This is a genomic window from Pseudoalteromonas sp. OOF1S-7 (assembly GCF_022347765.1).
Taxonomy (GTDB): domain Bacteria; phylum Pseudomonadota; class Gammaproteobacteria; order Enterobacterales; family Alteromonadaceae; genus Pseudoalteromonas.
Genome location: NZ_JAKRFZ010000008.1, coordinates 115343 through 173013 on the forward strand (window position 1 = coordinate 115343; position 57671 = coordinate 173013).

General features: G+C 48.1%; 49 protein-coding genes (2 of these 49 running past the window's edge). 17 read left to right on the forward strand and 32 right to left on the reverse strand.

The annotated features are described in order from the left end of the window. The 7 genes in view from MHN33_RS13195 to MHN33_RS13225 are tightly spaced (at most 22 nt apart) and all read right to left on the reverse strand, a layout consistent with a single transcriptional unit that may run on beyond the window. Positions 1 to 139, reverse strand: the beginning of a protein-coding gene (locus tag MHN33_RS13195) for a chemotaxis protein CheW (RefSeq protein ID WP_239398432.1). It extends 407 nt beyond the left edge of the window; 139 of the gene's 546 nt are visible here — the first part of the coding sequence; it begins with the start codon at positions 137 to 139; its stop codon lies off the left edge, out of view. A 1-nt stretch (position 140) separates the two neighbouring features. Further along, positions 141 to 710 (reverse strand): chemotaxis protein CheW, encoded by a 570-nt coding sequence (locus MHN33_RS13200; protein WP_239398433.1) that lies wholly within the window; start codon positions 708 to 710, stop codon positions 141 to 143. Positions 711 to 716: 6 nt separating this feature from the next. Then, positions 717 to 2696: a methyl-accepting chemotaxis protein gene (locus tag MHN33_RS13205; RefSeq protein ID WP_239398434.1), complete on the reverse strand. Its 1980-nt coding sequence runs from the start codon at positions 2694 to 2696 to the stop codon at positions 717 to 719. Between the two features lie 22 nt (positions 2697 to 2718). Then, entirely contained in the window at positions 2719 to 4809 is a 2091-nt protein-coding gene (locus MHN33_RS13210) for a chemotaxis protein CheA (RefSeq protein WP_239398435.1), read from the reverse strand. Between the two features lie 2 nt (positions 4810 to 4811). Next, the gene (locus MHN33_RS13215) at positions 4812 to 5093 is read right to left on the reverse strand and encodes an STAS domain-containing protein (RefSeq protein WP_239398436.1); all 282 of its coding nucleotides are present in this window, start codon (positions 5091 to 5093) and stop codon (positions 4812 to 4814) included. A gap of 5 nt (positions 5094 to 5098) precedes the next feature. Continuing rightward, positions 5099 to 5467: a response regulator gene (locus MHN33_RS13220; RefSeq protein WP_046003219.1), complete on the reverse strand. Its 369-nt coding sequence runs from the start codon at positions 5465 to 5467 to the stop codon at positions 5099 to 5101. A gap of 21 nt (positions 5468 to 5488) precedes the next feature. After that, complete coding sequence (locus tag MHN33_RS13225; protein ID WP_239398437.1) at positions 5489 to 6628, reverse strand: methyl-accepting chemotaxis protein; 1140 nt, start codon at positions 6626 to 6628, stop codon at positions 5489 to 5491. Positions 6629 to 6809: 181 nt separating this feature from the next. Here MHN33_RS13225 and MHN33_RS13230 point away from each other — a divergent pair, with 181 nt between their 5' ends. After that, positions 6810 to 7244 (forward strand): DUF4826 family protein, encoded by a 435-nt coding sequence (locus tag MHN33_RS13230; protein WP_239398438.1) that lies wholly within the window; start codon positions 6810 to 6812, stop codon positions 7242 to 7244. On the opposite strand, the gene MHN33_RS13235 is transcribed toward MHN33_RS13230, so the two are convergent. The 8 genes from MHN33_RS13235 to cspD all read right to left on the reverse strand — a co-directional run bounded on the left by MHN33_RS13235 (position 7228) and on the right by cspD (position 15869). Further along, positions 7228 to 7686, reverse strand: coding sequence for a GNAT family N-acetyltransferase (locus MHN33_RS13235; protein ID WP_239398439.1), 459 nt, complete (start codon positions 7684 to 7686; stop codon positions 7228 to 7230). The two genes, MHN33_RS13230 and MHN33_RS13235, sit on opposite strands and share 17 nt — an antisense overlap. A 122-nt stretch (positions 7687 to 7808) precedes the next feature. Beyond that, the gene (locus tag MHN33_RS13240; RefSeq protein ID WP_239398440.1) at positions 7809 to 8963 is read right to left on the reverse strand and encodes a cupin domain-containing protein; all 1155 of its coding nucleotides are present in this window, start codon (positions 8961 to 8963) and stop codon (positions 7809 to 7811) included. Between the two features lie 80 nt (positions 8964 to 9043). Continuing rightward, positions 9044 to 10414, reverse strand: a complete 1371-nt coding sequence (gene purB, locus MHN33_RS13245) for an adenylosuccinate lyase (protein WP_239398441.1) — start codon at positions 10412 to 10414, stop codon at positions 9044 to 9046. Positions 10415 to 10449: 35 nt separating this feature from the next. Continuing rightward, positions 10450 to 11052, reverse strand: coding sequence for a high frequency lysogenization protein HflD (gene hflD / locus MHN33_RS13250; protein WP_239398442.1), 603 nt, complete (start codon positions 11050 to 11052; stop codon positions 10450 to 10452). Continuing rightward, positions 11052 to 12152 (reverse strand): tRNA 2-thiouridine(34) synthase MnmA, encoded by a 1101-nt coding sequence (gene mnmA / locus MHN33_RS13255; protein WP_239398443.1) that lies wholly within the window; start codon positions 12150 to 12152, stop codon positions 11052 to 11054. The genes hflD and mnmA overlap by 1 nt, the downstream gene beginning before the upstream one ends. A gap of 107 nt (positions 12153 to 12259) precedes the next feature. Next, on the reverse strand, positions 12260 to 12919 hold the full coding sequence (locus MHN33_RS13260; RefSeq protein WP_239398444.1) for a pseudouridine synthase: 660 nt from the start codon (positions 12917 to 12919) through the stop codon (positions 12260 to 12262). Between the two features lie 100 nt (positions 12920 to 13019). Then, the gene (locus MHN33_RS13265; protein ID WP_239398445.1) at positions 13020 to 15242 is read right to left on the reverse strand and encodes an NADP-dependent isocitrate dehydrogenase; all 2223 of its coding nucleotides are present in this window, start codon (positions 15240 to 15242) and stop codon (positions 13020 to 13022) included. A 408-nt stretch (positions 15243 to 15650) separates the two neighbouring features. After that, on the reverse strand, positions 15651 to 15869 hold the full coding sequence (gene cspD / locus MHN33_RS13270; protein ID WP_046003210.1) for a cold shock domain-containing protein CspD: 219 nt from the start codon (positions 15867 to 15869) through the stop codon (positions 15651 to 15653). 206 nt (positions 15870 to 16075) lie between these two features. On the opposite strand from cspD, the gene clpS reads away from it, so the two are divergent. Beyond that, positions 16076 to 16393, forward strand: coding sequence for an ATP-dependent Clp protease adapter ClpS (clpS, locus tag MHN33_RS13275; RefSeq protein WP_046003209.1), 318 nt, complete (start codon positions 16076 to 16078; stop codon positions 16391 to 16393). Positions 16394 to 16421: 28 nt separating this feature from the next. Next, positions 16422 to 18689: an ATP-dependent Clp protease ATP-binding subunit ClpA gene (gene clpA, locus MHN33_RS13280; RefSeq protein ID WP_239398446.1), complete on the forward strand. Its 2268-nt coding sequence runs from the start codon at positions 16422 to 16424 to the stop codon at positions 18687 to 18689. 105 nt (positions 18690 to 18794) lie between these two features. Here clpA and infA read toward each other — a convergent pair whose 3' ends face one another. From infA to trxB, 4 genes are all read right to left on the reverse strand, one after another. After that, entirely contained in the window at positions 18795 to 19013 is a 219-nt protein-coding gene (gene infA, locus MHN33_RS13285) for a translation initiation factor IF-1 (RefSeq protein WP_002962494.1), read from the reverse strand. Positions 19014 to 19104: 91 nt separating this feature from the next. Beyond that, positions 19105 to 19809: an arginyltransferase gene (locus MHN33_RS13290; RefSeq protein ID WP_239398447.1), complete on the reverse strand. Its 705-nt coding sequence runs from the start codon at positions 19807 to 19809 to the stop codon at positions 19105 to 19107. Continuing rightward, positions 19802 to 20518 carry a leucyl/phenylalanyl-tRNA--protein transferase gene (gene aat / locus MHN33_RS13295; protein ID WP_239398448.1) on the reverse strand — a complete coding sequence of 239 codons (717 nt, stop codon included), beginning with the start codon at positions 20516 to 20518 and terminating at the stop codon, positions 19802 to 19804. Before aat ends, MHN33_RS13290 begins: the two co-directional genes overlap by 8 nt. 125 nt (positions 20519 to 20643) lie before the next feature. Next, positions 20644 to 21597: a thioredoxin-disulfide reductase gene (trxB, locus tag MHN33_RS13300; RefSeq protein ID WP_046003205.1), complete on the reverse strand. Its 954-nt coding sequence runs from the start codon at positions 21595 to 21597 to the stop codon at positions 20644 to 20646. A 258-nt stretch (positions 21598 to 21855) separates the two neighbouring features. Here trxB and pssA point away from each other — a divergent pair, with 258 nt between their 5' ends. Further along, complete coding sequence (gene pssA, locus MHN33_RS13305; RefSeq protein WP_239398449.1) at positions 21856 to 23181, forward strand: CDP-diacylglycerol--serine O-phosphatidyltransferase; 1326 nt, start codon at positions 21856 to 21858, stop codon at positions 23179 to 23181. 40 nt (positions 23182 to 23221) lie between these two features. On the opposite strand, the gene asnB is transcribed toward pssA, so the two are convergent. The 7 genes from asnB to MHN33_RS13340 all read right to left on the reverse strand — a co-directional run bounded on the left by asnB (position 23222) and on the right by MHN33_RS13340 (position 30763). Further along, positions 23222 to 24895, reverse strand: a complete 1674-nt coding sequence (gene asnB, locus MHN33_RS13310) for an asparagine synthase B (protein WP_239398450.1) — start codon at positions 24893 to 24895, stop codon at positions 23222 to 23224. A gap of 168 nt (positions 24896 to 25063) precedes the next feature. Beyond that, positions 25064 to 25726 (reverse strand): pyroglutamyl-peptidase I, encoded by a 663-nt coding sequence (gene pcp, locus MHN33_RS13315; RefSeq protein WP_239398451.1) that lies wholly within the window; start codon positions 25724 to 25726, stop codon positions 25064 to 25066. Next, entirely contained in the window at positions 25719 to 26738 is a 1020-nt protein-coding gene (locus MHN33_RS13320) for a DUF979 domain-containing protein (RefSeq protein ID WP_239398452.1), read from the reverse strand. The genes pcp and MHN33_RS13320 overlap by 8 nt, the downstream gene beginning before the upstream one ends. Next, on the reverse strand, positions 26735 to 27478 hold the full coding sequence (locus tag MHN33_RS13325; RefSeq protein ID WP_239398453.1) for a DUF969 domain-containing protein: 744 nt from the start codon (positions 27476 to 27478) through the stop codon (positions 26735 to 26737). Before MHN33_RS13325 ends, MHN33_RS13320 begins: the two co-directional genes overlap by 4 nt. Then, positions 27475 to 28410: a biotin-dependent carboxyltransferase family protein gene (locus MHN33_RS13330; protein WP_239398454.1), complete on the reverse strand. Its 936-nt coding sequence runs from the start codon at positions 28408 to 28410 to the stop codon at positions 27475 to 27477. The genes MHN33_RS13325 and MHN33_RS13330 overlap by 4 nt, the downstream gene beginning before the upstream one ends. Next, on the reverse strand, positions 28404 to 29060 hold the full coding sequence (gene pxpB, locus MHN33_RS13335; protein ID WP_239398455.1) for a 5-oxoprolinase subunit PxpB: 657 nt from the start codon (positions 29058 to 29060) through the stop codon (positions 28404 to 28406). The genes MHN33_RS13330 and pxpB overlap by 7 nt, the downstream gene beginning before the upstream one ends. A 188-nt stretch (positions 29061 to 29248) precedes the next feature. Further along, entirely contained in the window at positions 29249 to 30763 is a 1515-nt protein-coding gene (locus MHN33_RS13340) for a leucyl aminopeptidase (RefSeq protein WP_239398456.1), read from the reverse strand. 219 nt (positions 30764 to 30982) lie between these two features. On the opposite strand from MHN33_RS13340, the gene msrA reads away from it, so the two are divergent. Further along, the gene (msrA, locus tag MHN33_RS13345) at positions 30983 to 32248 is read left to right on the forward strand and encodes a peptide-methionine (S)-S-oxide reductase MsrA (protein WP_239398529.1); all 1266 of its coding nucleotides are present in this window, start codon (positions 30983 to 30985) and stop codon (positions 32246 to 32248) included. Positions 32249 to 32284: 36 nt separating this feature from the next. Here msrA and MHN33_RS13350 read toward each other — a convergent pair whose 3' ends face one another. Then, the gene (locus MHN33_RS13350) at positions 32285 to 32479 is read right to left on the reverse strand and encodes a hypothetical protein (protein ID WP_239398457.1); all 195 of its coding nucleotides are present in this window, start codon (positions 32477 to 32479) and stop codon (positions 32285 to 32287) included. Positions 32480 to 32676: 197 nt separating this feature from the next. Between MHN33_RS13350 and MHN33_RS13355 the strand changes: the two genes are divergently transcribed. Then, positions 32677 to 33603, forward strand: a complete 927-nt coding sequence (locus MHN33_RS13355; RefSeq protein WP_239398458.1) for an ABC transporter substrate-binding protein — start codon at positions 32677 to 32679, stop codon at positions 33601 to 33603. Positions 33604 to 33701: 98 nt separating this feature from the next. Then, positions 33702 to 36005: a methyl-accepting chemotaxis protein gene (locus MHN33_RS24040; protein WP_239398459.1), complete on the forward strand. Its 2304-nt coding sequence runs from the start codon at positions 33702 to 33704 to the stop codon at positions 36003 to 36005. Positions 36006 to 36014: 9 nt separating this feature from the next. Here MHN33_RS24040 and MHN33_RS13365 read toward each other — a convergent pair whose 3' ends face one another. Continuing rightward, positions 36015 to 37037, reverse strand: a complete 1023-nt coding sequence (locus MHN33_RS13365; protein WP_239398460.1) for a LacI family DNA-binding transcriptional regulator — start codon at positions 37035 to 37037, stop codon at positions 36015 to 36017. A gap of 388 nt (positions 37038 to 37425) precedes the next feature. Here MHN33_RS13365 and glk point away from each other — a divergent pair, with 388 nt between their 5' ends. The 7 genes from glk to MHN33_RS13400 all read left to right on the forward strand — a co-directional run bounded on the left by glk (position 37426) and on the right by MHN33_RS13400 (position 47021). After that, on the forward strand, positions 37426 to 38442 hold the full coding sequence (gene glk, locus MHN33_RS13370; protein WP_239398461.1) for a glucokinase: 1017 nt from the start codon (positions 37426 to 37428) through the stop codon (positions 38440 to 38442). A 14-nt stretch (positions 38443 to 38456) separates the two neighbouring features. Further along, positions 38457 to 39470: a LacI family DNA-binding transcriptional regulator gene (locus tag MHN33_RS13375; RefSeq protein WP_239398462.1), complete on the forward strand. Its 1014-nt coding sequence runs from the start codon at positions 38457 to 38459 to the stop codon at positions 39468 to 39470. Between the two features lie 260 nt (positions 39471 to 39730). Next, entirely contained in the window at positions 39731 to 41584 is a 1854-nt protein-coding gene (edd, locus tag MHN33_RS13380; RefSeq protein WP_239398463.1) for a phosphogluconate dehydratase, read from the forward strand. A 23-nt stretch (positions 41585 to 41607) separates the two neighbouring features. Further along, entirely contained in the window at positions 41608 to 42228 is a 621-nt protein-coding gene (locus MHN33_RS13385) for a bifunctional 4-hydroxy-2-oxoglutarate aldolase/2-dehydro-3-deoxy-phosphogluconate aldolase (RefSeq protein ID WP_239398464.1), read from the forward strand. Between the two features lie 17 nt (positions 42229 to 42245). Continuing rightward, positions 42246 to 43250: a type I glyceraldehyde-3-phosphate dehydrogenase gene (gene gap / locus MHN33_RS13390; protein WP_239398465.1), complete on the forward strand. Its 1005-nt coding sequence runs from the start codon at positions 42246 to 42248 to the stop codon at positions 43248 to 43250. Positions 43251 to 43456: 206 nt separating this feature from the next. Continuing rightward, entirely contained in the window at positions 43457 to 44884 is a 1428-nt protein-coding gene (locus tag MHN33_RS13395) for a TIGR00366 family protein (protein ID WP_239398466.1), read from the forward strand. 262 nt (positions 44885 to 45146) lie between these two features. Further along, the gene (locus MHN33_RS13400) at positions 45147 to 47021 is read left to right on the forward strand and encodes a S8 family serine peptidase (protein ID WP_239398467.1); all 1875 of its coding nucleotides are present in this window, start codon (positions 45147 to 45149) and stop codon (positions 47019 to 47021) included. Between the two features lie 106 nt (positions 47022 to 47127). Here MHN33_RS13400 and MHN33_RS13405 read toward each other — a convergent pair whose 3' ends face one another. Then, positions 47128 to 49344 carry a TonB-dependent receptor gene (locus tag MHN33_RS13405; protein ID WP_239398468.1) on the reverse strand — a complete coding sequence of 739 codons (2217 nt, stop codon included), beginning with the start codon at positions 49342 to 49344 and terminating at the stop codon, positions 47128 to 47130. Between the two features lie 491 nt (positions 49345 to 49835). Here MHN33_RS13405 and MHN33_RS13410 point away from each other — a divergent pair, with 491 nt between their 5' ends. Both MHN33_RS13410 and adk read left to right on the forward strand, forming a co-directional pair. Next, positions 49836 to 50735: an EamA family transporter gene (locus tag MHN33_RS13410; protein ID WP_239398469.1), complete on the forward strand. Its 900-nt coding sequence runs from the start codon at positions 49836 to 49838 to the stop codon at positions 50733 to 50735. Positions 50736 to 51099: 364 nt separating this feature from the next. Then, a complete protein-coding gene (adk, locus tag MHN33_RS13415) occupies positions 51100 to 51744 on the forward strand; it encodes an adenylate kinase (protein ID WP_010385354.1) in 645 nt (214 codons plus the stop codon). A gap of 223 nt (positions 51745 to 51967) precedes the next feature. Here adk and cmoB read toward each other — a convergent pair whose 3' ends face one another. Further along, positions 51968 to 52936, reverse strand: coding sequence for a tRNA 5-methoxyuridine(34)/uridine 5-oxyacetic acid(34) synthase CmoB (gene cmoB, locus MHN33_RS13420; protein ID WP_239398470.1), 969 nt, complete (start codon positions 52934 to 52936; stop codon positions 51968 to 51970). 10 nt (positions 52937 to 52946) lie between these two features. Further along, entirely contained in the window at positions 52947 to 53672 is a 726-nt protein-coding gene (gene cmoA, locus MHN33_RS13425; protein WP_239398471.1) for a carboxy-S-adenosyl-L-methionine synthase CmoA, read from the reverse strand. 125 nt (positions 53673 to 53797) lie between these two features. On the opposite strand from cmoA, the gene MHN33_RS13430 reads away from it, so the two are divergent. Then, on the forward strand, positions 53798 to 54484 hold the full coding sequence (locus tag MHN33_RS13430) for a DUF3334 family protein (protein WP_239398472.1): 687 nt from the start codon (positions 53798 to 53800) through the stop codon (positions 54482 to 54484). A 77-nt stretch (positions 54485 to 54561) separates the two neighbouring features. Here MHN33_RS13430 and MHN33_RS13435 read toward each other — a convergent pair whose 3' ends face one another. Continuing rightward, a protein-coding gene (locus tag MHN33_RS13435) for a PAS domain-containing hybrid sensor histidine kinase/response regulator (protein ID WP_239398473.1) crosses the window boundary here: on the reverse strand, positions 54562 to 57671 show its 3' portion. 769 nt of this gene lie beyond the right edge of the window; 3110 of the gene's 3879 nt are visible here — the last part of the coding sequence; its start codon lies beyond the right edge, outside the window; it ends in the stop codon at positions 54562 to 54564.

A 57671-nucleotide genomic window follows, 5' to 3' on the forward strand; every position in this document is an offset into this window, starting at 1 on the left:
TAGTCGTATCGGTTAGCTCTATCACTTCTTTGACCGACTCTATGGGGATGCCAAAGGTGTCGTATCCGATAGACACCAACAGAGAATGGAGCTCTTCGCTGTTGGTATTGTTGTCTGTTCGTGTGGACTCTGAATTCATCTCAGGTCTCCTTGAACTGCGCTTTGGAGTCAGCGTTGAGAGGTAGCTCAAAAGACAGCTGTGTGTGTTGTTGCTGCAAGTCGTCAAACAATTGCACGTCATCCAGGGTGAGTATCTTGGTGATATCCAGTATGGTCATCAGGTTATCCGGTAATTTGGCCAGGCCATAGACGAAGCGGCTATGAAACTGGCCCGCAATGCTGGGCACCTGATCAATCTCGTGAGCCGGGATATCCAACACTTTAGTGACCATGTCGACTTTCAGACCAACGGTAATATTTTGTGCTTTATAGTTGCATTCAGCCACAATGATACAGGTACGGTTGGTGATGGCTTGTACCGGCTTGTTAAGCCTGACGGATAAGTCAAAAACAGGGATAACCAGTCCCCTGAGGTTGATGGCACCAATAATAAAATCAGGCGCCATGGGGATCTTGTCTACCTCAATGTATTCCATTATCTCCCTGACAATGGCAATACTGATTGAATAGGGCGAGCCATTAAGTTCAAACGCCAGATACTTATCGTGGTCGTATGCTGTAGTAGCCGGGCTGTGAATTGCGTCATTCATAGTGTATTACTCATCAAACGGGGTATAACCGTCTTCCCGGCTATGGCTGTTGTCGTGGATCATATGAGTGGGGCGTCCTTTGCTGCCACGGCCGTTATTACTCAATTTGAAGTAACTCACGGTGGAGCGAATATCCCCGGTCTGGTCCTGAACCATCTTAGCGGTTGAGGCGAGCTCCTCCGAGGCAGAAGCATTTTGCTGGGCAATTTCATCAAGCTGAGCAACGGTGCGATTGATTTCAGCAACACTGGTACTTTGCTCTGTTGATGCGGCGGTGATTTCTTGCACCAGGTCGGCGGTTTTACCGATGTTAGGCACCATTCTGTCGAGCATAGCACCGGCGTGTTGGGCGATTTTTACACTGTTGTCGGCAAGTGTACTGATGTCCTGTGCGGCAACCTGAGAGCGTTCTGCCAGTTTACGCACTTCATCTGCGACCACCGCAAAGCCTTTGCCATGTTCACCGGCTCTGGCAGCTTCAATCGCGGCATTCAGTGCCAGCAGGTTGGTTTTGTAGGCAATGTCTTCGATAATGCCAATTTTTTCGGCTATCTGAGTCATGGCCTGAACCGTGTCTTTTACCGCCTGGCCACCATCGTTAGCTTCACTGCTGGACTGCTTGGCGATGTCATTGGTCATTTTCGAGTTCTCGGTATTCATCGAGATTGAGGAGCTCATTTGCTCCAGTGATGCGGAGGTTTCCTCCACACTGGCGGCAAGCTGGTTCGAGGTGGAGCTGAGCATGCGAGAGGTGGTGCTGACTTCATTGGTGCTGTGGGCGATGGACTCAACGGACTCCTGAATATCCAGCAGAATGTTTTGCAGCCGCTCAATAAAGCCGTTAAAACTCTGCGCCGTTTGGCCGATTTCGTCATTGCCAAAATCCGGAATACGCCGGGTCAGGTCGCCTTCACCCGAGCGCAAGTCTTCTGCGGCATCCGCCAGTGCATTAATGGGGAGCACTATGCCGCGGATCAAAAAGGCGGCGGTGGCGATGGCAAGCACAATGGCAACGACCAGCAAGCCCCAGACCAGCTGGATACTGTCGCGAGCGGCAGACATCAGATCGTTGAGTGAGGTGGTGCTTTCTGCAATGGCTTCGTTGGAGATCTTTTCCAGTATTTCCTCTATTTTACTAAAAATATCATGCTCAAGCCGGTCAACATCTTTAGACGCTTGGATCTTCTGTCTGGGGTCGTACATAGCGAATATTTCTTTACCGCCGTTATAGAGCCCCAGATACATGCGTTCGATATCACCAATGGCTTTAATTTCATCAGGCTTTCTCTCGAGCGGTTTGAGTTCGGCCAGAAAGTTTGAAAAAGTCCGCGCGTCTTTTTCGAACGCGGCAGTAGCACCGACCCGACCCCGCATATAGGCATTCAGTGAATTCATCATGTCGCCTTGCTCGTCGATCAGCTCCAGATAGTAGCGTACGCCAGGTAAATCATCGTTAACCACTTCAGCAAAGTCACCACTGCTACCGGCATCGGCCACTTCTGCCTCTTTTTGTGAGTCGAGCAGGCTTTCCAGTGGCTCTGCGAATTCGCGGTTGAGGTACTCATATTTTTCGACCGCTTTTTCCTCCTGAAGGGGATCAAAGCGGTCAAAGATCAGTTCCTGGTTTTCGCTTGCATATCGGCGTACCAAGTCTTCCAGCTGACGAATGTAGCTGGTATCAACAGAGTTGAGACGTTTAAGGTCTTCCAGATAGTTAGTAAATTCACTGTAATTAGACAAAAAGTCTGCTTTTTCATCGGCTTCACCGGCAATGTATTCCAGCACATTGCTGTTCATGTCGCCAAGCTCATCGAGCATATTCAGCGCATAGATGGCTTCGGGGATGTCGGTTTGACCCACATCGGTGGCAAATCCTTCTATGCGGCCATTTTTCATTTGCACAGACACGGCAATCACCAGCAGCAGCAGCCCCATGGTAAACATGGCCAGAATGATTTTGTTTTTGATGGTCAGATTCTTAAACATCTTTATGCTCCGGTTTATCTGACTAATGCTTGAGCTCTAAGGACTCGTACATAGTAATTGCGGTGCGGATCAGGGCAGATACATCCAGAATAATGGCCACTTTGCCACTGCCGAGTATAGTTGCGCCGCTGATGCATTTGAGGCCTTCGAACAGCCTCCCCAAGGGTTTGACGACGGTCTGAAACTCTCCTTGCAATGAGTCTACGACCAGGCCGGCTCTGAGCGTGCCAAACTGGACGATGACCAGTGATTCCTTCGTGTGCTCTATTTGCTGCTCGATCCCAAACAGGGTGCGCAGACGAATAAAGGGCAGGACCTCAGTTCTGAGGTTGATGTAGTTTTTATCCTGAATATCAGACTCAGAGACCACTTCGTGCAGTTCCAGGCATTCGACTACGGTATCCAGGGGGATCACATAGTCCTCATCACCAACGGTAAACATAAACCCATCTATGATAGATAAGGTCAGCGGCAGGCGAATAATAATTTTAGAGCCCAGCCCTTTGGTACTGTCGACTTCTACACTGCCTCGCAGGCTCTCGACATTACGTTTTACCACGTCCATGCCAACGCCACGACCCGAAATACTGGTCACGGCAGTGGCGGTAGAAAACCCTGGTTCAAAAATCAACAGGTTGATCTCTTTATCCTGTAATGAGTGATCTTGATTGACCAGGCCGTTCTCTATGGCCCGGGCCAGGATCTTGCTTTGATCCAGCCCCTGACCGTCATCCTGAATTTCGATGACAATTGACCCTGAGTCATGGTAGGCCTTGAGTGTCAGCTGGCCACATGTCGGTTTGCCCGCGGCCTGTCGCTGCTCGGGTGACTCAATGCCATGATCAATGGCATTGCGAATTATGTGCATCAGCGGATCACTGACCTTCTCGACAAAGGTTTTGTCCAGTTCAGTATCGGCGCCGACAATATTGAGCTCCACCTCTTTGCCCAGCTCATCGGCCACATCGCGAACAACGCGTTTGAATTTATTGAAGGTTTCACCAATCTGGACCATGCGCAGTTTTAACGAGCTGTCACGAATGTTCTCAACTAAGCGTTCCAGCAGGGCCATGGCTTCAATCAGTGTTTCGTTACCCGTTTCGTGTGCCAGTAAGTTGGTTCGGGCACCCGTGATCACCATTTCCCCAACCTGATCGATCAATCTATCAAGCTTCATGGCTTCAACCCGAAGGGTTTTGCTCGTGTGGAGCTTATTTTTCTTCTTGCCTGTTGCCTTGGCTGGCGGCTCAGCATCATCTGGTATGGATGCTGGCTCCAAAAGCCGAGCCGGCAGGCGTGATTGTGTTAGTTTTGCCAGAGTGGCTTGAAACTGGGCTGGGTCTGGAAAGTATTTTGCGCAATCTTCAATGGCGCTGTATTGGCACCGATCTGGCGGTAAAATCTCAACCACCGCATCATTTTTTATAAATTCGAACACCTCTTCTATCACGTCTTTGCTCTGACTGGTATGAAACAACATCAAAAATGCCAGGTAACAGGACTCAGGGTCATAGGGTGTATCGGCAGTGAGTGCAGTAAAATTGGTGGCAACTTCAAGGGACGCTACTTCATTATTCAGGAAGTGAATAAAAGGGTAAGGATCCAGGCCGTTGCGCAGCACATTTTCGTTAGGGACAAAACATATAAACCAGGTTCCATCTTGCGGTTGTGTTTCGCTATCAGTGTCTGTGTTTTGTGGTGCGCCGACGATGTTGGTAATTGCACTGAATTGCTCGGTCAGCCTTGCAAGCTGGGTCAGTTGTTGCGCACTGGGCTCATTTTGGGATGCGGCGAGCAGGATCAATTCATCACATAAATCACCGGTTTCGAGATACAAAGAGAGCAGGGTTTTGCTCATTTCTCTGTTACCTCCTCGGACGTCATCGAGTACGGTTTCAGCAATGTGTGTCAGGCTCACGACATAGTCAAAGCCGAATAGTCCGGCACTGCCTTTAATGGTGTGAATGGCGCGGAAGATCGCATTGATGGTCTCTTCCTGATCCCTACTTGCTTCACTACTTTCGAGATCAAGCAAGCTGTTTTCCATCTCTGCCAGCAGCTCTTTTGACTCGCTAACAAAGGTGGTAATGGCGGCACTTAAATCCACAGACATAACTAAGGCTCGCCTGCACTAAGGTCGGTCAGGGGAACATTTAACAATGACAGTCTGGCAGTGAGCAGCTCAGATAGGGTAAGGGGGTTTATTTGAACACCTGTGTTACGGCAATAGTTAACCAGCCAGATAGCCAACTGGATCCCGGCACTGTCGAGCTCATCAACCTGGCTTAAATCCAGCGCAACCTCTTGTTTGCCAGCTAAAAAAGCGATGAGCTCTGTATGTACATCCTGTACTTCGTAGATGGTCAGCTCCGCTGGAAACTTAAAGCTCTCAGACATAATGGTCACATCATCAGTAATTTAGATACTGCCTGGAGCATTTGTGCAGGCTTGAAGGGTTTGACCATCCAGGCCTTCGCCCCGGCTTTCTTACCTTCTTCCATCATGCTCTGCTGGTTCTCTGTGGTCAGCATAATCACAGGGGTGAACTTGTACTGTGGGAGTTGTTTTACATTTTTGACGAATTCAATGCCATTCATATTGGGCATGTTGACGTCGCTGATGATGAGGTGCACCTTGTTGCCGTTAAGCTTGCTCAGTGCGTCTTTGCCATCACACGCTTCAATGACCTGATAGCCAGCACCGGTCAGCGCAATATTGACAACTTGTCTTAATGAATCGGAATCATCCACCACTAGTATGGTTTTGCTCATAACTTACCCTCATACTGTATGTCAAAAAAAAGTGAGATCGTCGACTGTATCATCGTCCCTATCATTCTTGGCTTTGCCACTTTTTGTCGCCAGAATATGCCTTTGCTCTCGTGTTGCTGCGGTACGCGATAATGCTTCACTGATCCGTTCGTGATTGAATCGAGCGTTGGCGCTGCTGCGACGCTGCACAATAAACTCATCCAGCTCTTGAGTCATAATGTCCAGGGCAATCGTAACGCTGTCCTGGATCTGATCGACGCGGTCCTGAAATTGCAAATCAACCAGTATTTCCGAGATTTTCTGCCGATTGTCCTCATTTGAGGTTTGCAGTACCTGCGCTTGTTGCTCTACGTTTTGTGACAGGGTGAGCCAGGTATCAATCACTTCATTAATTTGCTGCTGATATTTGTCGGTCAGGGCCTGGCGCTCTGCCAGTTCGCTTTCCATCATGGTCATAGAGCTTTGCATTGCCTGGGCGATAGTCTCGACCATTTTGTTTATCTTAACTCCTGTCTCGCCGCTTGAATTAGCAAGCGCACGCACTTCATCGGCAACAACTGCAAAGCCACGGCCATTGTCTCCAGCGCGGGCGGCTTCAATAGAGGCATTGAGCGCGAGTAGATTTGTTTGCTCAGCAATTTTGGCGACGTCAATTGACATTGCCTGTAACTCCTTGCTTTGCTCTACCAGTGTCTTGAAAGTCTCTGTCCGCTGTTGCTGGTTTACATTGGACTGTTCAAGGTACGTGAGGATTTGGGTTAGCTGATCACGGCTGTGCTGAGCTGTTTGCTGCAGGCTATTGGCACTGCTGTCGTCCAGACTGCTGAGCGTAGAGCTTATGTTGCTGACGAGCTGGGAAAATTCTTCCGACATATTATTTACGGCTTGCTTGGTTTGCTGCCGGGCACTGTTAATCTGATCTCTTAGCTGAGGAGTAATAGTGTGGCTAAGTTGCTCAAGACAGGCGAAGTCTGAGCGTTGCCCATCAGCGTTAGCCGAGACAACAGTGGTATCCATGATAGGTTCTTTTTCAGGGTTGCGGCAGGCGATAAACAAGCCCGCGCCAGACAGACCTGTTATAACGAAAGCGAACATCCAGCCCGCGACATACCAGGTGATGGCAAAAATCACCAACTGAATTGCGATGGAAAGTGGGAGCATATCGGTGCCACCCAGGCCACTGAAATTGTCTTATAATCCTAGTCCAGTCTTTTTATTGTGCAAATGCAAATAATCAACGCATGCTTATCTCGATTTATACGCAGAATTGAATGTGGTTGGCGCTTGCATCCGGCTGACATAATCCCTAAAGTAGTGGAAAAATAACTAAGAAGTACCCAGAATGACGAAAAAAGACACACAATTGAGTAAAGAAGAGCAGCAACATCTGGTTGCTCAGTGGCAACATACGTCGTTGCAGGCCGCTCAGAAGCACCTTGCAGAAAAAGGCATACTCGGTATGAACATCCTGGCCAAAGACTCGCGAATTTTGCCACCAGTATGTGGTATATGGAAAATAAAAGACAATAAAGGTAAAGGCTACTGGGTTATATCAGGCAAAGTCCCTACTGATGCTATGCCTGTTAGCGGCGCGGCAGATGCCCGTGCAGCACTTAAGCATTTTTCCTATCAGTGGCAAATTAAAGCGGATAAAATACTGAGCGCTGAACACATTGACAAGACGCAGAGCGAATATGCCAGTATTTTGATCCACCACGCTCATGGTTTGTATGATCTCGCAAACAAAGACCAGCTATGGGCTAATGCAGCATCGTAAAAGGCTCATAGTTCATCTCTTTTACCGGGCATTTCATCCTTTGTCTTGGAATGCCTGCTTCCATAAACACGCTTCCCTGTTTGGAAAAACCGGATTTCAGGAACGCAGGCACTTCGTCCAGAATGCATTGTACGAAGACATTTTCATAACCTTTTTGCTCTGCCAGCACACTGAGAAAGCTGATCAACGACTGATAGGCTTCCCGATTTCTGTGCGCCCGGACGATCGCAATCCGGCTTATCAAGCCATCACAACATAACCTGCCAGTACCAATCGGGCACTGATTTTCATCCCGAACCAGCACATGCTCTGCGGTTTTATCGTGCTGGTCAAACTCGACTTCTTTTGGGAGGTGAAGCTCGTAAACAAAGACTCGTTCACGGATTTGGCGCAGTTGTCCCTGAGTTTTTTGCCAACTCACTCTATCGACGTGGTAATTCATGATTGCCTCGCATCAAACATCATAATCACGCCTGACCAAGGGACCAGCCTGTATTCTTTATTATTAAGGCACCGAGCTTGCCGATGCCTATTATTGTGTGACTAACCCTTAGATTCAGGTAATTACACCCAGTCCTCAATGTAAAAGGACCCATCGTTTATAAGCGTAGTTAAGGTTTGCTTAAATTCCAAACAGTCAATACAATTTAATAATGAAGAGATAGCTGTATTACTCTGATCTGTCAGCTTTTTAACTGCTGGTAAGACCTCCAGAGGAAGGGCATAATTTTGCCCGTTCACGCTCAGAAGCACGGCCTGTGTCGTAACCTGGTACAAGGCCCTGACACCGCCAGAGCGCACCAAAATATCATCGGGTGTAATGTCGTCCAGCAAGGACTCCGCTGAGAGTGGCGGATCTAATGGTGCTAAGTCCATCTCATGTTTGGGCTCACTCAGTGTTCGTCCAAGCCACTCATCGAATATTTCACTGTCGTGTAGTACAGCCTCTAACATGGTGCGGATCTTTCCTTTATCCTGACTGCTAATCTCACCCAGAGAATCACGCACTGTCAGATCAGGGTCGTTGTAACGTTGTGTCCCCAGCTCTGAATCAATTAAGTGATCGGCGAGGCTGGAAAACAAGTCCTTTTGGTCCGGCGCTCTGAACCCGACAGAATAGTTCATCGCATTCTCAACCGCATAACCTTCATGGGGACAACCAGGCGGAATATATAAGATGTCTCCGGGTTCCAGCTCAGCATCTATGATGGCTTCAAACTGTTCTACCTGCAACAAACTCTTGTTTTGAGCAAACTGCTTCAGGCTTGCATCGGGCATACCGACACGCCAGCGCCGTTTGCCCTGGCCCTGAATAATAAACACATCGTACTGGTCAAGGTGCGGACCAACACCGCCTCCGGGCGTGGAAAAACTGATCATTAAGTCATCAATTCGCCAGTTTGGAATAAACCGAAAGGGCTCAAGTAAAGTCGCCGCCTGAGGGTGCCAATGGTCAACCGCTTGCACCAGTAACGTACTATGTTGTTCTGTAAGAAGAGAGAAATCTTCAAACGGACCATGATGTGCATCCCAGTGATTGTCATGATTAGTGACAATGCGCGACTCGATGTTTTCTTCCATTGCCAGACCGGCCAGCTCTTCCGGCGATAGCGGATCGCTGAAGTCCTTAAAGCCTTGTTTGATAAGTAGCGGTTTTTTTTGCCAATACTGAGTAAGGAAAGCTGCCTGGGTGAGGGCATTGAGAGATAGCTGATACATAAAGGGCTCCAATAAAAAAGCGAAAGTCCGGCGCTGCGCCGCAACTTTCGCTTCTCAGACTTAGGTGAGATTAACTCAGTTTAGTTTAGCTCATCGATGAAGGCTTCAGCGCGGCCAATATAATTGGCAGGCGTCATTAACTTCATGTCAGCTTTTACTTGCTCTGGCAGGTTTAAGCCGTCGATAAACTCAGCCATAATCTCCTGATTAACGCGCTTACCACGAGTCAGCTCTTTGAGCTTTTCATATGGTTTTTCGATACCATATTTACGCATGACTGTCTGGATTGGCTCTGCAAGCAGCTCCCAGTTGTCATCCAGCTCAGCCAGCAGACGATCGGCATTGACTTCCAGTTTGCTGATCCCTTTAAGCGTTGCCTGGTAGGCGATCAGGGTATAACCCATACCAACACCCAGATTACGCAGTACGGTTGAATCAGTCAGGTCACGCTGCCAGCGAGATACTGGTAGCTTTTGTGCAAGGTGAGTGAAGATAGCATTCGCAATGCCCAGGTTGCCTTCTGAGTTTTCGAAGTCAATTGGGTTTACTTTATGCGGCATGGTCGAAGAGCCGATTTCACCTGCAATGGTTTTTTGCTTGAAGTGGCTCAGTGCAATGTAGCCCCACACGTCACGGTCAAAGTCGAGCAAAATGGTGTTGAAGCGTGCAACTGCATCGAACAGCTCTGCAATATAATCGTGCGGCTCAATTTGCGTGGTAAACGCATTCCAGGTCAGGCCCAGGCTGGTGACAAACTGCTCCGCATGCGTGTGCCAGTCATAGTCTGGGTAAGCGCTCAGGTGAGCATTGTAGTTACCAACAGCACCATTGATTTTGCCCAGGATCTGAACGTTGGCGATTTGCTCGCGCTGACGTTGCAGGCGAACATAGACGTTGGCGAATTCTTTACCCATAGTGGATGGAGAAGCCGGCTGACCGTGGGTGCGGGTCATCATAGCGACGGATTTGTATTCAATTGCTTTTTCTTTAATGGCAGCAAGCAACTTGTCGCAGTAGGGCAGTAGTACCTGGTCGCGTGCTTCACTGAGCATCAGGCCATGCGACAGGTTGTTGATGTCTTCTGATGTACAGGCAAAGTGAATGAACTCATTAACAGCCTGAAGCTCAGCGTTGTCGGCCACTTTCTCTTTTAACAGATACTCAACGGCTTTAACGTCATGGTTGGTGGTGCGCTCAATCTCTTTAACTCGCTGTGCATCGGCTTCGCTGAAGTTATCAACAATGCTGTCGAGCAGGGCATTTGCCTGCTCACTGAAAGCTGGAACTTCGTTGATTGCAGCAGCCCTGGCCAGGGCTTGTAGCCAACGTACTTCAACTGTCACGCGGTACTTGATCAGGCCGAATTCACTGAAAATACTTCTCAGCTCACTGGTTTTACTACCGTAGCGGCCATCCACTGGAGAGATAGCGGTTAACGCTGAAAGCTCCATAACTTCTCCTAACTAATTGGTTTTTTGAACGATATTTAAATATAACTCTGTGCAGCAGCAATGATTTTCTTCTTTGCGAAGAAGAACTGACGACGCTTACCACCAAGCTGACGCCACAGCACCGCACTGCGGATCCCGGCCAGCAGCAGGGCCCGGATCTGATGTTGTATATGGGATTGTTTAAGTAACTCGGGTTTACCAAAAATCTGTATTTTTGGTCCAACCGGGCTTACGACCTGGCTGTAGATATCAGCCAGCGCGGCAACGATTTGCTCATCGCCAATATCGAAATGTTGCAATTGTCTGTCAAGCTGTTCAATGCGTTTTCCAAGCTCTGACATGGCCTGGTTGTTGGATGACAATGCTCGCTCTAATTGCATCAGGCTGCCTACATATTTGACCATTTCGACGTCTTTTTCGCCTTGTGCACTCAGCTGATCTGCCAGCGCGCGACAGCCTTGCTTCACTGCACTGGGATCTTCATAGACATCTTGTGGATTTTTTGGCGAGGTAATGGTAATACTTTTTAGCAGGCTGTTCGTTTCGTGGCGATTAAAAGTACCATAGCGGGCACATTTCTGTACCAGCTTAGCAATCTGGCACATTGCTGCCAGCGGGATCACGACTTCATGCTGCATTACTTGATCACCGATTCAATAATACCGCCACCAAGGCAGACCTCATCCTGATAAAAGACTGCAGATTGTCCTGGTGTTACGGCTTTTTGTGGTTCATCAAACAATACGCGCGCCATACCATCCTGGCCAACGAGTAGCGTACAAGGGATGTCTTCCTGGCGGTAACGGGTTTTAACCGTACAACGTGTGGTGCCTTGCGGGCCCACTCGATCAACCCAGTGCAACTGGTTGGCGTTTAGCCCATTGCTGAACAGGCGAGGGTGGTTTTTGCCTTGTCCAACGACCAGTACATTGCGCTCAACGTCTTTGTCGACGACGTACCAGGGTTCTCCGGAGCCCTCTTTCATACCCCCGATCAGCAGGCCTTTACGCTGGCCTAAAGTATGATACATCAGACCTTCATGTTCACCGACATGGTTGCCTTCGCTGTCTTCAATGTTGCCAGGTTGAGCTGGCAGGAATTTTTGCAGGAAGTCTTTGAACTTGCGTTCACCGATAAAACAAATGCCGGTACTGTCTTTCTTATCGTGAGTGATCAGATCTTGCTCTTCTGCAATACGACGCACTTCAGGTTTTTCAATATTGCCTACCGGGAACAGGGTTTGTGCTACGTGCTCATGACTAAGCGTGTACAGGAAGTAACTTTGATCTTTGTTGTTATCCAGTCCGCGTAACATGGCAAACTTGCCATCGCGTTCTTCACGACGCACATAGTGACCCGTCGCTATATAATCGGCGCCCAGTGCCTGGGCCGCAAACTCAAGAAATGCCTTAAATTTGATCTCTTTGTTGCACATAATGTCCGGATTTGGCGTACGGCCGGCTTTGTATTCGGCAAGAAAGTACTCGAATACATTGTCCCAGTATTCTGCGGCAAAGTTGACGGTATGTAGCTCAATACCCAGCTTGTCGCACACAGCCTGAGCATCTTTTAAATCTTCAGCAGCGGCACAGTATTCGTCATTGTCGTCTTCTTCCCAGTTCTTCATGAACAGGCCTTCAACCTGATAACCTTGCTGTTTAAGCAGGTAGGCTGAAACGGAGGAATCTACGCCGCCGGACATACCGACGATGACTTTAATTTGACTGTTATCGCTCATAAACTCGCTGTGTATTTTAATTACAAAAAAGTGAGCTGCATTATAGCATGTAAATCAAGGTGCCCGGAAGTCGCGGGCTGATTAATCCCGAGTTTTTCGTGGTGAGATCAGGAGGCTTTCACCACCTTGTATTGGCCATTTTCAATTCCGTCCAGTGTGTAGGGTCCGATCCGGTAGCGAATAAGACGCAGCGTCGGGTGGCCAACATGGGCGGTCATCCGTCTTACCTGACGGTTGCGACCCTCGGAGATGGTGATTTCGAGCCAGCTGGTCGGAATGCTTTTCCGTTCACGAATTGGCGGGTTACGAGGCCACACGATTGGCGCAGAGATCAGGCTAACCTTGGCGGGTCGGGTTGGACCGTCTTTGAGTGTTATGCCATCACGCAGAGCCTGAAGTGCATTGTTATCCGGTTTGCCCTCAACCTGGACCCAGTAAGTTTTATCGGTTTTTTTACCTGGCTCAGTGAGCTTGTGCTGTAAGCGTCCGCAGTTGGTCAGTAACAGCAGGCCCTCACTATCGCGATCAAGTCGCCCAGCGGCGTAGACTTCTTTTATGTCAATAAAATCGGCGAGTGTTTGGCGGTTTTGATCGTCAGTAAACTGACATAGGACATCAAACGGTTTATTGAATAGTACTACCTTGACCTGATCTGGCGAGAGTCTTGGTTTGATAGTTCGTTTAGTGCCGGGCCGCTTATTGGCAGAGCGCTTAGCGTGATTTGGGTTTGTTGTGTGTGTTCGGGTTTTCGGGCGTGGAGCGGGCATAATTCAGAGTTTAGCTAATAGTGCAATGGCGGGAGTGTAGCAAAAATTGGCAGCAAATAAAAAAGGTGGCCGTTGAGCCACCTTTTAAACAAGTAACGAATTAGGCCATGCTGGCTAATACGTCGTTAAATGTTTTGCTCGGGCGCATGGCATCTGCTGCCAGTGCATCGTTAGGCTGGAAGTAGCCACCGATTTTCATCGCCTGGCCCTGAACGTCGTTCAGCTCACTGACGATAGCCGTTTCGTTGTCCGTTAAACCTTTAGCAACGTCGGTGAACTTAGCCTGTAGCTCCGCATCTTGTGTTTGCTCTGCCAGTGCCTGTGCCCAGTACATAGCAAGGTAGAAGTGGCTACCACGGTTGTCCAGCTCCTTCACTCTGCGTGACGGTGATTTGTTTTCGTCCAGGAATTTCCCTGTTGCCGCATCCAGCGTATCAGCCAGTACTTGTGCCTTGCTGTTACCGCTTGCCTGACTCAGGTGTTCAAGAGAGGCTGCCAGTGCCAGGAATTCACCCAGTGAATCCCAGCGCAGATGGTTTTCTTTTTCGAACTGCTGAACGTGTTTAGGTGCAGAACCGCCCGCGCCTGTTTCGAACAAGCCACCACCGTTCATCAGCGGTACGATCGACAGCATTTTTGCACTGGTACCCAGCTCAAGAATTGGGAACAGGTCAGTCAGGTAGTCACGTAATACGTTACCCGTTACAGAGATAGTGTCTTTGCCGTCTTTCATACGTGCCAGTGAGAACTTGGTTGCTTCAACCGGTGCCAGAATGTGAATTTCAAGGCCGTCAGTGTCATGCTCTGGCAGGTAGGCATTTACTTTCTTGATGAGTTCTGCATCGTGCGCACGGTTTTCGTTCAACCAGAATACCGCAGGGGTATTAGAAGCGCGTGAACGGTTAACCGCCAGCTTAACCCAGTCTCTGATAGGCGCATCTTTTACCTGACACATACGCCAGATATCGCCTTGCTCAACGTCGTGTTGCAGCAATACGTTACCTGCCTGGTCAACAACGCGGATTTGACCCGCTGCAGGTGCTTCGAATGTTTTGTCATGTGAACCGTATTCTTCGGCTTTTTGTGCCATCAGACCAACGTTAGGGATAGTGCCCATGGTACGTGGGTCAAATGCACCGTGCTCTTTGCAGAACTCGATTGTTGCCTGGTAAACGCCAGAGTAGCAACGGTCCGGGATCACAAAACTAGTGTCTTGTTGCTTGCCTTCAGCATTCCACATTTGGCCGCTAGTACGGATAGCCGCTGGCATTGATGCATCGATGATCACATCGCTTGGTACGTGCAAGTTAGTGATACCACGATCAGAATCAACCATAGCGATGCTTGGGCGTACATCATAAACCGCAGCAAGATCGGCTTCGATTTCTGTACGCTTAGCGTCGTCCAGATTAGCCAGCTTGTTATACACATCGCCGATACCATTGTTAACGTCTACACCCAGCTTTTCGAAAGTTTCGCTGTGCTTGGCAAATACTTCTTTATAGAAGACTTTTACAGCGTGGCCGAAGATGATTGGATCAGAGACCTTCATCATTGTGGCTTTCATGTGCAGTGAGAACAATACGCCTTTTTCTTTAGCGGCTTCTACTTCCGCTTCGAGGAAGCTGCGTAGTGCTTTAACGCTCATGCGTGACGCATCAATGATTTCACCAGCAAGCAAAGGTGTGCTTTGCTTAAGGACAGAAACCGTGCCGTCAGCAGCAACGTGCTCGATGCGAACGTCGGTGGCTTCAGCGATGGTTGTTGACTGCTCTGAACCAAAGAAATCACCTTCGCTCATGCTGGCAACATAAGATTGTGAGTCTTTCGACCAAGCACCCATTGAGTGTGGGTTTTTACGCGCGTACGCTTTAACAGAGGCAGGAGCACGACGGTCTGAGTTACCTTCACGCAGTACCGGGTTTACCGCACTACCTTTGATCTTGTCGTAAGTTGCTTTAATTGCAGCTTCTTTATCGTCTTTTGGTTCTTCAGGGTAGTTTGGCAGCGCATAGCCTTTTTCCTGCAGCTCTTTAATTGTGGCTTTTAACTGAGGAATAGACGCACTGATATTAGGGAGTTTGATGATATTGGCTTCTGGCGTTTTAGCCAGCTCGCCCAGCTCTGCCAGGGCGTCACCAATTCGTTGCTCTTCGCTCAGAAATTCTGGGAAGTTCGCAATGACACGGCCCGCCAGTGAAATATCACGGGTTTCAACTTCAACACCAGCCGCTTTGGTGTAAGCCTGGATAACTGGCAATAGAGAATAAGTTGCCAGAGCCGGCGCTTCATCTGTTTTAGTGTAAATAATTTTTGATGTCATCATCATTCCTAGATAGTTTAGGGCTAGATAGCCGTTCAACAAAGCAAAAGCTTGCTATTCAAGGACGTATCCGCATACACGATCTTTATTCAACCATCAGTTTGCTGACCACAAAATGGATCATCAAACTGATGGTTAAGTTCGGCATATAGCAAGTTTGTTAGGTATTGTTACTCGCAGGTACAATAAAAATATCTAACACACCTGACGCGCCTAGAGGCATCTCAGATCAGTTGGCATATTTGACATCGGCGGGGATTGTATCAACCAAATGACTAAGTCGCTAATGCAATTTAATAAAGATATAAAATTTTATGAACTAAGGTGGAAGAAATGAGACTAATTGATGAAAGGGATTAAGCGAGCAACAAACGTAACCCGCTTTGAGTGTGCCAAAATATTGCAATCCTACACAACTTCGTCCGCAAGCGGTGCGATGTTGGTAGCGTGCAGGCCTTTGGGACCTTCTTGCAGATCGAATGTTACATCCTGACCAGCTTTAAGCGTTTTGTATCCATCCATTACAATCGTGGAGTAATGGGCAAAGATATCTTCCTCGCTGCCGTCTTCTACGATGAAACCAAACCCTTTGGCATTGTTAAACCATTTGACTTTTCCGCAAGCCATACTTCTACATCCTTCTATAAGTTGACTAAATTAAGTTAATCTAACCTTTGAAATTTGCTAAGCTGCCCATATGATGAATATGTCCAGCTAGGTAAAGACTGTAGTTTATTTGGCCAGACAGTCAAGTTTTTAAAGCGATTTTTTAACAATTTATTTATTTTTCAATTCAAGTTGCTTGAGTTGATAAGACAAGACTATATTTTATTATGAGTGGGACAAACGAATCTGGTGTGGTTGACGCGGTCCGAGAGGAACAGAAACAAAAGTTGCAACCGCCGCGCAAGTACAAAGTGATTTTAAACAATGACGATTACACACCTATGGACTTTGTCATTGAAGTTTTAATGACATTTTTCAATATGGATAGCGAAAGAGCAACTGATGTGATGTTGAAAGTACATCACGAGGGAAAAGCGGTATGTGGACTGTACCCTGCCGACATTGCCCATACAAAGGCTGAGCAGGTAAATCGATATGCTCGGGATCACGAGCACCCGCTGCTCTGTAGTTGTGAGCAGGAATGACCTTATATATTCTCGTTGGGGGTTGCCAATGCTAAATAAAGACTTAGAAATTACTCTGAATACCGCGTTTCGTGAGGCAAGAAATCGTCGTCACGAATTTATGACGGTAGAACATTTACTGCTCGCATTGATTGATAACCCGTCTGCCAGTGAAGCATTAAACGCGTGTGGCGTTGACACAGAAGGGCTAAAACGGGAACTGTCGGAGTTCATTGATGAGACTACTCCGGTAATTCCAGACTTGGAAGAAGATCGTGAAACACAGCCTACATTGGGTTTTCAGCGTGTTTTACAGCGTGCGGTCTTTCATGTGCAATCATCTGGTCGCAATGAAGTGACGGGTGTAAATGTGCTGGTGGCTATTTTCTCAGAGCAGGAAAGTCAGGCTGTTTATTTGCTTAAAAAAGCAGATGTAAGCCGTCTGGATATTGTTAATTATATCAGTCATGGCATATCAAAATCAGATGACGATGCCGAGCCGGAAGACAATGAAGAAATTCATGAAGAAAGTCACGAAGCTGCGTCTGAAGAAAAAACTAAACTGGAAAACTTCACAGCCAATCTGAATGTGCTGGCAAAAGCTGGACAAATTGACCCTCTGGTCGGGCGCGACCAGGAAGTGGAACGGACCATTCAGGTCCTATGTCGCAGAAAGAAAAATAACCCACTGTTGGTTGGTGAGGCCGGTGTGGGCAAAACCGCCATTGCAGAGGGCCTGGCGTATCGTATAGTGAACGAGCTGGTACCGGATGTGATTGCCGATGCCGTAGTATATTCCCTGGATATGGGGGCTTTACTTGCCGGTACTAAATATCGAGGTGACTTTGAAAAACGTTTCAAAGCATTGTTGAAAGAGTTGCAGGCAAAACCCAATGCCATTTTATTCATTGATGAAATACACACCATTATCGGTGCGGGTGCCGCATCGGGTGGCGTTATGGACGCCTCGAACCTGATTAAGCCGTTGCTGTCGAGCGGTCAGCTTCGTTGTCTGGGTTCTACGACTTATTCCGAATTCAAGAATATTTTCGAAAAAGACCGGGCTTTGGTTCGTCGCTTCCAGAAAATTGACATTGTCGAGCCGAGCGTTGCGGATACTGCTAAAATTCTTAGCGGTCTGAAAGAGCGCTATGAAGAACATCATGGTATTCGCTATACACAGAAAGCGTTAAAGGCTGCTGCGGAGTTGAGTGCAAAGTACATTAATGAACGGCATTTGCCCGACAAAGCCATTGATGTGATAGACGAGGCAGGGGCTAACCAGCGCTTGTTACCGGCATCACGACGCAAGAAGACCATTGGTGTGGCAGATATTGAGCAAATCGTGTCTAAGATTGCGCGTATTCCGCAGCAGAATGTATCTTCAAGTGATAAAGAGGTGCTCAAAAACCTGGATCGCAACTTGAAGATGCTGGTCTTTGGCCAGGACGAATCAATCGATGCGCTGACCTCTGCCATTCGCTTGTCACGTTCAGGCCTTGGCAGTGAAGATAAACCGATTGGTTCATTCTTGTTTGCTGGACCCACCGGCGTAGGTAAGACTGAGGTGACCAAGCAGCTGGCTAAGTGTATGGGCATCGAGTTCGTGCGTTTTGATATGTCTGAGTACTCAGAGCGCCATGCGGTAAGTCGACTGATAGGTGCACCCCCAGGCTATGTTGGTTTTGAACAAGGTGGGTTGCTGACGGATGCGGTGATCAAACACCCGCATTCAGTGGTACTGCTGGATGAGATTGAAAAAGCACATCCTGATATTTATAACATTCTGTTGCAGGTGATGGACCATGGTACATTGACCGACAATAACGGGCGTAAAGCTGATTTCCGTAATGTGATTGTGGTGATGACAACCAATGCGGGTGTACAGGAGACGGTACGTCAGTCAATTGGTTTCCAGGAACAGGACCATTCACACGATGCACTGGTTGAGATCAATAAGGTGTTTACTCCTGAGTTCAGAAACCGCCTCGACAACATTATTTGGTTCAACCACCTTGAAAAAGACGTTATTTTGCAAGTGGTTGATAAGTTCATTGTTGAGTTGCAAGCACAATTGGATAAGAAGTCAGTCTGTCTTGACTTGACCAATGAAGCCAGAGACTGGTTAGCAGACATTGGTTACGACAAGTCAATGGGGGCTCGCCCTATGGCCAGAGTAATACAGGATAACCTTAAAAAGCCACTTGCAAATGAGATTCTGTTTGGTGAGTTGGTAGATGGGGGAACAGTTACGATTTCGGTTAAAGACAAAAAGCTGGCATTTAAGTTTGAGTCTAACGTGGTTGAACCCGCTTAATAATTAGTCTGAATCGACAAAAAGCCCGGCGATAGTCGGGCTTTTTGTTTTAATCGTCTCTTATGTACAGCTACCTGAGCGGTAAGCGTATCTGAGCTGGGCGAATTAACGCGCGCGGAAGACGATACGTCCTTTGCTCAGATCATAAGGTGTCATTTCAACTGTCACCTTGTCACCGGTCAAAATACGGATATAGTTTTTACGCATTTTGCCAGAGATATGTGCCACAACTACGTGACCATTTTCCAATTCAACACGGAACATAGTATTTGGTAAAGTGTCAAGGACCGTGCCTTGCATTTCAATAACGTCTTCTTTCGCCATGGGGAGCGTATCACCTCTTTGATAAGTTTAACGGTGCAGATTTTGCCGAAAAGCGCGCGATAAGTAAAGGCAGGAGCGCTATTTTTGTAATCTAAATGTTGACCCAGACGTCGTTTTTGAACTGTTGAGCAGGTAAATATTGTTGCTTGTAGCGCATTTTGGCGCAGGCATCAATCTGGTAACCAAGATAAAGGTAGGCTTTAGATTGCTGTCGTGCAAAGTCCAGCTGGGCCATGATCATTATGGTACCTAAGCTTAAATCTGCATAGTCGGGATCAAAAAAAGTATAAATGGCTGACAGTGCGGTAGGCATAGTGTCTGTAACTGCAACAGCGATTAATTGTTCTTTGTGCCAGAGTTCTATAAAGGTGATGGGCAGCCAGCGACAGAATAAGAAGCTCTCGTACTGCAACCTGTTGGGTGGGTACATGGAGCCATCGCTATGTCGCATCGTGATGTATTTTTCATATAGCTGATAATAATCAGGTTGCTCCTGAGTGCTGTATTTAAAGTGAAACCCTGAGTTTATCTTATTCCATTTGCGTTTTTGTGAGCGTGAGGGCATATAGGCATCGGCCAGTACCCGCACCGACTGACAGGCATGGCAAGCTGGGCAGTGGGGACGGTATATCTGATCTCCACTACGACGAAAGCCAAATGAGAGTAAAGTCTCAAAACGAGCTGGTGTGTAGCAGTTGCTATCCAGGATCACTAATAGTTGTTCTTTCTTGTCAGCCAGGTAGCTGCAGTCAAACTGCTGGCTCAGGCCAATTTTTGAAGGGAAATGCTCAGTCATAAATCGCCCTCAATGGTTGCGGATGCCACATCGTTTCAGGCACTTGATAATGGCTTGCTGATTTAAGTTTAGCTAAAAATTCTTTTCTTGAAATGACTTTTGCACCTAAAGACAGCAAATAAGGGTTCTCCAGCTGACAGTCTATAAAGTGAGCATTGTGTCGTTTTAGCCAGTTAACCAGTGCCCACATTGCCAGCTTAGAGGCATCTGGCACATGATAAAACATTGACTCACCGCAAAAAACGCCATTTAACATGACACCGTACAAGCCGCCAATCAAGGCCTCCTGATGCCATACTTCGACGCTGTGGACGAACCCTTCTTGATGTCCTCTCAGGTAGGCTCCAAGCATGGCGCTGTTGATCCAGGTGCCTTCTTTATCCAGCCGCTGCTCCCGGCAAGCTGTAATGACTTGTTCAAAAGCCGTGTTAATGGTGATTTTGGGGGCAAGCTTGCGCGCTGTTTTTTTCAGTGTGCGGCTGATATGAAACTCATCCAGCTCTAAAATACCTCGTTCGCTTGGCGTCCACCACATAATTGGCTCTCGTTCATTGAACCATGGAAAGATACCCTGTTGATAGGCTCGACGCAGTCTTAACGTGCTCAGGCATCCGCCAATGGCCAGTAAGCCATCGGGATCTTTCAGTGCAAAGTGACAGGGGGGAAAAATAAAATCGGTGGCAGACAGATGAAACAATTGCTGAGTCATATTCGCGGTTCTAATTACAAACTAAAAAACCTCAGGGATGGAGTCAGTCTAACCTATTTTTAGCTCGGCGTGGGGACTTTATGTTTGAAGACGTGCAAGTTGTTGCACGTCTTGATGTATTCAGGTTACTTCAGATTATCTAAGTAACGCTCGGCATCCAGTGCGGCCATACAGCCAGTGCCCGCTGAGGTAATCGCCTGACGATAGATGTGGTCAGATACGTCACCAGCGGCGAATACGCCTTCTACGCTGGTTTGTGTGGCATTGCCATTCAGGCCCGATTGCACAACCAGGTAGCCGTCTTTCATTTCCAGCTGGCCTGCAAACATGTCTGTATTTGGTTTATGACCAATGGCAATAAAGACACCAGCAAGATCAAGCTGCTCGGTCGCATCTGAGTCTGTATCTTTAATACGAATGCCAGTTACGCCCATGTCGTCGCCCAGTACTTCGTCCAGGGTTTTGTTCAGGTGCAGAACCACGTTACCATTGTTTGCTTTTTCCATCAGGCGGTCAGACAGAATCTTTTCGCTGCGGAACGTATCTCGTCTGTGGATCACGTGGACTTCTTCGGCTATGTTCGACAGGTAAAGCGCTTCTTCAACCGCTGTGTTACCACCGCCAACAACGGCCACTTTTTGTCCGCGATAGAAGAATCCATCACAGGTTGCACAAGCCGAAACACCACGACCCTGGAAGTTGGTTTCAGATTCCAGGCCCAGGTACTTAGCAGAAGCGCCTGTCGCAATGATCAACGCATCACAGGTATAAGTACCCTGATCACCCGTTAGAGTGAAAGGACGCTTAGTAACATCAACTTTATTGATGTGATCAAAAATTATCTCAGTCTCGAAGCGCTCGGCGTGCTCTTTCATACGGTCCATCAATGCAGGGCCGGTCAGGCCATGGGCATCTCCTGGCCAGTTTTCCACTTCGGTTGTTGTAGTCAGCTGACCACCTTGCTGCATTCCCGTGATCAGTACAGGATTGAGGTTAGCGCGGGCGGCGTAAACAGCGGCGGTATAGCCAGCAGGGCCGGAGCCAAGGATCAACAGTTTGCAGTGTTTTGCATCACTCATGTAAATAATTCCTAAAAGTAAACTTCTATCTTTTCTAGTTAGTGCTGCCGATTCTATGAATTTCAAGCCAGAAGTAAAATAAATTACAAAAATCGATTTTGTATAAATTCGGAAGCTGTCAAATATACTGTACTTGCTGACAATTTGTGCCACAAACGTGTAAATGAACGGTATTTCATGACCTGAGAGTTTTTTTTTGCTATGTTCTAGGGAATTTTTCTCTGTCTATTTGACGTTAGTCTGTTTTTAAAGGTAGTTATGGCATTTTGGCAGGATAAACCTGGGTTTGCACTGGAAGCACAAAGTTGCGCAATTCTTACTGATGCGAAGCAATATCGCACGCAGCTTTTATCACTCATTCGTGGTGCGCAGCAACGCATCTATTTAACCGCGCTGTACTTACAGGACGATGAGGCCGGTCGTGAAATTCTCGCGGCATTACATGACGTAGCATCAGCACGTCCACACCTACAGATCCACGTACTGGTTGATTTTCATCGCGCCCAGCGTGGGTTGATCGGCGAGGCCAAATCCGAGGGTAATGCGAAACTGTATTGCGATATGCAAGCTGAGTTTGGCTCAAATGTGAAAGTGTATGGTGTGCCGGTTAAGGCAAAAGAGCTGTTTGGAGTATTGCACCTTAAAGGGTTCGTGATTGATGACACCGTGTTGTACAGTGGTGCCAGTATAAACAATGTGTACTTACAGCATGGCGATAAATACCGCCTTGACCGTTACTTTGTGATCCAAAACCAAGCGCTGGCGGCCAGCTTTTGTCACTTCCTGGATACTTATTTGTTGTCCAGCGAAGCGGTACCTCGGCTGGACTTGCGTCCGCTTAAGCCCTTTTCTAATCTAAAAGTGGCGCAAAAGCAGTTAATGAAACAGCTTAAAAAAGCACATTACGATATGAGCGCTGCAACGGCAACGGGTGGTTTAAACGTACGCGCGTTTCTTGGGTTTGGACGCAGAACCAATAAACTAAACCGTCTGATCAAGGCACTATTTGATACCACTGAGCGCGAATTGCTGTTGTACACCCCATATTTTAACTTTCCGGCCCCCTTGTTACGATCATTGCGTCGTTTACTCAAAGAGGGCAAAACGGTCACAATTGTGATCGGTGACAAAACCGCAAATGACTTTTACATTGCACCCGATCAGCCGTTTAGCCGCATTGGTGCCTTACCTTATTTGTACGAAACCATTCTGTACAAGTTTTTGAAGGCGCAAAAACGCTATATCGACTCCGGGCATCTCAATGTTTATCTGTGGCGTGATGGTAACAATTCATTTCACCTCAAGGGGATCAACCGTGACAATCAGGTACACCTGATGACCGGACATAACCTCAACCCCCGTGCCTGGGGACTGGATATTGAAAATGGTATTTTGATAGAAGATCCTGAACAGAAACTGGAGCAGGCTGTCAATGAAGAGCGTCAAGCCATTCTGGCCAATTGTACTAAGCTCACCGGGGCGAAGGACCTGGAAACCGTCGATGACTACCCACCACCGGTTAAGAAAATCCTTGGCCAGGCAAAGCGGGTAAAAGTGGATTTTATCATCAAAAAATTCATTTAAGTAAAAAGGGCTTCTGGCCCTTTTTACTTTTCTGTAGAGATCAGTTTATATTGTCATAAGCGTGGCTGTGTACGTTGGCTGCGCGCCCTGATGGATCGGCATTTTGCTCGAACGATGCGTCCCAGGCCAGCGCCTCAGGTGTGGAGCAGGCAACCGATTTACCATGAGGTACGCATTTGGCCGCCGCATCACCGGGAAAGTGAGACTCAAAGATACAGCGGTAGTAGTAGGCCTCTTTGCTGTCGGGTGTGTTGATAGGGAAGCGATACCCGGCGCTGGCGAGCTCCTGGTCGCTGACCTTTTCGTCGACATACTCTTTCAGTGAGTCAATCCAGGAATAACCCACCCCATCAGAAAATTGCTCTTTTTGACGCCACAAGACGTCGTCAGGCAGATAACCGTCAAATGCTTCCCGTATAATGTGCTTTTCAATGCGGCCCTTTTTACACATCTTGTATTCTGGGTTAGTTCGCATAGCGACATCCACAAACTCTTTATCCAGAAAGGGTACGCGGGCCTCTACGCCCCAGGCTGCCATCGACTTGTTGGCACGCAGGCAGTCAAACATATGCAGCTTAGATACTTTACGATTGAGCTCTTCATGAAACTCCTGGCTGTTGGGAGCTTTGTGGAAATACAGATAACCCCCAAATAACTCATCGGCTCCTTCCCCTGAAAGCACCATTTTTATCCCCATGGCTTTGATGTAACGCGCCATCAGATACATAGGAGTAGACGCCCGGATAGTGGTGACGTCATAGGTTTCGAGGTGGTAAATGACTTCCTTAAGGGCATCGATACCTTGTTGTACAGTAAAGTGGATAGGGTGATGCACTGTGCCAATCTGATCGGCGACTTTCTGCGCCGCAGCCAGATCGGGGGAGCCCTCCAGACCGATAGAAAAGGAGTGTAATTTGGGCCACCAGGCTTCGGTGGTGTCGTCATCTTCAATTCGCCGCGCTGCAAATTGCTGGGTGATGGCGGAAATAACCGACGAGTCCAGGCCTCCGGAGAGCAGCACACCGTATGGCACATCGCACATGAGCTGACGTTTGACGGCGGCTTCTAAAGCGGCTTTAACCGTGTCTGCAGAGGCGTCGTTGTCCTTCACCGCGTCGAATTGCTGCCAGTCACGCTGGTAATAGGGGCGCAGGGTTCCTTCTTTTGAATACAGATAATGCCCCGGTGGAAACTCTTCAATCTGATTACAGATGGGAGTGAGCGCTTTCATTTCGCTGGCAACATAGAAATTACCATGCTGATCACGGCCGGTGTAAAGCGGAATAATACCGATATGATCGCGACCGATGAGATAGGCATCCTCCTGTTCATCATACAGGCAAAAGGCAAAAATACCGTTCAGATCGTCCAGAAACTCCGGACCTTTTTGCTTGTACAAAGCCAGCAATACTTCACAGTCTGACTGTGTCTGGAAGGTGAAGGGAACGGTCAGCAGCTGAGCCAGGTCTTTGTGATTATAGATTTCCCCGTTGACTGCCAAAATATGCGTCCGCTCAGGGTTGTACAAGGGCTGCGCACCACTGGACACACCAACAATGGCGAGTCGCTCATGCACCAGAATAGCGTTATCACTGGCATATACGCCGGACCAGTCGGGTCCACGGTGGCGTAATCGCTTAGACATTTCTATTGCCTGCTCGCGCAGGATGGCCGGATCGGATTTAATCTCCAGCACACCAAAAATTGAACACATAATCACCTCATTCCTGTTAACTATTATTGTCGAGCATGCGCAGTGGCACTGGCTCGTGCTGTTAGTACTATCAGAAATGAGAGGGCAAGTCACATAAAAAACCGTGATTTTACTGAGTAATTATCGCCCTGTTTTGGTGCATAAATGAACCAAAACAGGGCGAAAAGATTAGTGTGTGGCGCCCGCGGTGATCTGTAGATCAGTATCATGGGTCAGTGCAGAGGAAATCATCACTTTAAGTGCATCAATCACCTGAAGGGCGCTCATACTCGGTGCACCGCTATGGTGCATAGCTTGCTCGGGTAAGTAGGGGATATGGATAAAGCCGCCACGGCAAGTGAGCTGATTTTCGCTGATATAATGAAGTAGCCCGTACATTACATGGTTACAAACATAGGTGCCGGCTGTATTCGAAATGCTGGCCGGGATCTGGGCCTGACGCAGGTCATTCAGCATGTGTTTTACGGGTAGTGCAGCAAAATAGGCTGCTGGGCCGCCGGCCAATACCGGTGTATCTATCGGCTGGGTACCGGCATTGTCCGGGATACGGGCGTCGTTAATATTGATAGCAACACGTTCGATAGAAATATCAGCACGGCCCCCGGCCTGACCTATGCACAAAACCAGTGCCGGCGCATATTTGTCGATGGCCCGGTTAAGTTGTGTCAAAGCGTGGTCAAACTCACAGGGGAGTTCTTTGGTCCGAATTGTATGCCCTGCAATGTGATACCCGTCGAGCTGATGGACAGCCTGCCATGAAGGGTTAATCGATTCGCCGCCGAAAGGCTCAAAGCCGGTCAACAACACGGTTTTATGTGTTCCTTTAGTCATTAAAGATGACTCCATACATGAGCAATATATTGATGAACAACAACGATAAAGCTGTCGGAATTTGCACTCTGATAACCTGATATTTGTCTTTCAGATCTAACAGGGCTGCGGGAACTATATTGAAATTGGCGGCCATGGGGGTCATTAATGTGCCGCAATACCCTGAATACATACCGATTGCTACCAGGGGGGCAGGGCTCGCTCCGTGACCCTGAATCAGAAATGGTACTGCAATACCTGCCGTCATTACAGGAAATGCAGCAAAAGCATTGCCCATGACCATAGTAAACAAGGCCATACCGACACAGTAGATGACAACCAGCATAAAGCGATTGTCGGGCGATACAAATAAAGTCACAAGATCCTGAATGGCAGTACCAGTATTGGATACAATGAAAACACCGCCCAGCATTGCAAGCATTTGTGGCAGGATTGCGGCCCAGCCCATAGAGTCGACCAGCCGGCGTGATTCACCCAGCGCCTGAAATGGGCTGCCACCGGTGAATTTCCAGCTGACTAACAAAGCGATAGTACAGGCCAGTGTCAGCGCAGCGAGAGTTACATGGCTTTGATCGAACACAAACATGCCACCAAGCTGAATATCTTTAAGTAAGATAGTGCACACCACAGTGACTATTGGGATCAGCACCGCGGGAATAAATAACTTGTTGCCGATCCTGCGGGCACTCTCAGTTTGCACCTCATCACTGGGCACATCGTAGCTGCCCATAGAGACCTTGCCCATGCCGGCCAGTAAGGCAATGGCGATGACACAGACACCCACCCAGCGATAGGTCAGGCTTTCTCCCAAATAAGAAACAGATAAATCGCCAAACAGAAACACGCACCCAAACAAGCCCCAAAACAAGGCGGTGGTCAGGCGCTTAGGGTGGTGTGTGTCCTGCAATGTTTTAATGACCAGAAATAACACCACGAAGCCGATCAACAAATAGATATTGCCTATCGAAAGAAGAGCAGGCTGCGCAGCAGCAGACGTTGTAATCGCACTCATGCCAGCTCCTCCCTGGTAACTGAGCTGTCTGTGTTTGAGTCTTGTTGCTCAGCGTGTCGGGCAATCTGTTCACGTATTTTGGCTTCCAGCCTGGCCAGCCGAAACAGATGAACAAGAAGCGCTGCAATGGCCGTCGGGATCGCCCACAGACCAATATGAAGCGGCTCAATGCCGGCAATGCCGTTTTCTCTTAAAAAGGCATCCATCAACAGGACCGCACCAAAGGCAATGAAAATATCTTCACCAAAGAAAACGGCGATGTTGTCACACGCTGCGGCATGTGCATTGATCATATCCTGAACTGGTTTGGGCAGGTCGCCATGTATGTTGCTCGCTGCACCGAGTGCCATAGGTGCCAGCAAAGGGCGCACCGTTTGCGCCTGGCCTGCCAGGTTAATCAGCCCCAGTGCTGCGCTGCATTCACGTACCACAAAATAGACACTCAGGATCCTTGCTGTGGTTGCGCCTTTGATACTGGCTATCCAGTTTTTGGCATGTTGCTGCAAACCATATCGCTCTAAAATAGCGATGACGGGCAAGAGTAACAAAAAACTGGCCAGCTGGCGGGAGTTGAGAAACTTTTCACCAAAGGTTTCCAGCAAAGTAAGGTAGTTCAAATCGACTGCCCACCCAGTTACGATACCTGCGCAGGTGACAACCAGTAGGGGATTAAACCGCAAGGCAAATCCGAGGATCACTACCAGAATGCCACTGAGGGGTAAAAAATTAAGTTCGCTCACGAAATACTCCTGTCGTGATGTGCCAGCGCAATGCGCAATTGGTTAATATGATAATTTTGTTGTTGTGTTTCCTGGTGTGCCTGGGCTGGTGTGGTCTGTATAAAGCTTATCTGATCACCGGCACTCAATTGAGCAAAATGGCGCAAATCTGCCTTGATGACCTGAGCGACTATCGGATAACCCCCCGTGGTCTGACAATCATTCAGTAAAACAATCGGCGAGCCAATTGGGGGCAGCTGAATGGTTCCAGGCAAGACGGCCTGAGAGTTGATTGAAAGCTGATGGGTGAAAAGGTCCGGGCCTGTTAATCGTACCCCCATTCGATTACTTTCCGGCAAAACCTGCCACGGTTGAGCACACAATAAATGTGCTGCTGAACTACCCAATTGCGTACAATGTGGGCCACTCAGGATACGCATCTGTTTGTGGTAACCTGGTTGCAAGGCACCCACACTGCTTCGTTCAGGACTGCTGGCGTAGTGCAGCAGATCCCCTGCGGCCAGTGCTGAGCCATTGATACCGCCAAACCCTGCCTGAAGATCGGTCGCGCAGGAGCCCATTACGCTTTGCAGGTCAAAGCCACCTTCAACACTCACATAGGCACGCAATGCATCAGCACTTGAGGCAAAGGTGAGTATCTGACCCGGTTCGCTGAAGTAGCGCCACCCCGGTGTCAGCGGGGTATCGTCAAGGTGAGCGTTGAGATCTCCCCCGGCTAAAGCAAAGTTGGTGGCGGTGGTAAATCGCAGTTGAGTGAGCCCGACCGTTATTTCAAGCACCGCGGTGTCGAGCGCATTATTTAACAGGGTATTGGCAATTTTGACTGCCAGGGGATCCAACGCGCCACTTTGAGACACGCCCAGATGACGATGGCCGTGCCGACCCAAATCCTGAATACACAGCTGAACGCCAGGTTTAATGACTTCTAGCACAGGCCCTCCTTTTGCGGTACAAATTTGACGTTATCGCCAGGCTGAAGCAGGCAAGGTGGTTGGCTATGGGGGGTGAACAATTGTGTTGTGGTGTTACCCAGCAGTCGCCAACCTCCAGGAGACGCACTGGGATAAATCGCACTTAAATCTTCAGCAATAGCCACAGAGCCAGCCGGTACTACGGTTCTGGGCGAATCAAGACGGGCAACCTGAAGCTGCTCCGGCACGCAACCCAGGTAGGCAAAACCAGGTAAGAAACCCAGAAACTTGACCTGATAAGTCGGCGAACTATGTAGTTCAATGATGTCTTGTTGCGATAAGCCCAGTTGCGCTGCCAATGGTGCCAGATCCGGGCCCGCTTCTTTTCCGTATATAACAGGGATACTGTGAGTAGCAGGATGAAAGTCTTCAGCGCTGAGCTCGTCCCAAAGCTGCAGAAGCTGGTCCTGCCATCTGGTGCATTGTGCCGGGTTCTTTAATACCAGGGTCAGGGAAGTCTTTCCGACCACGATATCAATATATTCGGCCTGTTTTTGGAGGTGGCGATGTAAGGCAAACAGGCGATTCTGTTGCACGTTATCGAGTCGGGCGCAGTTTAGATCGAGTACGACCGCTTGCTCGCTAAGCAGATAAGTCTGTTCTTGAGTCATGGTTTCTTATTTTCATTTTATTGTCATCACATGAGGCGGCCAGTCAGGGTCTGTTTGCACAGGGGTGCGCCCGGGCAAAGCATAGCAAGCTTATTATCAACTGTCTTGGCAAACTTGTCAGCTGTCAAACAACAGTGCTTAAAAAAAGCCATGCAATGGCTGCATGGCTCAGTTTGGTTGGGATGTTACTAGTTGCTCAACAACCATTCACTCAGCAGGCGCACGCCGAATCCGGTACCGCCCGGAGAAACTTCGCCTTTTCCTTTTGAAGCCAATGCGTTACCGGCAATATCAATATGAACCCAGCGAGTTTCACCGGCAAAGTGCTGCAGGAATGTTGCAGCAGTGGTTGCGCCTGGACCGCCAGAACCCACATTGGCAAGATCAGCGATGTCAGATTTCAGCATATCTTCGTAGCCCAAAGGCAGGCGCCAAAGTGGTTCGTTTACGGCTTTGCCGGCAACCGTAAATTCTGAGATCAGGTGTTCGTCATCTGAGAATACCGCAGCGTAGCGATTGCCGACTGCGCGGATCTTAGAACCTGTCAGTGTTGCCAAGTCAACCATCACCTCTGGCTTATAATAGGTGCGGGCGTACCACATAGCGTCACTCAACACTAAGCGGCCTTCAGCATCTGTATTGAGGATTTCAATACTCAGGCCCTCTGCTGTGCGCAGCACATCACCCGGTGCAATCGAGTTTTCAGAAACCATATTGGCAGCCATACCCATTACTGCAACAACGTTAACATCCGCTTTAGCCAGAGCCATGGCTTTCACCGTGCCCAGCACAGCAGCTGCACCCGCCATATCTGATTTCATACGGGCAATAGACTTACCAGTTTTAATGCTATAACCACCAGAATCAAAGGTGATCCCTTTACCCACCAGTGCGACAGGGGTGTCGTTGTTTCCTTTGTAATGTGCAACAACCAGACGTGCACCTTCTTTACTGCCACGGCCGACGCCTTCCAGCGCATTCATACCAAGTGACTTAAGTTGTTCTGGTTCTAGAATTTTGACTTCAACGCCGTATTGTTCTAGTTGTTTAGCAGCATTGGCAAAATCAACGGGAGTCATTTCCGTCGGGACTTCAGAGGTCAAGTCTCGAGCCAGGAATACACCCTGCTCAATGTGGCTTAAAGTAGTGTATTCGGCTTGTGTTTGACGCTGCTCATCAACACTCACCATGTACGTCATACTATGTGTGTTAGGCTCTTTTTTATATAGTTCAAACGTGTGGTCGCGCAGATTGGCACCATGCGCATAGTGAGCTGCAAGCTCGTGGTTGCTGAGCTGACCATTTACACCTTGGAATGCAATACTGACTGTCGCTGCTTCTTTTTTCTCCAATTTGGCGTGCAGGTTACCACCGAGTTTAGCCATTTTGGCGCTGTCCAGCTCTTCGCGTTCGCCCAGACCAACGATAAGAATGCGCTGATGTTTTGAATCGACCGGTGCCAGTACTTCGACAACCTTGCCGTAATCACCAGAAAATTTTTCAGTTTCCAGTGCCTTAGTCAGTTGTTTACGGGTATCTCTGTCAAGGAATTTAAATGCATTGCTTTGCTCACTGTCCTGAAACACAACCAGAGCATCGGCTTTTTCGTTTAATTTACTGGTGAACTGGATGTCGGCTGCCAGCGCTGAAGCTGAGCCGAAAAGAGCGACGCTGAGTGCGCAAAGGCGAGTAGATAATGGCATTGATTAAACCCTCAATAACTAATTTGGGCTTCGTTTTACCTTAATCGTGCAGATTAATTAATTAAATGTCGTTGAATGACACAGAATCCTAGTTGAAGTGCTGGCAGACTGGATTTTTCACTGAGCGGCGAAAGTGTGGCGGCGCTTGTGCGGTCTTTGTAGTCAAGAGCATTCAAATTAAAGGAAACTGGAGTGAACAAACGACTCATTTTGAAGATAATGCTGACAGGCATATTGGGAATTGCTAGCGCCAGCCATGCCGCTGTGCCCAATAATGCACCTGACAAAGCCAGTTCGCATATCAAAACACTGGTACTGGGATCTGGGTGTTTTTGGGGCGCGGAAAAACGCTACGAAGCTTTACCCGGGGTAATAGATGCTGAATCCGGTTACGCCGATGGCCGAGGGTTTAAGGCCAGTTATAAAGCGATTACAGCACCAAACAGACGTTTCGATCCCAATAACTACGCAGAGGTAGTACGCGTAACTTACAATGCCAGCCGCCTGTCGACAGAGTCTTTGTTAAAAACGTATTTTGAAAGTCATGATCCGACTCAGAAAAACCGTCAGGGCAATGATGTCGGTACGCAATATCGATCTATTATTCTGTTTACCGATGGTACGCAAGAAACAACGGCGGTTGCATTAAAAGAACAGTATCAGACGCTGCTGACGCAAGCCGGTTATGGCCAGATCCAAACGGTGCTTAAGCCACTGACTGCTTTTGTACGGGCAGAAGAATATCACCAGAATTATTTGGTAAAAAACCCCAACGGGTATTGCCCGGATCACAGTACCGGCGTGACTTTTGCTGATGTGGTAGAGCATCCGGTTGATAATAAAGCGTTGTTAACGGGCAAACACGTGGTTGTGATTGATGCGCCGTACTGTCCCTACTGTGAAAAGTTTAAGCAACACGTGGTAAATGACTATCAGGGCAGCATTCCGCTGCATTATCGCCGTGCCAGTCAGTTACAGGGACTGGGCATTATGTCTGCTACCTGGGCGACGCCGACCATTTTATTCATGGAAAACGGGCAGGAAGTTGCCGGCTTTCAGGGATACATGGATCGTGAAGCGTTTTACCGGGCCCTGGGGGCATTCAAGTTAGGTGACAGTGATGCGTATACCACCGCGTTTGAACAGGGTACAGATCGGCCGTTTTGTAAACAATATGACTTGTTTAAACAAACCGGAGATGGCGTATTTATAGATAAGCTTAGCGGGCAGGCTTTGTTTGATACCAAAGACCGATTTAATTCGGGTACCGGCTGGCTGTCTTTCAAACACCCGGTAGCGGGCAGTGTTACATATCATGAAGATAATAGCCACGGGATGAAACGTACGGAAATTCGCTCTAGCTCATCCGGAATTCATCTTGGTCATGTGTTTGTTAATGAAGGGCCGGGTGGAAGCGATCGCTACTGCATCAATGCGACCGTATTGGAGTTTAAACCCAGGCAGGGCTATCAGGTAAGTCAGTAGAAACCCTGTCGTTAACATTGGGAGTTTGCTAAAGGATTAGCACCCAATTTCCATGGTCATAGGGCAGTTACCAATAGAATCTTCCCAGCAGATGCGGTTTTCTGTTGGTGCACAGTTGTTGAAGTAGCTTTTTGGACGCCCACCAGCGACTTGCGGCGTTGCGTGCAATGCCAGGGTTGCGTTGTCTGTGCTCAGTTTTTTGATGTTCTTTTTGTTCAGGTTAAGTTTCATTTTGATATTCCTTTGTTGAGTTTGTCATGTTCATATTATGAACAGTTACACTTTAGTGTATTGAGTGAATTGTTGTAAAATTGTTTACGTGTCATTTGTTGTAAACAAATGTGTCACAAAATATTGTGTTACAGACTGACGAGAGTGAAAAATTGCACCTATACTGATAGATATTCACCCTCTGGCAGGTGCTCATTATGGTCTTTCGCGTACTCTGTGTTTGGATCTTATTGCTGTCACAGCCACTGCGAGCTATGCAGCCTATTCAAATCCTTTACAACGACTGGACCAGTCAGCAAGTGCTTTCCCACATAGTTGCGAATATCTTTACAGAGCTGGGTTATCAGACCGAGTTTATCGAGGCCAAAACAGACGGCCAGTGGTTTTTACTCAAAGCTGGCATGGCAGATGTGCAAGTAGAAGTCTGGGAAGGCACCATGGCAGACAAGTACACGCAACTGATGCAAAGTCAGGTGATTGTTGACCTTGGTGATTACGGATTGAAAACCCGCGAAGATTGGTGGTATCCGCTGTATGTTAAACAACATTGCCCTGGGCTACCTCACTGGCAGGCATTGCTCCAGTGTGCCAGTGTCTTTTCAAGACCGGGTTCACAAGGGAAAGGGGTGTATATAGCAGGCCCCTGGGAAAAGCCTGATCGTGCCAGGATCAGAGCGTTGCAGCTGCCCTTTGTTGTTGAGCAGGTTGAAAGCGGGGAGGCGTTATGGAAAAAGCTGGCGATAGCACACAAAATCAAGCAACCGATCCTGATGTTTAACTGGACACCCAATTGGGTTGGAGCAGTGTACCCAGGTGAATTTGTTGAGTTTCCAGACTTTGATGTAAAGTGCGAAACGGATCCCGGCTGGGGCGTCAATCCCAAGTTTCTGTTTGATTGCGGTAACCCCAAATCAGGCTGGTTAAAGAAAGTCGTCAGCACTGAGTTTTTTGAACAGCACGCTTGTCTGGCCCAGGGCCTGCGCCAGTTTGATGTCGACAGTGCAACACTAGAACAGTTGGCGGCCATGGTTAATTTGGAAAATTTCACGCCGGCACTGGTGGCCAAGCACTGGCTGGAAAATAATCAGACGCATTGGCGAAAGTGGTTTGTTAGTTGCATTTAATAACCCTGCATAAGTAAAAAAAACAACATGATTGCTGAGCTTGAGCTAAGCTTTGAGTACCTGCCAATTTTATAAGTCAGGATGACGCTGGAGGTGCTGTGAGCATCAAATTAAAACTTATTGTTAGCGTCTCTACTCTGGTAACTATTGCGCTGATTATTTTGTCCTTTAGTGTGGGCATTGTAACGCAAAAAGACGTGGTCAGTACCCTGACCATGCAGATCCAGCATCGCCTGGTGGGGCTCAGAGACGCAAAGAAAGAGCAACTGACGGCGTATTTTGACTTCATCAATGGTCAGCTACTGACGTTGGCAAAAAGTGAGGCGACCCGTGATGCAGCAGTCCAATTTACCGATAGCTTTAAACAAGCAGGCGCGATGCCGGAAGAGGCTGCGCTGAGCCGCTATTATCGTGATGAGTTTGGGCGGGTATTTACGCAAAGAAATGGTAGTCCGACCGACACTCGGAACCTGTTGGGGGCATTGGATGCGCCAGCCAGATATTGGCAGGACAAGTACATAGCGCAAAATACTCACCCATTGGGCAGCAAAAATGCCCTGCGCAGTTTGCAAGATGGTAGCCGCTATGACAGTGCTCATCGTCTTCATCATCCCTTTTTCAACGCTTTTTTAGAGCAATTCGGCTATTACGATATTTTTATAGTTGACGCTCAAAGCGGCCATATTGTGTATTCCGTATTCAAGGAACTGGACTTTGCAACGTCTCTGCTGCGAGGCCCATATGCACAAAGTGGACTCGGAGAAGTATTCAGGGCCGCCAGAACGCTCTCTTCAGGACAAGTGGCTTTTGTTGATTTCGCCCCTTACTTGCCTTCATACAATGCAGCTGCGTCATTTGTCGCGACGCCGATAGTTAATGAGGGAAATACCCTTGCTGTGCTGGTCTTTCAAATGCCAATAGACAGGCTCAATGATATTCTGACTTATCAACAAAACTGGCAATCACGAGGCCTCGGAGAGTCGGGCGAAACATATTTAGTAGGCAGTGATTTTAAAATGCGCAGCATGAGTCGCTTTTTACTGGAAGATAAAGCAGGTTATCTACAGGTACTGGCAAAAGCTAAGGTTGATCCTGAGGTTATTGCTGCGATAGACAGGTTTGATACGTCAGTTGGTTTGCAAAGTGTTCGTACTCAGGCAGTAGAAGCTGCACTGTCCGGGCAGTCCGGGTTTGCTATCATTGAAGACTATCGCGATGTTGCCGTGGCATCTGCTTACACATCAGTTGAGATTAATGGCAAAACCTGGGCGCTATTGAGCGAGCTGGACCAGTCTGAAGCCTTTGCGGATGTGGAAGAAATTACCAACCAGATCACAACCATGGCAACTATCATTACAGTCATACTGATAGTCATTGCGCTGTTCTGCGCGTGGATGCTGGGTAATATTATCGCGACGCCTATCCAAAAGATGAGTCGCTTTATCAACCAGGTTGCCACCTCATTGGATTTAACCCAACGGTTTAATGAATCGAATAGCCAGGACGAAATGGGGCAGGTAGAACGGGCATTGAACTCGATGTTCGAAACTTTTGCCGATACCTTAAATCAGGTTAACAGCAGTGCTGAAAAATTGTCCTGTCAAATGGCACAGTTACAAGCAAATTTCACTGAGCTGACGAACAAAAGTGACACACAAACGGATTTAACTGTACACATTGCTGCTGCAATGGAGCAAATGGCCGCTACCTCAGAGGATGTAGCGAAAAATGCGCAATACACCAGTGAGGCGAGTCATGATGCAGTGAGTGCATCAGAGCAAGGTAAAAATAATGTGGCCAAGAATATGCAGTCGTCCCGAAGCCTTGAGCAGGCGATGGATTTGACAATGCAACAAATGACAACTTTGCAGGAGCAATCTAATAATATCAGTCAGGTACTGGAGGTGATCCAGACAATTGCGGAGCAAACGAATTTACTGGCATTGAATGCTGCGATTGAAGCCGCACGTGCAGGTGAACAGGGCAGAGGTTTTTCGGTTGTGGCAGATGAAGTCAGGTCTTTGGCACAGCGAACACAGCAATCGACAGAAGAGATCAATCGTATGATACAAGGCCTGCAAAGTGGCTCAGCAAACGCGATGTCAGCGATCCAGGAAGCGCATGCATTAACAGAAAACAACCTATCCTCGACGGATTCTACGCGGGACTCTTTACAGCATATTAATGAGCAAATTTGCAAAATCGAGGCCTTCAATGAACAAATGGCTACAGCAGCTACTGAGCAAAGTGCAGTGGCCAAAGACGTTACCCAACAAATATCAGACATCACTACTCTGGCGCAGGCAAATTGCGCCATTATTACAGAGGTTAACGCAATGGCGTCTGCTGCGGATGAGGATGCGCACCTGCTCAAGCAGCAGATCAGTAAATTTCTTTTATAACTTAGGCCGTCACGCGGATCTGCGCATAATCAGTTTAGGCGGTAACAAGGTATCTGTTACCGCTTCGCCTCTAATTAAACTTAGCAGGTTGTTGACCAGCATCTGGCCTGCCAGCGTGGTATTTTGTTGTACCGTGGTCAGTGCCGGGGAAATAAAGCTCGCAGCGGCGATATTGTCGAAGCCAATAACGGCAACGTCTCCGGGAACTTCTTTACCGGCCTCTTTAAGCGCCTTCAGGGCCCCAATGGCAATCAGATCACTGGCGGCAAATAGCGCATCAAATTGAATATTGTTTGCAAGTAAAGAGCGAGTGGCATGATAACCCGATTCTTCTGTTGATATCGCATTGGCGATTTGGCGCTCAGATAGGCCACAGCCATGCGCCGTCAGCGTATCCCGAAAACCTTTGAAGCGTGCGAAGAACTCCGGGCTGTGATCCGATGCATCGCCGATAAAGACATACTGCGAGCGGTTTTGCTGTAACAGGTGTTCAGCAGCCAGCTTGCCGCCGCCGTAGTTATCACAGCTAACCGTCAGGTCTTCGCGTCCGTCCACTGTTGCTCCCCAGCAAACAAACTTAGTGTCCTGTGCGAGTAGTTGCTGAAGACGAGACTGATAGTCCATGTAATCACCATAACCAAGCAAAATAATGCCATCTGCGCGGTGGCTGTCTTCATAATCTGCGCGCCAGTCCTGACTGGTCGACTGAAAGGAAACCAACAGATCATAGCCTTGCTTTGCACAGGCACGGGTGATGCTTCCCAGCATGTTAAGGAAGAAGGGGTTGATTTGAGACTCGTCCCCGGTCGGGTCTTCAAACAGTAGCAGCGCCAGTGTACTACTTTGCTGGGTACGCAGGTTACTGGCATTTTTATCGACTTTATAATTAAGCTGCTTTGCCACTTCCCAGACTCGACGACGGGTCTCTTCATTAACCAGCGGGCTGTTTCTCAACGCACGCGACACAGTAGACTGAGACACCCCCGCAAAGTGGGCGATATCAAAAGAAGTGGCTTTACCTTTAGGTTTCATAGTGTATTTGTTCTGAGTAATAACCTGATTATTGTCAGCGAATGAATAAAATTTGCAAGTCCAATATGTATGTTGCTGCCCTGACAACATACATGACGGACCTCACAGTTAAAATATGGCAGATACCCAAAAGAGTTGCTGCGAAAATGCGCAGTTAGGAGATGCTGTGAAGATCTAAAGAAAATTTTTATTGCCTCCATCTGACACCGGTGTCATAATGTCACTGTTTTATCATTTTGTTGTCAAAACGTATTGGCTGTCCCCCCGGGGACAGCATTTTTTCAGCTAACACGTGCAAAGTTATATTGCTGAACCTTGGCATCATCACCCAAGCCAGTTACCTTGGAAGTTGTGCACTCAGTGCACCCGGATAAAAGAGAAAAACAACATGAGCCAGACAACACCTCATAGCTCGTATGACAAAAACCAGGCTTTTGAGCCCATTGTCGTAGCCGATATTGGCGGCACCAACGCCCGCTTTGCTGTCGTAACCCATTACGATTCGAGCACTAATCAGTTTATTATTAGCCATCAGTCTACGTATCCCAGCGCCGAATTCCCCTCTTTTGAAACTGCCATCAGCCGTTACCTGAACGAACTCCCGATAGCCAAGCCAACAAGGGCATGTTTGGCCGTTGCAGGCCCGGTAAAAGCACAGCAAGTATATCTGACTAATCTTGGCTGGCAGTTCAATAGTCAGGATATTAAACAACAATTCGGTTTTAATGAACTGGCCGTAATCAATGATTTTGCTGCTTTTGCGTATGCTGCACCTTACCTGGATCCAAAACAAAACATAGAAATTAAATCAGGTCAGGCCCAGGCGGGTGCCAATATTGCTGTGATGGGGCCGGGTACAGGATTTGGTGCAGCCTGTCTGGCCAGAGACATTAATGGCAGTGCAGTGATGAGCTGTGAAGCCGGCCATATCAGTCTGGCAGCAGTCACCGAGCTGGATCAGCAATTACTGACTGCACTCAAGCAAGACATAGCACATGTCTCTGTTGAAGAAGTGTTTTCAGGCCGGGGTTTGGCCCATTTGTACCAGGCTATGGCGAAAGTAAAAGGTCATACAGCAGAAAGATTGAATGCGGCACAGATCAGTGAACGTGCTTCTGAGTGTGACATTTGTGACGCTACCTTAAATCACTTTTGCGACTGGATTGGTAGCGTGGCGGGCGATCTGTCCTTATCATTTGGTGCCTTAGGTGGTGTGTTTATCGGTGGTGGTATATTGCCGCGAATGGCAGAACGCCTCAAGTCGAGTCAGTTTGCCGAACGTTTTGTTACCAAAGGCCCGATGAGCCAGTACGCAGGCCAGATCCCAGTCACCTTAGTGGTGCAGGAAAATATTCCTTTGATTGGTGCGGCTGCGTGCTTGCATGAGCGCGCGAGTACCCGATAGTCAGGACAAGTGTAATGAAGAAAGTGACCATTAACAGCGTCGCACAGTATGCGGGCGTGTCGAAAAAGACGGTTTCCCGTGTTTTAAATAATGAGCCTAATGTCAGCCCGGCCACCCGCGAGAAAGTACTCAAGGTATTCAAAGAACTCGATTATCGGCCAAACCCGATTGCCAGGGGACTGGCGCGAAATAAGAGCTTTATTATTGGCTGCCTATATGATAATCCGAGTAAAAGCTATATCACCCGGGTGCAAAGCGGTGCGTTAGAAGCGTGTCATAAATACAATTACAACTTACTGATCCACCCCTGTGAACTCAGAGGCGAAGCATTGATCGACAACATAGATCAATTACTAACAACGTCTCGCCTTGATGGCCTGGTACTGACACCACCTTTTTCAGATTCACGGGAATTAATTGAGTTTCTTAAAAAGAAGAATATCAATTATGCTCTAGTAGCTTCTGCTATTCAGGATGATGAGTCTATTTCTGTGTGCAGTAACGACGAACAGGGCGCCTATGAACTGACGGAACACCTGATAACACTGGGACATACGGATATCGCATTTATCAAAGGTCACCCGGATCACAGTGCCACTGAAAACCGCTTCAACGGCTATAAACGGGCGCTTGAACAGCATAAAATACCTTTGCAAGATCGACTCGTTGCCGAGGGTAATTTCAGTTATCACTCAGGTGCAGATAGCGCCAGGGCGATATTAGACTTGACCCCGAGGCCGTCTGCTGTGTTTGCATCAAATGACTACATGGCGGCGGCCGTGCTGAAACTGGCGACACAACGCCAGTTGCGAGTACCCCAGGACCTTTCAATTGCTGGATTTGATAATGCACCGATCGCCAGACATATCTGGCCGGGTCTGACAACCATTGCGCAGCCAGTGGAAGAGATGACCCGTCAGGCGGTAGAACAGCTGATTTTACAAATCTCAGAGCCGCAGGAAAAGGTCTTTCAGCGTGTGCTTGAAGCACGATTGATCACCCGTGAGTCAACAGCCGCAAACCACTAAATCCCATTTTTATACTTGCCCAAAGCCCGGCCATTATTGGTCGGGCTTTTTTGTTCATTATTTGGTCATTGATGAAATTTAGACTAAATTTGAAGTAAGGGTTGACACCGGTGTCAGAAACATGAGTAAATATAGTGACACCGGTGTCAGGTTGGGGTGAGAGACAACCTGACAGCGTACCTTTGAACGGGTAAATCAAAGCTGCTCAGTACAGGGAGAGCTGTACTGAGCCTTTTCCTCTAACAACAGAGAGTTGAATTATGTTGCATCCTCGAATTCATGAAGTCACTCAACGCGTTATCACCCGCAGTCAGCAATCTCGTCAGGCCTATCTTGAGCGCATAGAACAAGCAAAAAAACAAACTCGCGTCAGAGCCGGACTAGGCTGTGGTAACCTGGCACACGTGATGGCGGCTTGTTCGAGCAGTGACAAAGCCAGATTAAAAGCCGATGAACAGCCTAATCTGGCTATCATCAATGCTTACAACGATATGTTGTCTGCCCATGTGCCTTATAAAGAATACCCAGATCAAATCAAAGCCATTGCTGAGAAGTTCGATGCTACCGCTCAGGTGGCCGGTGGCGTACCCGCTATGTGTGACGGTGTCACACAAGGGCGAGATGGTATGGAGTTATCTTTGTTTTCTCGTGATGTCATCGCAATGTCGACGGCGGTTGCACTCTCTCACGATGTGTTTGATGGTGTGTTCTGTCTGGGCGTATGCGACAAAATCGTCCCGGGATTACTGATTGGTGCGCTGTCATTTGGTCATCTTCCTATTTACTTCCTGCCTGCCGGACCTATGCAGTCAGGCATTCCGAACAAAGAAAAGGCACGTGTCAGACAGAAGTTTGCACAAGGGCTGGTCAGTCGTGAAGAGTTACTGGAAGCAGAAAGTGCGTCTTACCACAGTGCGGGTACCTGTACTTTCTATGGTACCGCCAACTCAAACCAGATGCTGATGGAAATCATGGGCCTGCATTTGCCGGGCAGTTCATTTATCAACCCATACACAGAATTACGTGAAGGCCTTACAGCCAGTGCGGTTGAGACCATGCTGAAGCAGCTGTTGGGCGATGGTCCGGTCAACAGTCTGGCGGATGTCGTCAGCGAAAAAACCGTCATTAACGGCTTGGTTGGCTTGCTGGCAACTGGTGGCTCTACTAACCATGCCATCCATCTGGTAGCGATGGCCAAGGCCGCTGGTGTTCAAATCACCTGGAAAGACATGGCAGACTTGTCTGAAGTCGTGCCATTACTTACACGTATTTATCCCAATGGTTCAGCGGATGTGAACCACTTCCAGGCCGCCGGCGGTATGGGCTTCTTGATGCGAGAGCTGCGTGATGCCGGTTACCTGCACAATGATGTCAAAACCATTGTCGGTGAAGGCTTAGATGCGTATACCCAAGAGCCGGTACTGGATATAGACCCGACACTTATCATGACTGACAGTACGGGTCCTGGCAAAGTGAAGTGGGTAGATTGCCCGGCAGACTCTTTGGACGATGAGGTGCTCAGGCCGGTATCCAATCCATTTAACAAGCAGGGCGGTTTGCAGTTGTTAAGCGGTAACTTGGGTAAATCGGTGATCAAGGTTTCGGCGGTTGCAGAGCAACATCAAGTGGTATCGGCGCCTGCCAAAGTGTTCAGTTCACAAACCGCATTGCAAGAAGCGTATACCCGTGGCGAGTTGAACCAGGACTTTATTGCCGTACTTAAAGAGCAAGGTCCGAAGGCAAAAGGGATGCCTGAGCTACACAAACTGACACCGGTGATGGCGAGCTTGCAGGACGAAGGCTTCAAAGTGGCCATTGTCACCGACGGCCGGATGTCAGGTGCGTCGGGTAAAGTGCCAGCAGCTATCCACCTAGCGCCAGAAGCCGTTGAAGGCGGGCCGATAGCGAAAGTGAGAGAGGGTGACCTGATCACGCTTGATGCACCCAAAGGTGAATTGGTTCTGCATGTGAGCGATGAAGAACTGGCACAGCGTGAAATCGAATTAACTGAAGTGGGTCCAACTTTTGGTACGGGCCGTGAGTTATTTAGCGGCTTCAGAAATCTTGTCAGCAGCGCCGATTTAGGTGCAAGCGCATTCGGCATAGAAGAATAACAGCAACTGGGAATGGGGACATTATGAGCATTAAAGAAATTTTATCAGCGGCGCCGGTAGTACCCGTCATTGTCATTGATGACTTAGAAGATGCCGTGCCACTGGCACAGGCGCTTTACCGCGGTGGTCTGCGAGCACTGGAAGTGACATTGCGCACACCGGTTGCTGCACAAGCGGTGAAAGCGATGAAAGAAGCTGTACCTGAGGCCTATGTAGGCACCGGAACCGTCGTTGACAAAGCCTCATTCGACGCTTCTGTTGAAGCTGGCGCTGACTTTATGGTCAGCCCAGGGGTGAGTTCGGAATTATTGGCGCTGGCAAAAGGTTCAGACATTCCATTTTTACCAGGGGCTGCAACGCCGAGTGAAGCGATGGAACTGGCCGCACAGGGCTTTAAGTTTTTGAAGTTTTTCCCGGCAGAAGCCGCGGGTGGAACGGCCATGCTGAAATCAATTGGGGGTCCTTTACCGCAAGTAACATTTTGTCCAACCGGTGGGATAAGCCTCGCGACAGCACCGAATTATCTGTCACTTAAAAATGTGATCTGTGTCGGTGGAACCTGGATGCTGGATAAAACACTTATCGCAAACAAAGACTGGCAAGCCATTGAAGCGCTTGCTCGACAAGCAAGTGAAGTAAACTAATTTAGGGGAATAGGGTTATGATTAATATTGCAATTAATGGCTATGGCCGCATCGGTCGAAACGTACTCAGAGCATTGTATGAATCAGGTCAGAATGACCAAATTAAGATTGTTGCGATTAATGATTTGGCACCTGCACAAACCAACGCACACCTGACACAGTTTGACTCTGTACATGGACGCTTTAATTTCCCAGTTGAACTAAAAGACAATACCCTGATTGTCGGGGAAGACGAGATCACACTTACTCAGGAACGTGATCCTGCCCAATTACCCTGGCGTGACCTGAATGTAGACATCGTGCTTGAATGTACCGGCCTGTTTACATCACGCGAAACAGCGGGCAAACACATTACAGCAGGTGCGAAAAAAGTCATCGTATCTGCGCCTGGTACAGATATGGATGCCACAGTGGTACATGGTGTAAACAGCGAAGTGCTCAATGCGGACTGCAATATTATTTCAAACGCATCTTGTACAACGAATTGTTTGGCGCCTGTTGCAAAAGCACTGAACGATACCATCGGCATAGCGCAGGGCAGTATGACAACCATTCACGCCTATACCAATGACCAGAACTTGTGTGATGTTTACCACAAAGACTTGTATCGTGCACGCAGTGCCACACAATCTATGATCCCAACCAAAACAGGCGCAGCGAAAGCTGTGGGCCTGGTACTGCCAGAGCTTGCGGGTAAATTGGATGGCATGGCGGTCCGTGTACCAACGGTAAACGTCTCGTTGGTTGACCTGACTTTTATTGCCAAGCGTGAAACGTCTGCTGATGAAGTAAACGAGATCCTAAAAGGTGCGGCAGAAGGCGCAATGGCGGGTATTCTTGAATATAACACCTTGCCGCTGGTTTCTGTGGATTTTAATCACCACCCTGCATCGTCTGTCTTCGATGCCACTCAGACGAAAGTGGATGGCAAACTGGTTAAAGTCATGGCCTGGTACGACAACGAGTGGGGTTTCTCAAATCGCATGCTCGATCAGGTAAAAGTACTAGGTAGCTTTCTGTAGGCTTAATTCGTAAGCAACGTATTCTTGCGCCATACTAGCCCTGCATTGAGCAGGGCTTTTTTATGCCTGTTAAAACTGCTTACATACAAACTGGAGTGTTTACCTTTTTTAACGCCAAAGTTCGGCTATTAGCCGCGTGGTGTTTGCACCATAGGGTCAATTTTTATTACACTGCGCACAATTTTAGTTAACGATAAAGAAATAACATGAAAGAAGGGTTTAAAGTTCCCCATACGCTCATCCTGCTACTGTCTATGATGCTGGTGGCCTATCTTGCGACCTGGCTGGTCCCGCAAGGTTTCTTCGACACGGTAACGCTCGACAATGGTCGTCAGGCCGTGGTGCCCGGCACCTATGCGCTTGCCGAGGCACAAACTCACTTGACGCCCATGGACTTCCTGGTTGCTATTCCGCGTGCGTTTGCTGCTGCACAAGATGTGATCTTCTTTGTTTTTATTGTCGGTGGTGTACTGGCCATTGCGCGTGCCACGGGCACAATTGATGCCTTGATCGGCCGCTTACTTGAGCGTTTTGGTCATAAGCCAAATATTCTGATTTTTATGGTGGTATTTTGTTTTGCGCTGGCATCAGGCGCGATTGGTACAGCGGGCGAGTATATTCCTTTTGTTCTAATCCTGGTGGGCCTGTGTAAAGCAATGCGTCTGGATGCAATGACTGCCGTGGGCATGGTTGTTGCGGGATATGGTATTGGTTATGGCGTATCGGCATTTAACCCTTTCACTGTGATGGTGGCACAAAAGGTCGCGGATATTCCGGTTTACTCAGGCATTGAATTACGTCTGGCAATCTTTCTTCCGTTTGTATTAATCGGTTTTCATCATGTATGGAGCTACGCCAAAAAAGTACAGGCTAACCCTGAGTTATCCCTGACCAAAGGCCTGCCTTGCCCGCTGGCAGGCGAAGCTGAGGCCAATTACCCTGCGCTTAATAAGCGCCATCAAATGATCTTGTTTGGTCTGGTCGCGGCAATTGTAACGGCGGTCTGGGGCATTTCTCAAAAGGGCTGGTATCTATATGAATTGGGTGCGGTCTTTATTTCCTGGGGTATATTCACGACATTAGTCGGCCAAATCGGCGCAGATCGCGCAGCTAATGAGTTCATAGAAGGCGTGAAAGACCTCGCAAGTACCGCGATTTTGATTGGTGTGGCAAGAGGGATTGCACTGATCATGGAAGACGGTCAAATACTGCATACGCTGGTTTATGCGATGTCATCACCTTTGTCGCATTTAGGCGCAGAACTGGCAGCAGTTGGCATGTTCATTATGCAAACCTTACTCAACCTGTTTATTCCGTCTGGCAGTGGTCAGGCTTATGTCACGATGCCGCTGATGGCCCCGGTAGGTGACATCATTGGTGTGTATCGTCAGGTTGCAGTCCTTGCCTATCAGTTTGGTGATGGTTTCTCGAATATGATCATTCCAACCAATGCAGTTCTGATGGGGATCATAGGTATGGCAGGTGTGCCTTATCACTTGTGGTTCAGGTTCTGTCTGCCGTTGTTCGGCAAACTTATGCTGGCGGCATCTGTGGTACTGGTACTGGCTGTTACTTTTGGTTACGGGGAAGATGTCCAGCCAAAAGTAGAGGCGACTGCGCACATCCAGTCATAATTAAAATAACTCAGCTCGCAGAGCCGCAGCTCTGCGAGCGTTCTCGGTTTTCGGGAACTCGATGACCCCGCCATCACTCCACACTCTCTGCAAAGCTAAACAATACGTTTGATTCCTGTAGCATCTTATCGCTTCAATCTGGCGTATCAGGTTGAAAATTACTTTTATATGTTAATCTCCAGATAATTTTTGGTAATTATTTTCTTGACAATGGAAAAGTCGGAATGCTAGAAATAGTTTGAACCCAAAAAAGGAACTTATAATGAAAATAAAGAAACAGCCCCTTGCTGGCCTTATCGCTGCACTGCTCAGTGTGAGTGCATCTGCAACAACAGACCGTGATTATCAGCATCGCTGGCTTGACCCAAATGGTGATCCCATGCTGGCGTTGCAGTGGAATTTACTTAATTCCGGTGCGCTGGATAATACCCAATCTGGGATAGATTTAAATTTATGGCAAACTCATATCTGGGGCCATAAAGGGCAGGATGTGCTGGTTGCCGTTGTGGACTCGGGCGTTGATATGGCACACGCGGATCTGGACACCAATACCATTGATGATCCGTTGATTGATCCACAACCCAGTGTTGGCGGTGATCACGGCACTATGGTAGCCGGTATTATCGCTGCGGTACAAAACAATATCGGTGTACGCGGAGTCGCACCTATGGCTCAGGTTACCGCGTTTACTAACTTTGGCGGGACATTTGAAAGCCATGAGCAGTGGAAAGTAAGTCATGGCGATGATGGTGATGTCTCGGACAATTCAACCACAGATCGGATCCGTATTTTTAACAAAAGTTATGGAATGAGTCCGGCGGTCAGCCTTCCTTATACTTTTTCTAAAACTATCAAAGACAGTCAGGGCAAAGACGTGCTGATGTTTAGTCAGCCGGAACAGGAAAAGATTTACGAAGCGGTGTCATTGTCTACAGAACAGGATCCTCGTACAGCCGTTTATGTGCAAGCTGCCGGAAACTCGTATCAGGTTTCGCGCGTTCACTATTTTACAGACAATGGGCTCGCTTTCTTTGGTTATAGTTTTCCGGTTGATGACAATTATGGTTTGCCCTGGACAAATGGCAACTCGCTGTATACTCCGGCCAATTTCTGGAACCTGACAGTGAGCGCGCTCAGTGCGGATGGTGTGTTGTCAAGCTATTCAACGGTTGGTAGTAACGTCTTTTTGACTGCACCAGGTGGGCTGGACAGAGGTACGCCCGGCCACGCAACTACGCGTATTTCGTGTGCCTGGTATCTGGAAAATATCGATGAAAATTATGACTGCAGTGGACAGGATGATTTTACCGTGCGTATGAATGGTACGTCTTCTGCGGCACCGAATACATCAGGTGCCATTGCGCTGCTACTGTCCGCTGCGCAGCAGCAAAAGCATGATCTGACGCCCCGCGACATTCGCCACCTGTTGGCGCGTACGGCGACAAAAGTGGACCCAACACGTGCCGATATTGACGTGAATGGCATTACAGCCCTGGAAGGCTGGAGCACCAATGCAGCAGGCCACACTTTCTCACCTTACTATGGTTTTGGTCTGATTGATGTGGACAAAGCGACAGAGCTGGTGCGTCGCTATGCCATTGAGCAATTACCCTCTGAGCTGGTGAAAACGTCTTGGTATGGCTTGAATGAAGCCGTGAATGCGACCATTGCTGATGACGCCAGCCAGACAACAACTGCCACGATTAATGTGACGGATGATCTGTTCATTGAAGGCGTTCAGATCCGCTTAAACGCACGACACGCACGCATTTCAGACCTCAAAGTCGAGCTGGAATCACCCAGTGGCACTCGCAGCATTCTGATGTCGCCGTTTAATAACCTGGTTGGGCAGCATCTGGGTTTGCCAGAACAGGCTGCCGGAAGTCAAAATGGTTTCACTGATCATCTGATGCTAAGTTATAAATTCTGGGACGAGAAAGCCAATGCCGGGATCGGGCAGTGGAAGCTGCATATCACAGATATGAGCAATGAAACGCGTGCGCTCGGAATATACGACTTAGACGTGGGTGGCCAAGCCTATCAGCTTGAAAATAACCGTGAGGCGGGTGTGCTACAAAGCTGGTCTATCCGAATTCTGGGCCATAAGAACAAAGTCACAAAGAAAAAAGCGCTTTAGATTTGGCACAGGATATCAAATTACTTAAATAGCTTAAAAACAAAAAGCAGCGCTCACCAAAGTGAGGCGCTGCTTTTTTGAGCCGTTATCTTAGGGCTTATCGAGCCTAGAATGTTGCGCGATAGCGGACACCGAATTCGCTGGCATCATTGCTCTTGATTACCAGGATATAGTCACCGGTATTCAGACGTGCATCGTCGTAGCGCTCATCAAAGATGTTGCGACCATACAATGAGATATCCCAGTTTGCATTGGCCGGCGCGTATGAAATATCAAAGTTCACTGTAGTACGGTCATCGATCTGCGTCATTCTGCGTGGATCTGAGCTTGGCTCACCATACATGCTGTCACGGTATGAAATATCAAAACGGGTGTTTACCGTTGCATTGTTGTCCAGTTCAAACTCATAAGACGGGCTGATTGAGGCCGTCCACTCTGGTGTAAGAGGTGCAACCGGCTTGATGCCATTTTGCTCTTCCACATCTACATCCATAAAGCCGAAGCTTGAATGCAGAGTAAAGTGGTCAGTTACGTAGTAGGTGCTTTCAAACTCGATACCGCGTGACGTTTGTTCAACGATCAGGTTGTTGGTGTCGAATCCAGAGTCGGTCACTACGTTAACCTGATACGGCAAGTCTTCATATTCAGTATTGAAAAATGCCACGCTCATGCTGAAGTCGTTAGTCAGCTGGCCTTTGAAACCCGTTTCATAGTTGATTGCACTGATGTTTTCGCTTGCCATGAAGGCATTATTTGCGCGTACAGCTGCTGCGGCATTAGGGTTATCAAAACCACCTTCACCAAAGAACTGACCGATCAGGAAGTAAGGACGGGCAGGGTATTGACCTGACTGATAACCAGTCTGAACCGTACCGTACCAGTTAAGGCCATTCTCAAAGGTATAATTGGCAGCTACTTCCCATGAGATCTCATCCCATTCTTTGCTTGAATAAATGGTACCAACAGGGTCGAATACATTCGTCGATGCGGTTTTTTCATCTTCTGTGTAACGCACACCACCACTCAGGCGCAAGTCATCTGTCAGGTCATAGCCCAGGTTAAAGAATACGGCGCGACTGGTCGTTTCCTGATCCAGCTCCAGTTTAGTTGGACCCCCATCAAAGCTGGCTTCGTCCGGGCTCTGACGGTTGCTGCCTTCTTCGTTAAACCAGTAAATACCGGTAACAAAGTCAGCGCGGCCCAGGTAGCCTGTCAGTTGCAACTCAACAGAGGTTTGATCTGCTTCGCCTCGCTCAGGATAGTGATCAAGCGCTACTGCGGTGCCGTCGTCATCCAGACCGGCTTTATATTCTGATGAGCGCTTACTGAAGATGAACTTAGTACCATAATCGGCGTTGATGTCGTATTCAGCGGTCAGTGAGAGTCCGTTTGCTTTGTTTGAAACGGTTGCAGTGTTGATACTGCTGGTCGCATTGTCGTATGGATCGGCGGCAACCATCGCATTGCGTAAGCCGGCTTTATACAGACGGCCTTCCGGCATCTCGTCGATTAACACAGTAAACGGACGAGTACCACCTTCACCATCGTTGGCGTCAGCCGTCAGTACCAGGCGCAGGTCATCAGTAGGGGTGTATTTAACAGATACACGGCCGTGGAATTCCTGGTTCTCACCCACATCGTACTCAGCATTGGGCAGGTTAGTGAATTCACCTAAACCACCGCGGCGGTTAAAGCCCATATTAAAGTTAAACGCCAGTTCATCCGTTACGGCCTGGTTGGTAAACATGCTGGCTTTAACACGTCCACGCGTGCCTGTCTCCGCGCTCACCTTAGTCACTGCTTCCTGATCTGGTTGCTTAGTGATGATGTTAATGGCGCCACCGATTGAGTTACGGCCATACAGCGTACCCTGCGGACCACGCAGTACTTCAATACGCTCGATGTTCGCCAGGTTCCAGTTTTGGCCAACCTGGCGACCCAGATACACACCATCAACATATACGCTTACGCCAGGATCTGTGGTGATCAGGTGGTCCTGTAAACCAATGCCGCGAATAAACGGGTTGGCAGAGGAGTTGTGACCTGCTGAGAAGCCGGTGATATTCAGGTTTGGAACAAATTTGCCCACATCAGTGATGTCAGAGATACCTTGTGCATCCAGATCATCCCCTGAGAATGCACTCATAGCGATCGGTACTTCATAAATAACCTGTGAACGCTTGGTCGCGGTTACCGTGATGGCTTCGATTTTTGATTTCTCAGCTTGTGCCTCTTCAGCCAGAACAGGGGCTGAAGATAAGCCGGCCATTGCCAGGGCCATGGCGGTTGCGATCGGAGTTAGATTGCGTGCTGTGGTGCTCATGTATGTTCCTCAAGTTAGAAACGGTTAATTTTAAATCTCGTGTGTGGTGGTTTCTGCGAGGGAAGTCGCCAACCTGGTTGAATGGCTATCACTGAGCTGACTTTTGACATTTATAAAATTGACGCGCACAAAAAAGCAATCACCATAAGGGGACTGCATGACTTTTATTAACAAGAATTTTAACAATGAAAGGTCAGCAAAAGCTGCTATTCGGTTGGGCGTGCATTCTACAATGAAATGAAATAATTTTGCAATGAAAAATGGTTTAATTTTTTTATTTTGGCGAATTACTGCATTGCTTTGTCTACTAATCAGGTAAATTTACATGAATGTACCTTTTTAGTTAAAAATGGCAGTAATTAAAATGATTATTTCAAAATTAGAAATAAATGGCGTGACCCGTTTTGCTCTTGCGGTGAAGTTTATGTTAGCGTGATGCTTTGCATTGGACCCGAATTAGGGTGAAAAAGTCGTTAGGTCAGGAAGGGAATATGGATTTTAAAAGCACTCTGTGTGCACTGCTGGTCGTGGCGGTGTGGGGGATTAACTTTTCAGTGATCAAACTGGGCCTTGCCGAGTTACCGCCTATTTTATTCTCTGGCTTACGCTTTTTAATTGTGGCACTGCCCGCCATATTTTTTATTCCCTTTCCCAAGACGCCGGTGTGGCATGTACTGGGTGTTGGCTTGTTTCTAGGTGTGATTAAGTTTGGCCTGCTGTTTGTGGCAATGGAAAAAGATGCCTCAGCGGGCATTGCATCGTTATTACTGCAGGCTCAGGTGGTGTTTACGATTGTGCTCAGTGCACTGGTGTTGAAAGAACAGGCAAGTCGTTTTCAGGTTACCGGTGCGGCCATTGCGTGCAGTGGGTTTGGTATGTTCTTTTTGAGCGAGACGGGCAGTGTCACTTTGTATGGCGTGGCGTTGATCCTGTGTGCGGCTTTGAGTTGGGCCGTGTCTAATCTCATTATGAAGCAGCTGAAGCAAGTTAACTTACTGCATTTTATGGTCTGGGTCAGCGCTGTCGCACCGCTGCCTTTGTTCGTTTTGTCTTATAATCTTGAAAGTAATGCACCGGTTGTACTTATCCAAAATACCAGTGCGCAAACCTGGCTAGCGTTACTCTATGTAGGGCCTGTTTCTACCTTGCTGGCGTTTGCTTTGTGGGGCTGGTTACTTGGCAAACATCGCGCTGCGGCAGTGACGCCGTTCGCTTTGTTGATCCCTTTGGTGGGTATGATAGGGGCCAGCGTGATCCTGGATGAACAGATAAGCCTGTTCGAGCTGGTTGGCGGTGCCGTGATCCTCAGTGGCCTGACATTTTCGGTTCTGGGCGAGCGGTTGTGTTTGTTTTTCTCTGCCAGAACTGGGTTAAAGCGAAAAGCCAGCTGATAATGAGACCTGGGCAAAGGTGGGGGTAAATTGAGCAATTTGCCGCGCCAATTCAAATATTATGACAAGGTGTGCGAATTTTGTTCGCCTTGTTGCAATCAGCGCTAGACAATTGGTCTAAGTCCCTTGAGTATCCCTGCCCAATGTGAAAAAATTCGACACAATTAAAATCCAGTTAATACCAATTTGCTTAATTAAGTGTTCTATTTTTGAGGCGAGAAAATATGGTCGATAACAAGGCAAAGGTTTTGCTATTTAGTTGTTCTAAATGAGAAATCTTTAACACAGTTAGCGTCATATTTGCTTCTTCAAATTGAACAGGTATTAAGTGAAATTGGTATAACTCACATACGAGGAACACACTATGCGCATTATTTTGCTAGGCGCGCCGGGTGCAGGTAAAGGCACTCAAGCTCAATTTCTAATGGAAAAGTACGGTATTCCACAAATTTCAACGGGTGATATGTTACGCGCTGCGATCAGCGAAGGTACGCCACTGGGTCTGGAAGCCAAAAAAGTGATGGATGCAGGACAGCTTGTATCTGATGACATCATCATTGGTCTGGTAAAAGAGCGCGTTGCAAAAGAAGACTGTGCGAATGGTTTCCTGTTAGACGGTTTCCCGCGTACTATTCCTCAGGCAGATGCAATGAAAGAAAACGGCATTGCGGTTGATCACGTTATCGAGTTCGACGTTGCTGACGAAATCATCGTTGAGCGTATGAGCGGCCGTCGCGTACACCCGGCTTCTGGCCGTGTTTATCACGTTGTGTACAACCCGCCTAAAGTAGAAGGCAAAGACGACCAGACCGGTGAAGACTTGATCATTCGTGCCGATGATACCGAAGAGACAGTACGTAAGCGTCTGGGTATCTATCACGACCAGACTAAGCCACTGGTAAGCTACTACCAGTCGGAAGCAGATGCAGGCAACACTCAGTACCACAAACTGGATGGTACTCAGGCTGTTGAAGCAGTAAGCCAGCAACTGGCTGAGCTGCTGGGCTAATTTACAGCTCACATAAATTGAAAAAGCCAGCGTAGATGCTGGCTTTTTTGTGTTTGAGCATACCAATTTGCTTAATTAAGAGCTCTATTTTGAGGCGAGAAAATAGGGTCGATAACGAGGCAAAAATTTTGCTATTTAGTTGCTCTAAATGAAAAATTTTTAACACAGTTAGCGTTCTATTTGCTCCTTCAAATTGAGCATGTATTAAGTGAAATTGGTATTATTAGGCTTTTGCGACAATAATTGCTCTAAGCGGAGCGGGGTAACCCTCAATTGTCTTACTGGGATCGTTCGGATCCAGGAAGTCGGCCAGAGATTCGGTCTGCATCCACTCGGTGCGTCTTTGTTCATCCAAAGAAGTGATGTCTTTATCCACCACCTTGATGTCTTTAAAGCCCACGCGTTGTAGCCACAGCGCTAGCGCATCGCAACTGGGAATAAACCAGACGTTACGCATTTTGGCATAGCGATCTGTTGGCACAAGAACGGTGTTTACATCACCTTCAATGACCAGAGTTTCGAGCACGAGCTCACCGCCCGGGCGCAACTGAGCTTTTAGCTGAGCCAGGAAGTCGATGGGGGAGCGACGATGATACAGAACCCCCATAGAGAAAACCGTATCAAAGGCTTTCAAATCGGGAAGTTGTTCTACCCCCAAAGGAAGCAGATGGACATTAGGGTCCGGATTAAAGTGTTTAATGGCCTGGAACTGGCTCAAAAATAAGTCTGAGGGGTCGATCCCCACGACAAATTCAGCCCCTGCGCCACGCATGCGCCACAGGTGATAGCCAGAGCCACAGCCGATATCCAGTACACTGCGGCCATGTAAATCGCTGATATACGGCAACAAACGATCCCATTTCCAGTCACTGCGCCATTCGGTGTCAATGTCGATACCATGAATATGGAACGGGCCTTTGCGCCAGGGCATCATGCGTTTGAACAGATGTGTCAGTTGCTTCTGATGCCCCTCAGAGAGCGGCGCCTGACGGGTAAAGGACACTGTGTTCTCAATATCGACCTGATCAGCAGGTAAATCAGGGAGGTTTTTAAGTACCTTCTCCCATTGTGACCAGTCGCCGTGCTGGGCTTCTTTTTGCCAGTGAGACAGTTGTGCCGGCAGCGTTTCCAGCCAATGGCTAAGAGGGCTTTTCGCAATAGCGGCATAAAAATCGGTAAACCAGGAATTCATAGTCGTTCTCTTATTTAATCGCTACCAGGGAGCAGAAGTTAAAGCACTGATACCACACCTGAGTGTGGGCAAATCCGATCTGTTCCAGGCGGGTTTTGTGGGTGCTGAGGCTGTCGGTACGCATTACGTTTTCAATGGCGGTGCGCTTTTGGCTGATCTCCAGTTCCGAATAGCCATTGTGTCGCTTGAAATCGTGGTGCAGGTCAATCAACAAATTATCTTTGATGTCGTTTTCACCTTTGATCTTCTCCGAAAGCAGTAATACGCCGCCGGGCTTCAGCCCCTGATAAATTTTTTCAAGCACAGTGGCTCTTTTTGCCTGAGGGATAAACTGCAACGTAAAGTTCATGGCAACCACACTGGCGTTGCTGATCTCTAATTCGTTAATATCACCCAGCTGTACATCTACCGGGACGTCTGATTTGAAGCCTTTCAGGTGTATCTGACATCGCTCAACCATAGGCTGGGAGTTGTCTACGGCAATAATGCGGCAATTTTCTTTATCGATATTGCGGCGCATACTCAGGGTGACTGCGCCCAGTGAGCAACCTAAATCGTAAAGGTTTGAATTGCTCTGAGCGTACTGTCCTGCCAGTTTACCCATGGTACTAACGATGGTGGCATAACCCGGCACTGAGCGCTGGATCATGTCCGGAAATACTTCTACAACGTTTGCGTCGAAGGTGAAGTCTCTGACTTCTTGCTCTGTGGCATATATACTGTCTTTGCCCGTCACACTGCTAGTCCAAATTGTCTTACAAAAAAATAATCATGCTATTTTAGCATTTTATACTAGATAGTCAGTGATAAATTGAGTAGCTTGGCTAGTATTAACAATAAGAAGTAAGTTAGAGAACCAACATGGCGAAAAATAAAGTGATCAGCACAGAAGATATCCTATCCACATTATGTCACTCAGTGACTGAGGTTTTATCCTCGGCCAGTGGCAACCAGATTGCCTACTCGGCCATGGTACAGAAGATCACCCGTACCTGTATGCGTCCAGATATTGGTTGTTTTGTCCTGTTTGATGGGGGCTTTACCGGTCTGGTTGTCACCAACTTTACCGCGCAGGCTGCAATGGAGGTTTATCAGGATTATATGCGTTCCATGGGCATGCCGGAAAACGAAATTGCGCAAAGCCACCTGTCGGATGACGTATCCAACGTGATGGGTGAACTGATGAACCAGATTGTCGGCGACTTTACCAGCAAAGTGCGTGAGCAGCTTCATACCTCAATCACGCAGAACCAGCCCAAAATGATGGCCATTAATAAACAGGTGCAGATCTCGGTGGATACCACAATGGACAGACCGCAGGCGCGCCGCGTGACCTTTACCACTCAGGGCCAAAATATTTTCTATCTGGAGCTGGCCATGGACAAGACCGAGTTCATTAAGCTGCACGATTACGACATCACTGAAGCCGTTGATCCGGACGACATTATTGCCAGCCAGAGAACCAAAAAAGCGGAGGCGGCTAAGAAAACTGAAGCATCAGCAGAAGATGTTGCAGACGACGACTTTATGGCCGATCTCGGGTTATAAGACTGACGTCCTTCTTTTGTACCGTATAGCCCGCTGACGAAGGGCTATACGGGGACATATCCTACAGGGTTAGTTTTTCAGGCGTGCTGAGGGATATATGACACCAACAATGTGTGTGCTTTTTCAAACTCGAACTGCGTAATTAGAGTAGTAAGCTCATCCAATACTGCGCCTGGCAATGGTGCGCCAGCTTGCAGTGAAGCAACCAGCTCAGTGGCACTGGCATCATAATCTTGCAATGCCTTCGCCAGTGTTATCAAAACATCGTCAGATTGCTGTGATGGGGAATCTGAGTTCCTACTTGTAAGGCCTGTCTTTGCTCCTGATTGCATCGTGTTGGCATCAAGGTAGTGGCCAATGTGTGCATGACTTTGCCTGATATAGTCCAGCAACCCATCGATCTGTTTTGTATCTATACAGTCATCTTTAAGTTGAGATTCCAGTGCGGTACACTGGTCGGTTAGATATGTCATAGACAAATTGGCACTGGCACCTTTCAGAGCATGCAGTATGTGTTCTGCCAGCTCCGTGTTACCTATCGTGATAGCTTGCTTCAGGTTGATCAATTCTTCAATCTGCTGTTTTACAAACTGCTCAAGCAATGAAAAGTACATCTCTTTGTTGCCAGCTGCCCGGTTGATACCTGCGTCAATATCAATGCCTTCAAAGCTAAAATTCTCAACATCTGCACTGGATTCGGCTGTTTCCTGGCGTTCAGCTGGTACAGACGCCGGGCGAGCATCATCTGATTGCTGCTGAGTATGGGCCAAAATGGTTTCAACCATACTCTCTACATCGATGGGTTTGGCAATGTGGCCAACCATGCCAGCACTGAGACAAGCTTGTATATCAGCCTGCATGGCGTTGGCAGTCATGGCCAGGATCGGGGGCTGGGCAATGTCGGCTAGTTTACGGATCGCACGTGTCGCTTTAAGTCCATCCATAACGGGCATTTGCATGTCCATTAACACGGTATCAAATGCGCAGGTTTGCACTGCTTCAAGCGCCTCCTGGCCATTATTTGCAACCGCAACCGTCGCACCATGGAAAGACAAAATTTCAACGGCAATTTCCTGGTTAACGGGTTGGTCTTCGGCCACCAATATAGTCAGCCCGGACAGCCTATTATCCTTGGTCGGGTTGGTGGTAGTGAGTTGCTGTGGCTGTGGTGCCAGACAAGCCTGTAAGCAGTCAAACACACTTGAAGGGTTGATAGGCTTTAATAAAACGCTTGAGATGATGTGCTTTTGGTCATCTTTGAGCCCCAATTCGCGGCCATATGCCGTAACTAGCGCAAACTGGCTGGCAGGCGAGTGGGCGTGAAGATCCATGATAGTGTCTATGCCATCTTTTTGAGGCATGTGCCAGTCAACAAAAGCAATATCAAAGTGAGGCTGCTGATTACAGACATATTCGATACAGGCATCGCCGGATGAAAACAATTTAGAGGCGATGCCAAATTTTTTCAGCATAGCGGCCATGACTTCTCGGGCCAACGCATTGTCATCCACGATCAGAGCCATTTTGTCTTTAAAATGATCAGTCGGCTGACTGACGAGGCGGGTAGTCGTGGCAAAGGGCAGAGGCAGAGTGAAATAGAAAGTTGATCCTTTACCCAACTCACTCTCAACAAAAATTTCGCCCCCCATAAGCTTCACCAGGTGCTGTGAAATGGTCAAGCCCAGTCCAGTGCCGCCATACTTACGCGTAATAGAGGTATCGGCCTGAGAAAAGGACTGGAACAGCCGGGTTTGCTGTTCACTGCTTAACCCTATGCCAGTATCTATTACACTAAAGAGTAGTCGGGCACCTTGCTCGTCTTCACTCTGGTAGCTGATATTGATTGTCACATGGCCTTGTTCTGTGAATTTAACGGCGTTACCAGCCAGGTTGATGAGAACCTGACTGATGCGCAGAGGATCGCCAATATAGTCATTGGTGACATCCGGATGGATATCGAAGATCAGCTCTAATTGTTTTTCTTCTGCCCTGAGCCCAACTATGGTCGCGACATTGTCCAGCACCTTATCAAGCCGAAAGTGGGTGGACTCAATTTCAACTTTACCTGCCTCGATTTTCGAGAAATCCAGGATATCATTCAGCAGCTTGAGTAGCTGCTTGGCGGCGTTATCTATTTTTTCAACATAGTTGCGCTGTTTGGCAGTGAGTTGTGTATTGAGTGCCAGATGAGCCATACCGATAATAGCGTTCATCGGTGAGCGTATTTCATGGCTCATGTTAGCGAGAAATTCACTTTTTACTTTGGCATTTTTATCGGCAAGCTCTTTGGCTGCAAGCATGTTGCGTTCTAGCTCATTGCGCTCTGTCATGTCTAAAAAGGTCCCAACAACACCGCCGACCTCTTTAAATCCGTCAAAGAATGGCGCCTCATGCACTATCAGCTCTCTGGATTCCTGAAGGCCATTTTTCAGAGTGAGTTCGAACTGATGTTGCGCCTGACGTTCTATTGTATAGTTAGACTTTTGCTCCAGGTAGTTTGTCGTGTATACATCGAATACATCCTGAATGCGCATACCGGTCACTTCGGCTTCAAACAAATCCAAAAAGTCTAAAAAAGCGCGATTAACGCCTAAAAAGGTGCCCCGGGTGTCCCGGTAATAAGTGGGGTTAGGAATGGCGTTTAATATATGCAGCGTCATCTCCAGGTGCTGAGAAAGCGCGCTTTCCGCTGCAAGCTGCTGTTGGGCGTTTTCACACAACTGGATCTGGATAGCGAGATCTTCACATAATTGTTGGATACTTGTTTGCTGCTCACTGTCGAAGCGATCCACACTGGCAATATACAGTGCGCCTTTGAGCTGGTTATTAACTATCAGTGGATACAAGGCCGCGCTTTTGATCGAAATGGCCACGGCGCCGGCTTTTAACTCAAAGGTAGAACCTCTGGACACCAAGCATTGGCGCGTCAGGGTACGGCGCAATTGCGTGTACTGAATACTCAAACTGTCCAGACAGGGCGGGCAGCCAATGGTCTGTATTGGGGTCAGCGCATCATCATCTGTGTTGCAAATAGCCACACTGGGAGCAGCATAATAGGTAGCGAAAAACTCCAGAGCAAAGCGGCGCAACTCATCAGGGTCGCGACTGTGTCGGATCCCTTGATTAAACATTTCCCGTAATTTGGCGATTTCGACCCGATTGTGAAGTTTGTCATAGATTTGGCCAA

Coding starts and splice junctions, on each gene's coding strand:
- infA (WP_002962494.1), bottom strand. CDS start 19,013: ATGGCGAAAGAAGACGTTATTGAAATGCAAGGCACGGTCCTTGACACT.
- pxpB (WP_239398455.1), bottom strand. CDS start 29,060: ATGACTCAAGAACAGACTTATCTGCTTAGCGAGCAAGCGGTCGTACTC.
- pcp (WP_239398451.1), bottom strand. CDS start 25,726: ATGACTAAAGGAACACATAAAACCGTGTTGTTGACCGGCTTTGAGCCT.
- MHN33_RS13200 (WP_239398433.1), bottom strand. CDS start 710: ATGAATGACGCAATTCACAGCCCGGCTACTACAGCATACGACCACGAT.
- cmoB (WP_239398470.1), bottom strand. CDS start 52,936: ATGAATTCCTGGTTTACCGATTTTTATGCCGCTATTGCGAAAAGCCCT.
- pssA (WP_239398449.1), top strand. CDS start 21,856: ATGGCATTTTGGCAGGATAAACCTGGGTTTGCACTGGAAGCACAAAGT.
- MHN33_RS13365 (WP_239398460.1), bottom strand. CDS start 37,037: ATGAAACCTAAAGGTAAAGCCACTTCTTTTGATATCGCCCACTTTGCG.
- MHN33_RS13225 (WP_239398437.1), bottom strand. CDS start 6,628: ATGCTCCCACTTTCCATCGCAATTCAGTTGGTGATTTTTGCCATCACC.
- adk (WP_010385354.1), top strand. CDS start 51,100: ATGCGCATTATTTTGCTAGGCGCGCCGGGTGCAGGTAAAGGCACTCAA.
- MHN33_RS13220 (WP_046003219.1), bottom strand. CDS start 5,467: ATGAGCAAAACCATACTAGTGGTGGATGATTCCGATTCATTAAGACAA.
- trxB (WP_046003205.1), bottom strand. CDS start 21,597: ATGAGTGATGCAAAACACTGCAAACTGTTGATCCTTGGCTCCGGCCCT.
- MHN33_RS13235 (WP_239398439.1), bottom strand. CDS start 7,686: ATGAATTACCACGTCGATAGAGTGAGTTGGCAAAAAACTCAGGGACAA.
- MHN33_RS13405 (WP_239398468.1), bottom strand. CDS start 49,344: ATGAGCACCACAGCACGCAATCTAACTCCGATCGCAACCGCCATGGCC.
- MHN33_RS13290 (WP_239398447.1), bottom strand. CDS start 19,809: ATGACTGAGCATTTCCCTTCAAAAATTGGCCTGAGCCAGCAGTTTGAC.
- clpA (WP_239398446.1), top strand. CDS start 16,422: ATGCTAAATAAAGACTTAGAAATTACTCTGAATACCGCGTTTCGTGAG.
- MHN33_RS13215 (WP_239398436.1), bottom strand. CDS start 5,093: ATGTCTGAGAGCTTTAAGTTTCCAGCGGAGCTGACCATCTACGAAGTA.
- hflD (WP_239398442.1), bottom strand. CDS start 11,052: ATGCAGCATGAAGTCGTGATCCCGCTGGCAGCAATGTGCCAGATTGCT.
- clpS (WP_046003209.1), top strand. CDS start 16,076: ATGAGTGGGACAAACGAATCTGGTGTGGTTGACGCGGTCCGAGAGGAA.
- MHN33_RS13355 (WP_239398458.1), top strand. CDS start 32,677: ATGGTCTTTCGCGTACTCTGTGTTTGGATCTTATTGCTGTCACAGCCA.
- MHN33_RS13210 (WP_239398435.1), bottom strand. CDS start 4,809: ATGTCTGTGGATTTAAGTGCCGCCATTACCACCTTTGTTAGCGAGTCA.
- MHN33_RS13265 (WP_239398445.1), bottom strand. CDS start 15,242: ATGACATCAAAAATTATTTACACTAAAACAGATGAAGCGCCGGCTCTG.
- asnB (WP_239398450.1), bottom strand. CDS start 24,895: ATGTGTTCAATTTTTGGTGTGCTGGAGATTAAATCCGATCCGGCCATC.
- gap (WP_239398465.1), top strand. CDS start 42,246: ATGATTAATATTGCAATTAATGGCTATGGCCGCATCGGTCGAAACGTA.
- MHN33_RS13340 (WP_239398456.1), bottom strand. CDS start 30,763: ATGCCATTATCTACTCGCCTTTGCGCACTCAGCGTCGCTCTTTTCGGC.
- MHN33_RS13350 (WP_239398457.1), bottom strand. CDS start 32,479: ATGAAACTTAACCTGAACAAAAAGAACATCAAAAAACTGAGCACAGAC.
- cspD (WP_046003210.1), bottom strand. CDS start 15,869: ATGGCTTGCGGAAAAGTCAAATGGTTTAACAATGCCAAAGGGTTTGGT.
- mnmA (WP_239398443.1), bottom strand. CDS start 12,152: ATGAGCGATAACAGTCAAATTAAAGTCATCGTCGGTATGTCCGGCGGC.
- MHN33_RS13375 (WP_239398462.1), top strand. CDS start 38,457: ATGAAGAAAGTGACCATTAACAGCGTCGCACAGTATGCGGGCGTGTCG.
- MHN33_RS13430 (WP_239398472.1), top strand. CDS start 53,798: ATGGCGAAAAATAAAGTGATCAGCACAGAAGATATCCTATCCACATTA.
- MHN33_RS13410 (WP_239398469.1), top strand. CDS start 49,836: ATGGATTTTAAAAGCACTCTGTGTGCACTGCTGGTCGTGGCGGTGTGG.
- msrA (WP_239398529.1), top strand. CDS start 30,983: ATGCTGACAGGCATATTGGGAATTGCTAGCGCCAGCCATGCCGCTGTG.
- MHN33_RS13400 (WP_239398467.1), top strand. CDS start 45,147: ATGAAAATAAAGAAACAGCCCCTTGCTGGCCTTATCGCTGCACTGCTC.
- MHN33_RS13230 (WP_239398438.1), top strand. CDS start 6,810: ATGACGAAAAAAGACACACAATTGAGTAAAGAAGAGCAGCAACATCTG.
- MHN33_RS13385 (WP_239398464.1), top strand. CDS start 41,608: ATGAGCATTAAAGAAATTTTATCAGCGGCGCCGGTAGTACCCGTCATT.
- edd (WP_239398463.1), top strand. CDS start 39,731: ATGTTGCATCCTCGAATTCATGAAGTCACTCAACGCGTTATCACCCGC.
- MHN33_RS13205 (WP_239398434.1), bottom strand. CDS start 2,696: ATGTTTAAGAATCTGACCATCAAAAACAAAATCATTCTGGCCATGTTT.
- MHN33_RS13395 (WP_239398466.1), top strand. CDS start 43,457: ATGAAAGAAGGGTTTAAAGTTCCCCATACGCTCATCCTGCTACTGTCT.
- MHN33_RS13240 (WP_239398440.1), bottom strand. CDS start 8,963: ATGTATCAGCTATCTCTCAATGCCCTCACCCAGGCAGCTTTCCTTACT.
- glk (WP_239398461.1), top strand. CDS start 37,426: ATGAGCCAGACAACACCTCATAGCTCGTATGACAAAAACCAGGCTTTT.
- aat (WP_239398448.1), bottom strand. CDS start 20,518: ATGACTCAGCAATTGTTTCATCTGTCTGCCACCGATTTTATTTTTCCC.
- purB (WP_239398441.1), bottom strand. CDS start 10,414: ATGGAGCTTTCAGCGTTAACCGCTATCTCTCCAGTGGATGGCCGCTAC.
- MHN33_RS13320 (WP_239398452.1), bottom strand. CDS start 26,738: ATGAGTGCGATTACAACGTCTGCTGCTGCGCAGCCTGCTCTTCTTTCG.
- MHN33_RS13260 (WP_239398444.1), bottom strand. CDS start 12,919: ATGCCCGCTCCACGCCCGAAAACCCGAACACACACAACAAACCCAAAT.